The 57671-nt window shown below is 62.0% G+C and carries 42 protein-coding genes; 23 read left to right on the top strand and 19 right to left on the bottom strand.

Annotation, left to right across the window (positions count from 1 at the left end; genetic code table 11):
• The first annotated feature begins 22 nt into the window (after window positions 1-22).
• The 5 genes from imuA (at window position 23) to ABEA02_RS13820 (ending at window position 7528) form a co-directional block, all read left to right on the top strand.
• Window positions 23-766, top strand: a complete 744-nt coding sequence (gene imuA / locus ABEA02_RS13840; protein WP_345533683.1) for a translesion DNA synthesis-associated protein ImuA — start codon at window positions 23-25, stop codon at window positions 764-766.
• Window positions 763-2214 carry a Y-family DNA polymerase gene (locus ABEA02_RS13835; RefSeq protein ID WP_345533682.1) on the top strand — a complete coding sequence of 484 codons (1452 nt, stop codon included), beginning with the start codon at window positions 763-765 and terminating at the stop codon, window positions 2212-2214. The genes imuA and ABEA02_RS13835 overlap by 4 nt, the downstream gene beginning before the upstream one ends.
• Window positions 2211-5438, top strand: a complete 3228-nt coding sequence (locus tag ABEA02_RS13830) for an error-prone DNA polymerase (RefSeq protein ID WP_345533681.1) — start codon at window positions 2211-2213, stop codon at window positions 5436-5438. The genes ABEA02_RS13835 and ABEA02_RS13830 overlap by 4 nt, the downstream gene beginning before the upstream one ends.
• A gap of 209 nt (window positions 5439-5647) precedes the next feature.
• On the top strand, window positions 5648-6334 hold the full coding sequence (locus tag ABEA02_RS13825; protein ID WP_345533680.1) for a bifunctional 4-hydroxy-2-oxoglutarate aldolase/2-dehydro-3-deoxy-phosphogluconate aldolase: 687 nt from the start codon (window positions 5648-5650) through the stop codon (window positions 6332-6334).
• Window positions 6335-6424: 90 nt separating this feature from the next.
• On the top strand, window positions 6425-7528 hold the full coding sequence (locus tag ABEA02_RS13820) for a sugar kinase (RefSeq protein ID WP_345533679.1): 1104 nt from the start codon (window positions 6425-6427) through the stop codon (window positions 7526-7528).
• Window positions 7529-7825: 297 nt separating this feature from the next.
• Here ABEA02_RS13820 and ABEA02_RS13815 read toward each other — a convergent pair whose 3' ends face one another.
• The 3 genes from ABEA02_RS13815 to ABEA02_RS13805 form a co-directional block, all read right to left on the bottom strand.
• Window positions 7826-8218, bottom strand: coding sequence for a hypothetical protein (locus ABEA02_RS13815; protein WP_345533678.1), 393 nt, complete (start codon window positions 8216-8218; stop codon window positions 7826-7828).
• Between the two features lie 149 nt (window positions 8219-8367).
• Window positions 8368-8643 (bottom strand): TIGR02647 family protein, encoded by a 276-nt coding sequence (locus ABEA02_RS13810; protein WP_345533677.1) that lies wholly within the window; start codon window positions 8641-8643, stop codon window positions 8368-8370.
• A 107-nt stretch (window positions 8644-8750) separates the two neighbouring features.
• Window positions 8751-9782 (bottom strand): RNA methyltransferase, encoded by a 1032-nt coding sequence (locus ABEA02_RS13805; RefSeq protein WP_345533676.1) that lies wholly within the window; start codon window positions 9780-9782, stop codon window positions 8751-8753.
• Window positions 9783-9876: 94 nt separating this feature from the next.
• On the opposite strand from ABEA02_RS13805, the gene ABEA02_RS13800 reads away from it, so the two are divergent.
• Window positions 9877-11337, top strand: coding sequence for a pectate lyase family protein (locus tag ABEA02_RS13800; protein WP_345533675.1), 1461 nt, complete (start codon window positions 9877-9879; stop codon window positions 11335-11337).
• A gap of 17 nt (window positions 11338-11354) precedes the next feature.
• Here the strand turns inward: ABEA02_RS13800 and ABEA02_RS13795 are convergent, their stop codons facing one another.
• On the bottom strand, window positions 11355-11774 hold the full coding sequence (locus tag ABEA02_RS13795) for a YidB family protein (protein WP_345533674.1): 420 nt from the start codon (window positions 11772-11774) through the stop codon (window positions 11355-11357).
• A 105-nt stretch (window positions 11775-11879) separates the two neighbouring features.
• Between ABEA02_RS13795 and rpiA the strand changes: the two genes are divergently transcribed.
• Complete coding sequence (gene rpiA, locus ABEA02_RS13790; RefSeq protein ID WP_345533673.1) at window positions 11880-12542, top strand: ribose-5-phosphate isomerase RpiA; 663 nt, start codon at window positions 11880-11882, stop codon at window positions 12540-12542.
• A 144-nt stretch (window positions 12543-12686) separates the two neighbouring features.
• The gene (phoU, locus tag ABEA02_RS13785) at window positions 12687-13388 is read left to right on the top strand and encodes a phosphate signaling complex protein PhoU (protein ID WP_345533672.1); all 702 of its coding nucleotides are present in this window, start codon (window positions 12687-12689) and stop codon (window positions 13386-13388) included.
• 49 nt (window positions 13389-13437) lie between these two features.
• Here the strand turns inward: phoU and ABEA02_RS13780 are convergent, their stop codons facing one another.
• Window positions 13438-16110 (bottom strand): hybrid sensor histidine kinase/response regulator, encoded by a 2673-nt coding sequence (locus tag ABEA02_RS13780; protein WP_345533671.1) that lies wholly within the window; start codon window positions 16108-16110, stop codon window positions 13438-13440.
• A 6-nt stretch (window positions 16111-16116) separates the two neighbouring features.
• Window positions 16117-17148 carry an HD domain-containing phosphohydrolase gene (locus ABEA02_RS13775; protein ID WP_345533670.1) on the bottom strand — a complete coding sequence of 344 codons (1032 nt, stop codon included), beginning with the start codon at window positions 17146-17148 and terminating at the stop codon, window positions 16117-16119.
• A 461-nt stretch (window positions 17149-17609) separates the two neighbouring features.
• Between ABEA02_RS13775 and ABEA02_RS13770 the strand changes: the two genes are divergently transcribed.
• From ABEA02_RS13770 to ABEA02_RS13735, 8 genes are all read left to right on the top strand, one after another.
• The gene (locus tag ABEA02_RS13770) at window positions 17610-19583 is read left to right on the top strand and encodes an ABC transporter substrate-binding protein (RefSeq protein WP_345533669.1); all 1974 of its coding nucleotides are present in this window, start codon (window positions 17610-17612) and stop codon (window positions 19581-19583) included.
• Window positions 19584-19665: 82 nt separating this feature from the next.
• Window positions 19666-20655, top strand: a complete 990-nt coding sequence (locus ABEA02_RS13765) for an ABC transporter permease (protein WP_345533668.1) — start codon at window positions 19666-19668, stop codon at window positions 20653-20655.
• A gap of 38 nt (window positions 20656-20693) precedes the next feature.
• Window positions 20694-21806 carry an ABC transporter permease gene (locus ABEA02_RS13760; protein WP_345533667.1) on the top strand — a complete coding sequence of 371 codons (1113 nt, stop codon included), beginning with the start codon at window positions 20694-20696 and terminating at the stop codon, window positions 21804-21806.
• 31 nt (window positions 21807-21837) lie between these two features.
• The gene (locus ABEA02_RS13755; protein ID WP_345533666.1) at window positions 21838-23568 is read left to right on the top strand and encodes an ABC transporter ATP-binding protein; all 1731 of its coding nucleotides are present in this window, start codon (window positions 21838-21840) and stop codon (window positions 23566-23568) included.
• A gap of 234 nt (window positions 23569-23802) precedes the next feature.
• A complete protein-coding gene (locus ABEA02_RS13750) occupies window positions 23803-24813 on the top strand; it encodes a sulfate ABC transporter substrate-binding protein (RefSeq protein WP_345533665.1) in 1011 nt (336 codons plus the stop codon).
• 81 nt (window positions 24814-24894) lie between these two features.
• Window positions 24895-25758: a sulfate ABC transporter permease subunit CysT gene (gene cysT, locus ABEA02_RS13745; RefSeq protein ID WP_345533664.1), complete on the top strand. Its 864-nt coding sequence runs from the start codon at window positions 24895-24897 to the stop codon at window positions 25756-25758.
• On the top strand, window positions 25755-26615 hold the full coding sequence (gene cysW, locus ABEA02_RS13740) for a sulfate ABC transporter permease subunit CysW (RefSeq protein WP_345533663.1): 861 nt from the start codon (window positions 25755-25757) through the stop codon (window positions 26613-26615). Before cysT ends, cysW begins: the two co-directional genes overlap by 4 nt.
• Complete coding sequence (locus ABEA02_RS13735; RefSeq protein WP_345533662.1) at window positions 26612-27673, top strand: sulfate/molybdate ABC transporter ATP-binding protein; 1062 nt, start codon at window positions 26612-26614, stop codon at window positions 27671-27673. The genes cysW and ABEA02_RS13735 overlap by 4 nt, the downstream gene beginning before the upstream one ends.
• 9 nt (window positions 27674-27682) lie before the next feature.
• Here the strand turns inward: ABEA02_RS13735 and ABEA02_RS13730 are convergent, their stop codons facing one another.
• From ABEA02_RS13730 to ABEA02_RS13695, 8 genes are all read right to left on the bottom strand, one after another.
• Window positions 27683-28006, bottom strand: a complete 324-nt coding sequence (locus tag ABEA02_RS13730; RefSeq protein WP_345533661.1) for a hypothetical protein — start codon at window positions 28004-28006, stop codon at window positions 27683-27685.
• 64 nt (window positions 28007-28070) lie between these two features.
• Window positions 28071-28808, bottom strand: coding sequence for a class I SAM-dependent methyltransferase (locus ABEA02_RS13725; RefSeq protein WP_345533660.1), 738 nt, complete (start codon window positions 28806-28808; stop codon window positions 28071-28073).
• Window positions 28809-28861: 53 nt separating this feature from the next.
• Complete coding sequence (locus ABEA02_RS13720; RefSeq protein WP_345533659.1) at window positions 28862-29860, bottom strand: inorganic phosphate transporter; 999 nt, start codon at window positions 29858-29860, stop codon at window positions 28862-28864.
• 9 nt (window positions 29861-29869) lie between these two features.
• Window positions 29870-30496, bottom strand: coding sequence for a DUF47 domain-containing protein (locus ABEA02_RS13715; RefSeq protein ID WP_345533658.1), 627 nt, complete (start codon window positions 30494-30496; stop codon window positions 29870-29872).
• Window positions 30497-30585: 89 nt separating this feature from the next.
• Window positions 30586-30990 (bottom strand): diacylglycerol kinase, encoded by a 405-nt coding sequence (locus tag ABEA02_RS13710; RefSeq protein ID WP_345533657.1) that lies wholly within the window; start codon window positions 30988-30990, stop codon window positions 30586-30588.
• 166 nt (window positions 30991-31156) lie between these two features.
• Entirely contained in the window at window positions 31157-31540 is a 384-nt protein-coding gene (locus ABEA02_RS13705; protein WP_345533656.1) for a DUF5329 family protein, read from the bottom strand.
• A gap of 7 nt (window positions 31541-31547) precedes the next feature.
• Window positions 31548-32018 carry an FKBP-type peptidyl-prolyl cis-trans isomerase gene (locus tag ABEA02_RS13700; RefSeq protein WP_345533655.1) on the bottom strand — a complete coding sequence of 157 codons (471 nt, stop codon included), beginning with the start codon at window positions 32016-32018 and terminating at the stop codon, window positions 31548-31550.
• 45 nt (window positions 32019-32063) lie between these two features.
• Window positions 32064-34787, bottom strand: coding sequence for a nitrate reductase (locus ABEA02_RS13695; RefSeq protein ID WP_345533654.1), 2724 nt, complete (start codon window positions 34785-34787; stop codon window positions 32064-32066).
• Window positions 34788-35154: 367 nt separating this feature from the next.
• Between ABEA02_RS13695 and ABEA02_RS13690 the strand changes: the two genes are divergently transcribed.
• Window positions 35155-35622, top strand: a complete 468-nt coding sequence (locus ABEA02_RS13690) for a Dps family protein (protein ID WP_345533653.1) — start codon at window positions 35155-35157, stop codon at window positions 35620-35622.
• Between the two features lie 255 nt (window positions 35623-35877).
• Here the strand turns inward: ABEA02_RS13690 and ABEA02_RS13685 are convergent, their stop codons facing one another.
• Together ABEA02_RS13685 and ABEA02_RS13680 are read right to left on the bottom strand one after the other, a co-directional pair.
• Complete coding sequence (locus ABEA02_RS13685) at window positions 35878-36705, bottom strand: polysaccharide deacetylase family protein (protein ID WP_345533652.1); 828 nt, start codon at window positions 36703-36705, stop codon at window positions 35878-35880.
• A 75-nt stretch (window positions 36706-36780) separates the two neighbouring features.
• Entirely contained in the window at window positions 36781-37398 is a 618-nt protein-coding gene (locus ABEA02_RS13680; protein ID WP_345533651.1) for a TetR family transcriptional regulator, read from the bottom strand.
• 300 nt (window positions 37399-37698) lie between these two features.
• Between ABEA02_RS13680 and ABEA02_RS13675 the strand changes: the two genes are divergently transcribed.
• The 3 genes from ABEA02_RS13675 (at window position 37699) to ABEA02_RS13665 (ending at window position 43571) form a co-directional block, all read left to right on the top strand.
• Window positions 37699-38916, top strand: a complete 1218-nt coding sequence (locus tag ABEA02_RS13675; RefSeq protein WP_345533650.1) for an efflux RND transporter periplasmic adaptor subunit — start codon at window positions 37699-37701, stop codon at window positions 38914-38916.
• A 67-nt stretch (window positions 38917-38983) separates the two neighbouring features.
• Window positions 38984-42172, top strand: a complete 3189-nt coding sequence (locus ABEA02_RS13670) for an efflux RND transporter permease subunit (RefSeq protein WP_345533649.1) — start codon at window positions 38984-38986, stop codon at window positions 42170-42172.
• Complete coding sequence (locus ABEA02_RS13665) at window positions 42165-43571, top strand: efflux transporter outer membrane subunit (protein WP_345533648.1); 1407 nt, start codon at window positions 42165-42167, stop codon at window positions 43569-43571. The genes ABEA02_RS13670 and ABEA02_RS13665 overlap by 8 nt, the downstream gene beginning before the upstream one ends.
• A 90-nt stretch (window positions 43572-43661) precedes the next feature.
• On the opposite strand, the gene ABEA02_RS13660 is transcribed toward ABEA02_RS13665, so the two are convergent.
• Window positions 43662-44633, bottom strand: a complete 972-nt coding sequence (locus tag ABEA02_RS13660; protein ID WP_345533647.1) for a substrate-binding periplasmic protein — start codon at window positions 44631-44633, stop codon at window positions 43662-43664.
• Window positions 44634-44688: 55 nt separating this feature from the next.
• Window positions 44689-46509, bottom strand: a complete 1821-nt coding sequence (locus tag ABEA02_RS13655; RefSeq protein ID WP_345533646.1) for a TolC family outer membrane protein — start codon at window positions 46507-46509, stop codon at window positions 44689-44691.
• Window positions 46510-46781: 272 nt separating this feature from the next.
• On the opposite strand from ABEA02_RS13655, the gene ABEA02_RS13650 reads away from it, so the two are divergent.
• The 3 genes from ABEA02_RS13650 to ABEA02_RS13640 all read left to right on the top strand — a co-directional run bounded on the left by ABEA02_RS13650 (window position 46782) and on the right by ABEA02_RS13640 (window position 50597).
• The gene (locus ABEA02_RS13650; protein ID WP_345533645.1) at window positions 46782-47420 is read left to right on the top strand and encodes a transglutaminase-like cysteine peptidase; all 639 of its coding nucleotides are present in this window, start codon (window positions 46782-46784) and stop codon (window positions 47418-47420) included.
• A 54-nt stretch (window positions 47421-47474) separates the two neighbouring features.
• Window positions 47475-49403: a bifunctional diguanylate cyclase/phosphodiesterase gene (locus ABEA02_RS13645; protein WP_345533644.1), complete on the top strand. Its 1929-nt coding sequence runs from the start codon at window positions 47475-47477 to the stop codon at window positions 49401-49403.
• Window positions 49404-49619: 216 nt separating this feature from the next.
• Window positions 49620-50597 carry an alpha/beta hydrolase gene (locus ABEA02_RS13640; protein ID WP_345533643.1) on the top strand — a complete coding sequence of 326 codons (978 nt, stop codon included), beginning with the start codon at window positions 49620-49622 and terminating at the stop codon, window positions 50595-50597.
• A 68-nt stretch (window positions 50598-50665) separates the two neighbouring features.
• On the opposite strand, the gene ABEA02_RS13635 is transcribed toward ABEA02_RS13640, so the two are convergent.
• Complete coding sequence (locus ABEA02_RS13635) at window positions 50666-57610, bottom strand: Calx-beta domain-containing protein (protein ID WP_345533642.1); 6945 nt, start codon at window positions 57608-57610, stop codon at window positions 50666-50668.
• Window positions 57611-57671 lie beyond the last annotated feature (61 nt).

Here is a 57671-nt window from a genome sequence, read left to right as displayed (position 1 = left end):
AGGCCGGCGGGCTATTGCCGCCATGTCTGCCGTCTTGCGCTCACTGGATTCCCTGCTGCAACGCCCCGATGTCTGGCGTGGCGACCGGCTGGCTGCGACTGATGTTGCGACTTCGGGGTTTGCGGTGCTCAATGCGGAATTGCCGGGTGGGGGCTGGCCGCTCGGGGCGCTGACGGAGCTGCTCGCAGACGCAGCGGGTATCGGTGAGCTATCCCTGTTGTTGCCGGTTTTGCAGGGGGTGGCGCGGGAGGCGCCGGTCGCGGTGGTGGGTTTGCCCGGCTGCGCGCAGGCGCCGGCCTGGGCGGCGCGCTTTTCGCTGACGCAACTGTTGTTCGTCGAGGCGCGGCGTGAAGACATTGCCTGGAGCGTGGAGCAACTGCTTGCCTGTGGTGGGCTGGGCGCGGTGCTGGCCTGGCTGCCAGAGAAGGTGGATGGCAAGGTATTGCGGCGCCTGCAGCTTGCGGCGGAGGGGCGGCGCAGTCTGGCCTTCCTGTTCAGGCCTACCGCGAGTGCGCGCACGGCTTCGCCGGCCCCTTTGCGGGTGAGGCTTGCCGGGAGCCGTGAAGGATTGCGGCTGGACATCCTCAAGCGACGCGGTCCGCCCTGTGGCCGATCCTTGCTGCTGAAGGTTGAACGGCCGCTTGATCCTGCGTGTGCAGCCTTGCGGCTGGGGATGGACGGTGATGCGTCGGCAGGGGGTGGCGCGCGCGATACGCGCAATACGCGCAAACGGGGGCTGCATGTCATCAGCGGGATGCCGCGATGAGTGCCGGTGCTGCGCCTGCCGTGCATGCGTTGTGGCTGTGCCTGCACTGCCATCGTCTGCCGCTCGAAGTGTTTGCACAGCTTGGCGGGCCAGCCGTGTGCGTCGCACAGCAGCGGGTGCTGAGTGCCAATCTGCAGGCAGAGGAGGGCGGCATTGTGCAGGGGATGCGCCTGGCTGCTGCGCTGTCGCTGCTGCCGGGCCTGGTGGTGTTCGAGCGCGATGTGGTGCGCGAACAAGAAACCCTGCACGGGCTTGCTTGTTGGGCAGGCGGGTTTTCGCCGCATGTGCATGTGGCGGGTGCTGACGAACTGCTCGTCGAGATCGGCGGCTGTCTGCGCTTGTTCGGAGGTTTGCGCCCGTTATGCCAGCGCATGCAGCAGGAAATCACCGGGCAGGGTTTCGACGTGCGCATGGCGTTGGCACCGACGCCGCGTGCGGCGCAATGGCTGGCGCGTGCAGGGCAGTCTGGCGTGTGCCTCGATGCGGGGCGGTTGCAGGAGGCGCTCGCGCCCTTGCCGGTGGGAGTGCTTGGTTTGTCACAGGCCGGGTACGACACGCTCGCTGCGCTCGGCGTCAGTCATCTGGAAGGGCTCTTCGCCTTGCCACGTGCAGGCCTCGCAAGACGTTTCGGTGTGGAGTTGCCGACCTGGCTGGCCCAGGCTCTCGGCGAGGTACCCGATCTGCGCGCGCCTTTCGTGTTTCCGGAGACCTTTACGCAGAAGCTCGAACTGCCGGCAAAAGTGTCGCTCGCGCCCATGCTGATGTTCGCGGCACGCCGGCTGTTGGCCAGTCTGTCGGGCTGGCTGGCAGTGCGCGCCTCGGGTGTGAGTGAGTGCAGCCTGCTGCTGTTGCATGAGGATGGCATTTCGCCGACACGGCTTGTGCTCGCGTTTGCGGAGCCGACGCGTGAGCTCGCCCGCATGGAGCGTGTGCTGCGCGAACGATTGGACCGCTGCGCGCTGGTGGCCGATGTCGTCTGGTTGGTGCTGGAGGCGAAGACACCCGTGGTCATGCCCGGTAGTACGGCAGGTTTGTTCGCGCAGAGTGCTGCGCAGGCGTTGGGCCCCGTCGTTGAGCGTTTGCGTGCGCGGCTTGGCAAGGACGCTGTCCATGGGCTGACCGTGCGCGAAGATCACCGGCCGGAGCACGCCAGCGCCGTGGTTGCACAGGGGACGCAGGCTGATCTGCAGACGGGACCGCCACGCCCATTCTGGCTTCTGTCCGAGCCGCGTGCGATTGCCGAGCGTAAGGAGGGACTGTATTACAAGGGCAGGCTGCGTCGTGTGGCGGGGCCTGAGCGCATCGAGAGTGGCTGGTGGTGCGAGCACGCTCAGGGGGCTGGTGAAGACGTGCGCCGCGATTACTACGTCGCGGTGTCGGAAGCCGGCGAGTGGTTGTGGATCTTTCGCGACAAAGCGGGCTGGTGGCTGCACGGAGTCTTTGCATGAGCAGCCTGCCTGACTATGCCGAGCTGCATTGCCTCAGCAATTTCAGTTTCCTGCGCGGGGCCTCGCATCCGGTAGAGCTGATGGCGCATGCACGCCAACGCGGCTATCACTCGCTTGCCATCACCGACGAGTGTTCGGTGGCGGGTGTGGTGCAGGCCTGGCAGGCACTCAAGGATCTGCACGCGGAAGACTGTGCAGCGGTGCAGCGTGCAAAGGACGCGGGTGAGCCCGTGCCGGTCATCCAGCCCTTGCCCCGGTTGATCGTTGGTAGCGAGTTCACATTCGATTGCGGTCTCAAGCTGGTGCTGCTGGCGCAGAACCGCGAGGGCTACGGCAATCTGTCCGCGCTGATCTCGCTGGCGCGGCGCCGCTCGGAAAAGGGCGAGTACAGCCTGCAGCGTGGCGACCTCGTGGCGATTGCGCCGCGTGGTGCAGTGACGGATTGTCTGGCACTGTGGGTGCCTGGCGAAGTGCCGGACATCGAGGATGCGCGCTGGCTGCGCGAACGCTTTCCGGACGCGGCGGATACCGACACGGGGCATGTCGGGCCACGTGTGTGGATTGCTGTGGAATTGCTGTGCGGGGCCGACGATGCAGCGCGGCTGGAGGCGCTGCGGGCAATCGGTGCCGAAACCGGCATTCCGCTCGTGGCGAGCGGCGACGTGCACATGCATGCGCGCGGCCGGCGGCCCTTGCAGGACACGCTGACCGCAATCCGTCTACGCAAGACCGTGTTCGAGGCGGGCTACGCGCTGTTCCCGAATGCCGAGCGGCATCTGCGTGCTCGTACGCGCTTGGCGCGGCTGTATCCGCGCGAGCTGCTGGATGAGAGCGTGCGGATTGCCGGACGCTGCCACTTCGATCTGGGTACGCTGGGGTACGAGTATCCGGAAGAGATCGTGCCACAGGGGCATACGCCGACGTCTTACCTGCGACAGGAGACGGAGAAGGGGCTGCTTGATCGATACAGGGACGGCATCCCGCAGCAGATCCGCGCCCAGGTCGAGAAGGAGCTCGCGCTCATCGCCGAGAAGCGGTACGAAGCCTTCTTTCTCACCGTCTACGACATCGTGGAGTTCGCACGACGCGAGGGCATCCTGTGTCAGGGGCGTGGCTCGGCAGCGAACTCCACAGTCTGCTACGCGCTGGGCATCACGGCTGTTGACCCCACTCGTGCGCATCTGTTGTTCGAGCGCTTCATCTCGCGCGAACGTGACGAGCCGCCAGACATCGACGTGGACTTCGAGCACGAGCGACGGGAAGAGGTTATCCAGTACATCTACAACAAGTACGGTCGCGATCGCGCCGCACTCGCCGCGACGGTGATCCGCTATCGCCGCAAGAGTGCATTGCGCGATGCAGGCTTTGCGATGGGGTTCGGCGAGGCAGAGATCGCCGCGCTGTCCCGTTCGCTGGCCTGGTGGGACCGTCGCGATCAGTTACCCGCGCGGCTCGCTGGCATTGGCCTGAGCTTGCAGAGCCCGCGCGTCGTGAAGTGGCTGGCGCTGGCAGAAATGCTGCGGGATTTTCCGCGCCACCTGTCGCAGCACGTCGGTGGTTTCGTCATCTCGCAGGGCCCGCTGTCGCGTCTGGTGCCGGTGGAGAACGCGGCGATGGCGGACCGCTCGGTGATCCAATGGGACAAGGATGATCTGGAGTCTCTCGGATTGCTCAAGGTCGATGTGCTCGCGCTGGGCATGCTGACCGTGATCCGTCGTGCCCTGAGCTGGGTGTCGGTGCGGCGCGGCGAGCACTGGCAAATGGAGATGATTCCGGCCAAGGATCGACCGACCTTCGACATGATCTGTCAGGCCGATACCGTGGGCGTGTTCCAGATCGAATCGCGGGCGCAGATGTCCATGCTGCCGCGCCTGCGGCCGCGCAACTATTACGACCTTGTCGTGCAGGTCGCGATCGTGCGGCCGGGGCCCATCCAGGGCGGCATGGTGCATCCCTATCTGAGGGGGCATGCCGAACAGAGGTCGGTGCAATCCATCAATCCGGAGATAGATGCCGTGCTGGATCGCACCTTTGGCGTGCCGATCTTCCAGGAGCAGGTGATGCAGCTTGCCGTGGTGGCCGCCGGCTTCACACCGGGCGAAGCCGACCAGCTACGCCGCGCGATGGCTTCATGGAAGCAGAAAGGGCATCTCGAAAAATTCAAGGACAAGCTGCGCAAGGGTATGTCCGCCAAAGGGCTGGACGCTTTCGCCGAAGCACTGTGCCGCCAGATTGAAGGCTTCGGCGAATACGGTTTCCCCGAGTCGCACGCGGCGAGCTTTGCGCTGCTGGCCTATGTGTCGGCCTGGCTCAAGTGTCACGAGCCCGAGGCCTTTCTCTGTGCCTTGCTCAACAGTCAGCCCATGGGTTTCTACCAGCCCGCGCAACTCGTGCAGGACGCACGCAAGCATGGTGTGCGTGTCGAGCCAGTCGACGTGTGTCGTAGTGGCTGGGGCTGCCATCTTGAAGACCTCGCCGCGCCGCGCCCAGCGGTACGGTTGGGCTTGCACGAGATCCGGGGCATTTCGCAGGGCGTCGCCGAGCGCATCGTGGTCGCGCGCGGGCAGGGTGGTTTTCGCAGCGTGGAGGAACTGGCGGAGCGCGCGAAGCTCTCGGCGGGCGAGATGCGGCGCCTCGCTGCGGCGGATGCCCTGCGCTCGCTGGGCGGTCATCGCCGGCAGGTGGCCTGGCAGGTCAGCGGCCTGCAGTTGCAGGGAGATCTCTTCGATATCGCACCTGCCATCGAGGCGCCGGTGGCGCTTGCCGCGCCCAGCGAAGGGCAGGGTATCGTCGCTGACTATCGCACGCTGGGTCTGACGCTTGGGCGTCACCCCGTTGCTTTGCTGCGTCACAAGCTTGAAGCGAGACGTTTCCGGCCGAATGCCGAAGTGTTGCTGGCACAGGACAGGGCGGCCGGGCGTGCGGCCGGCATCGTGACCTGCCGCCAGAAGCCGGGTTCGGCGAAGAGCGTGTTCATCACGATCGAAGACGAAACGGGTGTCGTCAACGTCATCGTCCATCCCTGGCTTGCTGAGCGCCAGCGCCGTGAAGTGCTGAATGCGGGGCTTTTAGGCGTATTTGGACAGATGCAGGTTTCGGATCCGCCGCATGAAGCGGAGGAGGGGGGCGACCAGGCCCGCGTCGTGTTGCTGGTGGCGAAACATCTGGTGGATCTCAGTGCCTGGCTTGGCGAGCTCGCGACCGTCAGCCGCGATTTTCACTGATGCGGTCAGCGCAAGGCGCTCAAACGGTCGTTTCAGGCCCTGGGTGGGGAAACAAGTGAAAAACAGGCACTGACAAGCCGCGCTGGATCAAGGAAAGCCGTTATTCCCTTGATCCGCCCTTTATGTTCAGCGAAAATGCCGGGCTCGCTGGAGGATGCGCCCTGCCTTCGGTTGATCCCCCTCACACTCTATTAGCTCGGAGAAATTCCATGGCAGCAAAAGACCGCATGGCCGTCCTGGCCGCGATGATGGACCAGTCGATCATCCCCGTGTTCTACGATCCGGACGTCGAAGTCTGCAAGAACGTGATCCAGGCCTGTGCCAACGGTGGCGCCAAGTGCATCGAGTTCACCAACCGTGGCGATTTCGCCTCGCACGTTTTCTACGAAGTGACACGTTACTTCGCCAAGGCCGATCCGTCGGTCATCATGGGCGTGGGCTCCATCTGCGAAGCCCCCACTGCCGGCATCTACATCGCCAACGGCGCCAAGTTCATCGTCGGCCCGCTGCTCAACGCCGAAGTCGCCAAGGTCTGTAACCGTCGCGGCATCCCCTACAGCCCCGGCTGCGGCTCGGCCACCGAAATCGGTGACGCACAGGAGCTGGGCTGCGAGATCGTCAAGGTCTTCCCGGGTTCGTCCGTGGGTGGTCCCGACTTCGTCAAGGCCGTCATGGGTCCCATGCCCTGGACGCGCATCATGCCCACCGGCGGTGTCGAGCCGGACGAAGCTTCGCTGCGCAAGTGGTTCGGCGCCGGCATCGTCGCCTGCGGCGTCGGCAGCAACCTGATCACCAAGGAACTGCTCAAGGCCAAGGACTACGCCGGCATCGAGAAGCGTGTTGCCGAAACCATCGCCCTGGTCAAGACGATCAAGGCTGAACTGGCTGCCAAGTAATTCCCCTGAAAACCCTGACGGGCCAGCCTATGACGCTGGCCTGCAGGGCAAGTCCACACCAAATTCCATTCAAGCAAAAGGAATCAGAAAATGTCGTCCGAACTGATCATCAAATCTGCCGCCGAAACCAAGTGGGACTGCGTGTCCTTCGGTGAAGTCATGCTGCGCTTCGACCCGGGCTTCGGTCGCGTGCGCAATGCCCGTTCCTTCCAGGTCTGGGAAGGTGGCGGCGAGTACAACGTCGCTCGCGCCATGCGCAAGTGCTGGGGCAAGCGCGCTGCCGTCGTGACCGCTCTGCCGAAGAACGATCTGGGCTGGCTGGTTGAAGACTTCATCATGCAAGGCGGCGTCGACATGTCGCACGTCATCTGGCGCGATTTCGACGGTCTGGGCAAGAACACCCGCGTCGGCCTGAACTTCACGGAAAAGGGCTTCGGCATTCGTCCGGCTCTGGGCTGTTCCGACCGTGGCCACTCGGCTGCCTCGCAAATCCGCCCAGGTGAAGTGAACTGGGAAAAGCTGTTCGGCGAAGAAGGCGTGCGCTGGTTCCAGACCGGCGGCATCTTCGCTGCGCTTGCATCGAACACCGCTGAAGCCGTGATCGAAGCCGTTGAAGTCGCCAAGAAGTACGGCACCGTCGTCGCCTACGACCTGAACTACCGCGCATCGCTGTGGAAGAGCCAGGGCGGCAAGGAAGGCGCACAGAAGATCAACCGCAACATCGCCAAGTACGTCGACGTGATGATCGGCAACGAAGAAGACTTCACCGCCTGCCTGGGCTTCGAAGTGGAAGGCGCCGACGAGCACCTGACCAACATCGAAACCGACAGCTTCAAGAAGATGATCGAAACGGCCGTGGCCGCTTTCCCCAACTTCAAGGTGGCTGCCACCACGCTGCGCAAGGCAACGACTGCTACCTTCAACGACTGGTCCGCGCTGCTCTACTACCAGGGCCAGCTGTATCAATCGATGAAGCGCGACAACCTCGAAATCTACGACCGCGTCGGCGGTGGTGACGGTTTCGCCTCCGGTCTGGCCTACGGCTTCCTGGAAGGCAAGGGCCCGCAAGCTGCCGTCGAATACGGCGCAGCACACGGCGCACTGGCCATGTCGACCCCGGGCGACACCTCGATGGTGCGCGTGGAAGAAGTCGAAGCCGCAATGAAGGGCAAGGGTGCGCGCGTAATCCGCTAACGCCCTGATTTGCGCAGGGCGCTACTGCGCGGGCCGATCTTGATTCGGCGATGCTCGCTGTACTCCTCGTACAGCTGCGCTTCTCGAATCAACCTCGACCCGCTCGCTACGCGCCCAGCACAAATCTGACGGTTGGGGAGTAAAAACAAAAAGCCCGGAGGCGTGAGCCTTCGGGCTTTTTGTTTGTGTTTAGAGGCGAGAGATCTGACTACTGGATTGGCGTTGGTTCGCCGCACTCGTGTCATTCCCGCGAAGGCGGGAATCCAGTGACTGTCGAGTTTGCGGAGTTGTCCGCGCTTACTTAACTTCCAGCTCGCAGGTGGCATTGCCTTCCTTGCCTTCGGCCTTGGCGTGTACGTTGATCTTGTACTTGGCGGGCGAGCCGGGGGCTTTGATGTCGATGCTGGATGTGTTGTCTTCCTGCGTCTGGGCGCCGAAGGTGACGGCGTTGCCGTCCGAGTCCCAGGTCCAGACGACGTCGGCGTTCTTGATGCCGACGATGGTGGCCCAGGCCTTGACCTTGGCGTCGGTGCCGGGCGGGACGGTGGCGCCAAAGTTGCTGGTCGGGCATTCCATCTTGCTGATGCTGATGGATTTCGCGAACGCCAGGTCTTCAATTCCGCCACCGCAGGAGACGAGTAGCGGACTGACGACGAGCAAAGGGGCAAGGGCGCGGACAAGTGCGTGCATGACAATCTCCGGGTGCGACGAATAGGGTTATGCGCCAGTTTAGCGCTTCCCCATGGTCAGAAAAATAGCCGTTCGGGCAGATGACAATGTGCTGTCATCTGCCTGTCACTCCCCCGGCGGCGCGCCCTGGTTTGGCCGGTAGAACCGGCTCAGGCTGCTTCGTAATGTACTGGCGTGGTCGCGCCGTTGGGGCGCGAGGTAAGGATGCTCAACAGAGCCTGCGCTTGCTCGGCGGCGGCACGGCCCAGTGGCGTGAGGTAACCGCCATCGGCCTGTGTAATCAGGCCCTCAGCGTGCAGACGACGGGTGGCTGCAATGATTGACTGGTCCGCGTTGGCGTGGATCTTGATGCCTTGCAGGCTGGTGGTGAGATCGAAACGCAGCAGGGTGTTCAGTTCCTCGATCATGTCGGGCGTGAAGCGCATTCCGTGTCTCCTCTTGTCTGTGTGGTGTGTCTGCAGCCTCAAGGATTGTGCGCCGGGCTCCACGACGTGCTGATCCGTGTCAACCCTCAGCTGCAGTGCAACGCTTTTCAGACAGGGCGCTTGCGCTGGAATACCACTTTGGCTGTGCGCGCCCGCAGCTGGCCGCAGCCGCCATCGACGTCTTGCCCGGCGGAATTGCGCAGCTTGGTGAGGATGCCTCGCCGGTGCAGCTGACGGGCGATGTCGGCGGCGCGTTCGGGGTCGGGGCGGCGGTAGGGCAGGCCTTCGTTGGTGTTGTACGGGATCATGTTCATGATCGCGTACTTGCCATGCAGCAGACGCACGATGCCGTCGAGTTCCTCTACGCTGTCGTTGATGCCGTCGAGCAGGGTCCATTGGTACTGGATCGGGTAGCCCGTGCGGCGTGCGTAGTCCTCGCCGAGCTCGACGAGTTCTTCCGGGCTCATGCGCGGGGCGCGGGGCAACAGTTCGGCACGCAGGTCGGCGCGTGTGGTGTGCAGAGACAGGGCCAGCGCGGGCTTGACCTCGCCTTGTGGCAGGCGCTCGAAGACGCGCGGATCGCCGACGGTCGAGAAGACCAGGTTCTTGTGGCCGATGTCGCCGTAGCGGCCCAGCAGGTCGATGGTTTCGAGCACGTTGTCGAGGTTGTGGGCCGGTTCGCCCATGCCCATGAAAACGACCTTCTTGACGTGTCGTCGCGCACGGGCGAGGACAACCTGAGCGAGGATCTCGGCACTGCTGAGTTGGCGCTGCAGTCCTTCGCGGCCAGTCATGCAGAAAGTGCAGCCGACGGCGCAACCGACTTGTGTGGAGACGCACAAGCCATCACGCAGCAGCAGCACACTCTCCACCGTTTGTTTGTCGGCCAGTTCGATCAGCAGGCGTGCGGAGCCGTCTTCGCCCGGGTGCTCGGACTGTACGCGGGCAATACCATCCAACGTGGTCTGCAGGCCAGGCAGGGCGCTGCGCAGAGCCAGTGGCAGGGCGTTTTCGGCTTGCTGTTTGCGCGGGCCGCTGTCCAGCGGCGCGGCCTTGAGCCAGGCGCGAAGGATGCGTTGTTCGTGACCTGGCTTGGCGCCGTGGGTACGCAGTGTTTGCAGGAATTCGTTGACTTGCATGGAACGGCGGGGGCGGTGCTGTGTGGTTTCCCCGCATTCGGGGCTGGGCATGAGCCCGGTATCATCCGGCGTTCATTTTTCCGGCGAGATGCTTATGTTACGCAGCAAGTCGTACCTTGTCTGGCGCTTTCTGGCCCTGGCTTTGCCCTTGCCTGCGCTGTTGTCCTGCGCAGGCGGTGGGCTTGGTCCGGCCGACTTCGCCCGCCTGCCGGCCAACGACGTGGCCCGTCAGACCTTGCCAGCCGAGGACGGTTGGGGGGGCGGCACGACCGGCGGCGCAGCGGCGCGTGCTGACGACATCTACACCGTGACGACGCGCAAGCAGTTCATCGATGCGCTCAAGCGTTCCGGCAGCAGCCCCAAGATCATCCGCGTGCAGGGCACCATCAATCTCAGCAGCGATGACGCGGGGCGCGAACTGGTGGAGAAGGATTACGCGGATCCGGGCTACGATTTCGAGGCCTATAAGAAGGCCTACGATCCGAATAAATGGAATCGCCAGAACACGGTTGGCGGGCGTCCGCCAAAGGTGTCAGGGCCATTGGAGGAGGCGCGCAGGCGTTCCTACGAAAACCAGAAGCGCGTCGTGCAGGTGCTCATCCCTTCCAACACCACGATCATCGGCATCGGTAGCGACGCAAAGATCATCAAGGGCAATCTGTACCTGAATTTCGATGTCGAGAACATCATCATTCGTAACATCGCGTTCGAAGATGCTTTCGATTACTTCCCGATGTGGAACCCCGAGGACACCTTCAGCTTTGCGCCTGTTCAGGGTTTTGCATTGAGCGGTTGCCAGGCGGATTTCATTGACGACACGCGCGGTCCGCATCGCTGCAATGGTGGTCGCTGGAATGGGGAGTACGACCTCATCTCGGTCAAGGGCGCGACGCGCGTGTGGATCGACCACTGCAGCTTCAGCGACGGCGCGCGACCGGACAAGCTGTTCCCGTCGCCTTTCGCCTTTCCATACAACCAGCCCGAGCAGAAGTTCCAGCACCACGACGGTTCACTGGACATCACCAATGGCTCGAACTACGTCACCGTTTCGCACAACCACTTTTCGAACCACGACAAGCTGATGCTGGTTGGCGGCAGCGACAACTATCCCAGCGACGAGGGCAAGCTCAAGGTTACGATCCGCCACAATTTCTTCGATGGCATCCGTCAGCGCCAGCCGCTGACGCGTTACGGCCAGGTGCATGTCTACAACAACCTGTTCCGCGGCAAGCGCGATGGCACGGGTAGCGGTTTCTCTTATGCCTTCGGGCTTGGTCGTCAGGCCAAGCTGTATTCGCAGAACAACGCCTTCGAGATCGAGGGCGCGACGGTGCCGGACCTCGTCTATCACGTCACGCCGGACTCGGCGCTGTTCGACCAGGGCTCGCTGTTCAACGGTCAGCCGGCCGACATCGTCAATGCCTTCAATGCGCGCAACAGTGGGGCGAAGCTGTCCAGCGACCCGGGCTGGAAGCCGGCTGGCGCCTACAAGCTGCTGCCGGCGGCCGAGGTGGCGGGCTTCGTGCTCGCCAACCAGGGGCCGGGCAAGCTCTGAACGCGGGTGCAGGTGGCTCAGGCAGGCTTGCGTAGCAGGCCTTCCAACACTGAAAAGCCCTGTTGCAGCATGTCGTCAGCACCCTGCGTGGTGCCGCCGGGTGTAGCCCTGTCGATGAGTTGAGGTAGCAAGTCGGCGAGGCCACCGGAGACTTGCGAGCCGGATAGACCGAACTTGCCAGCCAGGGCGTCCAGCGTGCCGTTGCCGAGCGCCGCGCTCAGTTGGCCTGCGTCAATGCTCTTGTTCGGGCCGGTGCCGACCCATGAGGCAGCCTGTTCGCCCAGCCCTGAGGACTGGAACTGCCTGAGCAGACCTTCCAGCCCGCCGTGCTGTTGCAGCAGAGTGGTCGCAATCTGCAGCAGGGGATTGCCGCCTTGCGTGTTGCTGCCCAGTGCGTTGCCGAGCACTTGGCCGGCCAGATCTCCGAAAAGACTCATCATTTCTCTCCAAGGGTGTTTTGTGTCCGCCGAGGCGCGCCAGGCGGCATGCGGACAGGGACGATCTACTACAATCGCAGCTTGGCACAGTCGGGTTGAAAGTTCATGAATCAGGATGAGTTGAAACGTAGTGTTGCAATGTCAGCGCTGGCCTATGTGCCGGAAGGCAAGATCATCGGTGTCGGCACAGGCTCGACGGCGAACTTCTTCATCGACGGTTTGGCCTCGATGAAGGACCGCATCACGGGCGCGGTGGCCAGTTCGGAGGCTAGTGCAGCGCGTCTGCGTTCGCATGGCATTCCGCTGTTCGATCTCAACGAGATCACCGAACTGCCGGTCTACGTCGATGGCGCCGATGAAATCGACGGGCAGATGTGCATGATCAAGGGCGGTGGTGCGGCGTTGACGCGCGAGAAGATCGTGGCGGCCGTTGCCCGCCGTTTCGTCTGTATCTGCGACGCGAGCAAGCTGGTCGGCTATCTCGGCCGTTTTCCGCTCCCGGTCGAGGTCATCCCCATGGCTTCAGCGCAGGTGATGCGCGCGCTTGCTGCGCTTGGCGGTCAGCCGAAGCTTCGGGCTGGCGTCGTGACGGACAACGGCAACTGCATCATCGACGTTGCCGGTCTGGAAATACGTGACCCGGTGGAGCTGGAAACCGAGATCAACCACATCGTTGGCGTGGTAACCAACGGCCTGTTCGCGCGGCGCAAGGCAGATGTGCTGCTGCTGGGCGAGGCGGGCGGTGTGCGCACGATCGTGGGTGAATGAAACATTACTGTCATGAAGCTGACGCAAACTTGTCGGCCTGCGTGTGAGTGAGCTGACCGTTCCTGTGGCTGAACCGGCTGCCACATGCGATGGAAAGTATTGCTGACGCCGGCGAGCTGCCGGACATTTCTAGGAGCTGTGCGAATGACCGAACACACCGTGCATCAATACGACGTTGAACTTGAGGGCATCCGCACGCGCGTCCTTCAGATGGGCGGCTACGTCGAGCTCCAGGTCGTCAAGGCGCTGGAAGGTTTTCTGTATGGCGACATGGCTGTCATTGAGCGGGTCATCGAGAACGACAAGCGCGTCAACGAGCTCGAACTCGAACTCGACGAAGCATGTACCCAGATCATCGCCAAGCGTCAGCCGGCGGCAAGCGACTTGCGCTCTGTGTTGGCAGTATCCAAGGTCGTGACCGACCTTGAGCGCGTGGGCGATGAAGCCAAGAAGATTGCCAAGGTGGCGCGTACGATCCAGACGCCTGACGCTGTGGCAATCACCCCGCGCGTGCAGCTCCAGCACCTGGGTAATCTGGCGGTCGAGTTGCTGCGCAAGGCGCTCGACTCGATGGCGCGCCTGGATATCTCCGCCGCAGCCGAAGTGGTGAGCCAGGACAAGGACGTGGACGCTGAGTTCAAGTCTGTCATGCGCCAGCTGATTACCTACATGATGGAAGACCCGCGCACGATTTCGCGCAGTATCGATATCCTGTTCGCAGCCAAATCACTGGAGCGCATCGGCGATCACGCCAAAAACGTGTCGCAGCACGTGGTCTATCTGGTGGAAGGGCGGGATGTCCGCCACATGGCGAGCGAACAGATCCAGAAGATGGTGGAGAGCTGAGGTAACCCCGTCCGCTCTCTCACGCTCCCGGATAGTCGGGGGCTTGCAGTCAGGCCGAGGCCACTTCGCGTTCCAGAATCTCGCGCAATTCGCCGAGCAAGCGCACCAGTGTGGTGTGCAATTCGGGGAAGCGCGCGTTCTCGCCATTCTTGCCGGCTGTTTCCAGCGCCAGGGCCGCTTCGAAAGCAACGCCTGTTCCGAAGTTGCCGATGGCGCCCTTGACGGCGTGTGCTGCTTCGCGCACGGCAGCAGCGTCGTCGCGGGCAACCGCCGTGGCGAGACGCTGGCTGGCATCCGTGAAGTCGCCGAGGAAGATGCCGATGACTTCGCGCATCAAGGATTCATCGCCCCCGATTTGCTGAAGCATCCAGGCACGGTCGAACAAGGGCGTGCCTTTGGCGTTTTCGATTGATTGCTCCGTCATGTCTTTGGTCTCCAGGACTTGAAGTTGCAGGACACGGATCAATTCCGCAGACAGTGAATTGAGCGTGACAGGTTTGGATACATAGCCATCCATGCCGATTGCGAGGCAGCGCTCCTTGTCGCTTTGCATGGCGTGAGCCGTCAGGGCGATGACCGGCAGGTGCGGCAGGTTGAATATGCGCTCGTCCTCGCGGATGCGTTCGCAAGCGGCCAAACCGCCCATGACGGGCATTTGCAAATCCATCAGCACCACATCGAAGGCGCGATCTTCGGCCAGGCGTTGCAGGCACTGAGCGCCATCGCCGGCCAGCACCACGCGGTGCCCGAGTCTTTCCAGCAAGCCAGTGGCGAGCGCCTGATTGACGGTGTTGTCTTCGGTCAGCAGGATGCGCAGCGGTCGCGTGCGCAACATGCGCGCTGTGGCAGGTTCGGAGATATCGCCGGCTGACAGGTCCAGCCGCACGGTAAAGAAAAAATTGCTGCCAACGCCGGGTTCGCTATCTACCCAGATGTTGCTGCCCATGGCATTCGCCAGTCGTTTGCAGATGGCCAGCCCCAGGCCTGTGCCACCGAATCGTCGCGTGGTTGAGGTGTCGGCTTGCGAGAAACTCTCGAAGATCATGCCGAGTTTGTCGCCAGGAATGCCTATGCCGGTGTCTGCAACGAGGAAGCACAGAGACACGTCGGTTTCGCCACAGGCGTCAAGCGAGACGTCTACCCGTACTTTGCCGGCGCTGGTGAACTTCACTGCATTTGCGATGAGGTTGAGGAGGATCTGCCGTAGCCTGTGCGGATCCCCACATAGCGTGTCCGGTATGTCGTCTTCGACATGGCACTCGAGCACCAGGCCGTGTGACTCGGCGCGCTCGCGCAGGCTCTCAACGGCGTTGCCTACGCAGCGGCGAAGGCTGAAGTCGATGTGTTCCAGCACAAGGTGGCCCGCCTCGATCTTCGAGAAATCCAGTACGTCGTCGATGATGGACATCAGGGCATCGGCGGACTGTTTGGCCGTTTCCATGTACTGACGTTGTTGTGGCGTAAGGAGTGTGCCCATCAGCAGCTCGGTCATGCCGATGACGGCGTTCATCGGTGTGCGGATTTCGTGGCTCATGTTGGCGAGGAAATCGCTCTTGGCCTGATTGGCATGTTCCGCTGCAACACGTGCGGCGAGCATGGCGTCCTCGGTGGCCTTGCGCGCCGAAATGTCGACAATGGAACCGCTGTAGCCGATAAAGACATTGTCGTGGTTGCGGCGCGCGCGCGCAAAAACCTCCAGGTGGCGGGTGCCGCCGTCTTTGGCGATATAACGGAAGCGATCAAGCAGGAAGCTGATTTCTCCCTTGTAGAGTGGTTTGAAGGCTTCTGCGATGCGGGGCTTTTCGTCATCGGGAGTGAAGTCCAGTACCGGGCGACCGAGTCCTTCCTCGACGGTGTACAGCGTGATGTCTTGCCAGGCGCGATTGAGATAGGTCCATCGAAGCTCGGCGTCCGTCTCGAACACGAGCTCCGAGAGGCCTTCGACGACGCTCTGGAAGTGCGCCTCGGTACGTCGTAACTCTTGCTGTTGCTGCTGCAGGCGCAAGGAGGCCTTGTTGAGGGCGGCCACCAGATCATCCACATCCGCAACACCTGCATCCGCCAACATGGTTTCACCACTCAGGTTGTCGAGTCGCGTTGCGAAGTCCGATGCGCTTTGCAGCTTGCGGATCGGGTGGCGCAGGAAAAGCATGAATACGAAGGTGGCCAGCACGCTTGCGGCCAGACCCAGCCACAGGCTGTTGAGATACATGTCCGAGCGGGTGCTTTCCGCCACTTTCAGTGAGAAGCGGGTGTGGATCCAGCCTAGTTCGGATTCGTCTCCAACCGGAGTCCACACTTGTACGTTGGCGCCTGCTTGCCCGCGAGCCTGCGTCTCGATGACGGTTTCTTCGCGCCTCGAGGGTACATCGAGTGCAATGGCGAGCGGTGGGGAAATGTCGGCAGCATGGACGCTCGAGAGGACAACGCCTTGCGCATCGGTTAGATCAATCTGCTCCAGTCCGGGGAAGCGACTGGCTTGGCTGAGAATGGTCTTGAGTTGCCAGACTTCACCAGTGGCCAGTGCTTGTTCGGAAGAGATTGCCAGACCGCGGGTGAGGGAAATGGCTTGTTCCTGCAGCGTCTGGCGCAGTGTGGCGTACTGCTCGCCCGCAGTCAGGGTCGTGTAAGCAAGGATGAAGACTGCGAACAGCAGGCTGAACAGCGCGGCAAGCTGGTACTGCAGTTTCTGGGGAAGCAGCGTGCGCAGTGACTTCGGCATCGGCGCTCAGTCCTGATACAGCGCCTGGATGGCGAGGACTTCATCCCAGGCTCCCAGGAATTCATCCACGCATTGAGGATCGAAATGCTGGCCGCGTCCCCTGGTAAGGAAGGCTTGCGCCTGTTCGTTGGGCCATGCGGGTTTGTAGGGGCGCTGTGACGTCAGGGCATCGAAAACGTCTGCGACAGCGACAATACGACCCACCAGAGGAATCGCATCGCCCTTGAGGCCGCGCGGGTAACCGCTGCCATCGAATTTTTCGTGGTGGGAGACGGCGATCTCCGCAGCCATGCGCAACACCGGAGAGGCAGAGTCCTTGAGGATTTCGTAGCCGATGGCGGCATGCTTGCGCATGATGATCAGCTCGTCGGGCGTGAGCTTGCCCTGTTTCAGGAGGATGAAATCCGGCGTGCCCAGCTTGCCCACGTCGTGCATCGGTGCGGCGTGCAGCAGCATTTCCTGGTCAGCGGCTGACATCCCGAGCTTGTTCGCCAGCAGGGCCGAGTAGCGTGCCATCCTGACAATGTGCGAGCCCGTTTCAGGGTCGCGGAACTCGGCTGCACGCGCCAGCCGCATCACCGTCTCGTGTTCGCGTGCGAGCAAATCTGAGGTTGCCTGGCGCACAGCTTGATCGAGCTCCTCCGCCCGACGGCTGGTCGCCACCATGCTGGCCCGCAATTTGAGCATGTTGCGGATACGAGGATTGAACTCGTTCTTGTCGATTGGCTTGGTCAGGAAGTCGGTCGCGCCGGCTTCCAGCGCGGCGTAGCGGACTTCCTTTTCAGCGGCCGCCGTCACCATGATCACAGGTTGATCGCTGAGGACTGTCTCCAGCCTGCAGCGGCGCACGAAGTCGATGCCACTCATGCCCGGCATCATGTAGTCCACGATGATCAGGTCAGGTGGGTTGTCCAGGCACCAGCTCAGCCCCAGCAGAGGATCCTCAAAGGTCATGCATTCGTGCAGCCCCAATCGCTGGACGAGACTTTTCATCAACACGAGGTTGACCGGGGTATCGTCAATGATGGCGATGTTCATCGGGGCGCCAGTGCATCCAGGTAAGGCTGAAGCAAGCAGGTCATCGCCACGCCAGGAGGGGCGCGCCGCGACAGAGGCTACGCCTCCAGACCAGACAACGGCAGAGCATCAGGGTGACTTTAAGCCAGCGAGGCCGGAGGGGGAAGACTGCGATTGTGCACCGCACATCGCAAAATTTCTGGAATTAGGGAAAACTCGTATGAAATTTGCCGAAGCTTGACGCTTGGCAAATGACATTGGGAGGGTGAGTTCTACATTCCGACAATCCCAGACAAAGAGGGTGTTTTAGCAAGCCCCGGTTGCGATTTCGTAGCTTGTCTGACTTTTTTGCCGGCTTGTATGATCCGGCCCGCGACTGTAGTAGCATGCCCGGGGCTATAAACCAGAGCTGCGTTTATTGGTTCAAAAGCAATTTCAATAGCGCTTCGAGCGAGCCTGTTTTTCAACTTTAGGAGGAAATGATGAGTTTCAGTTCATCCCGACAGCTGGCACTCGTCGTCGCGGTGGCAGCCGCCGCCGCGACGCCGATGGCTGCAAGCGCCCAAGCGGCGCCCAAGCTCAATTATTCTGAGGCACCGTCCTTGGCCGAGTTGGTGAAAGCCGGCAAGCTGCCCCCGGTTGCCAAGCGTCTGCCCGAAGCGCCCGAAGTGCTGAAGATGGATCCGAAGCTCGGCAGTTTCAAGGTGGGTAACTACGGTAACGGCGCTGGCGGTCCCGGCATGCTGCGCAACGCTCTGCGCGGTAACGGTGACTATAACGCCATCCTCCGTCTGGTCGGCAACCAGGGTCTCGTGCGCTGGGCGCCGGACTTCAATAGCGTTGCGCCTAACCTTGCCGAAAGCTACACCGTCAGCCCCGATGGCTCCGAGTACACCTTCAAGCTGCGCAAGGGCACCAAGTGGTCTGACGGCACCCCCTTCACGGCTGACGACGTGATGTTCAACATGAACGATCTCGTGCTGAACAAGCAGTTCTTTACTGCTGTGCCCTCGATGTTCGAAATCAAGGGCAAGGGCCCTGAAGTGACGAAGGTCGATGACTACACGGTCAAGTTCAAGTTTGCCGGTCCCTACATTTCGTTCCCGGAACAGCTGTCGACCCCCGTGGCCCAGCATCCGACGATGTGGCAGAAAAAGTACTGCGGCCAGTTCCACGCCAAGTACAACCCCAACATCAACGACCTGCTCGCCAAGGAAAAGGCCAAGGATTGGCCCACCCTGTTCCGTCTTAAGTGTGGTGACATCGAGTCCTCCGCGCGTTGGAACAACCCCGAGCGTCCCACGCTGGATCCGTGGCTGATCAAGGAAGGCTATGGTGGTAGCGCCACCAAGGTCGTGCTTGAGCGCAACCCGTACTTCTGGCAAGTCGATGCAGCAGGCAAGCAACTGCCTTATATCGACCGTCTGCAATTGCAGGTGATCTCGGAGCCGGAAACCATCGTTCTCGCCATCATCAACGGCCAGATCGACTTCCAGTTGCGTCACACGGCAAGCATCCAGAACCGTCCGGTTCTGGCTGAAAACCAGGCTAAGGGCAAGTACAAGATCTTCAGCTCGTCGAACATGAACGCGAACGCGGCTGGTCTGTGGCTCAATCATTCGACCAAGAACGCCAAACTGCGTGCCCTTATCCGCAATCACGATTTCCGCGAAGCCCTCTCGGTTGCAATGGACCGCAAGGAAATCAACGACATCGTTTATCTGGGTCAAGCCACGCCGTGGCAATCGGGTCCTCTGCCGCAATCCAAGTGGTACAACGAGAAGCTTGGCAAGCAATACCTGAATCACGATCCTAAGCGTGCCAACGAACTGCTGGACAAGCTGGGTCTGACCAAGCGTGATGCTGAAGGCTTCCGTACCTACCCGGACGGTGGTCGTGTCTCTATCGGCGCCATCGCCCAGATCGCCCAGACGACGATGGTTGATACGCTGGACCTCGTGCGCAAGCAATGGGCCAAGGTCGGTATCGAGCTGCAGATCCAGACTTCTGAACGCACCCTGTTCTACGATCGCGCTGCTCAGAACAACTACGACATCAGCATCGACGTGTTCCCCGGCGGTCTTGACGCAACCTTCAATCCGCGCGCTTTCGTGGCGGTGCACCCGCAAGAGTCCCGCATGAGCCTCGAGTGGACGAAGTACGCGCTGTCGGATGGCAAGCAAGGCGAGAAGCCGTCGCCCAGCATGGAAAAGCGTCTGAAGCTGTACGAGCAATGGCAAACGGCGAAGACCGCAGCTGAAGCTGACAGCCTCTTCAAGCAGATCCTGCAAGAGTGTGCTGACGAGTTCGAAATCATCGGTACCGTCCGCCCCGCAGGCGATACGGCAATTCGCAGCGCACGTCTGAACAACGTGTACGAAAACATGCCGTCTGGCTGGACTTACCCGACTCCGGGCCCGTCCCTGCTGCAGCAATGGTTCTACAGCGCCAAGTAATGCGCTGAACTGGTAGTGCCCCCGGACGCGCTCAGCGTCCGGGGTTCCCTTCCCCCTAGCGGTCTTTCAAGCGAGATTCACCGTGCTTTCCTATATCTTCCGACGTCTCCTGTCGGCGATCCCGTTCATGTTCCTGGTATCGCTGACGGTCTTCATTCTGATCCAGTTGCCCCCTGGCGACTTCGTTGACAGCCTGGTTGCGCAGAAAGCCGCGTCCGGCGAAGTGATGGAGTTGGCCGAACAGATCGACATGCGGCAGCGCTACGGTCTGGATCAGCCCATCATCGTTCAGTACTTCCACTGGATCACGAACATCCTTACCAAGTGGGATTTCGGATATTCGTTCGAATGGAATAGCCCGGTGTCGGAGCTTATCGGCGAGCGGATGAATCTGACCCTGATCCTGTCGATCGGGACCCTCATCCTGACTTGGGCCATGGCCCTGCCGATCGGCATTTACTCTGCAGTGCGTCGCTACTCGATTGGCGATTACGTCTTCACGATGGTGGGTTTTATCGGTCTGGCCGTGCCCCCCTTCCTGATTGCACTGATCCTCATGTACCTGTCCGTCAAGTACTGGAGTCTTGATGTGACCGGCCTTTTCTCTGCGGAATACCAGAATGCGCCGTGGTCGTGGGCGCGTGCCAAGGATCTTCTTGATCACTTGTGGATTCCCATGATTATTCTGGGTACGTCCTCGACGGCCAGCCTGATCCGTATCATGCGCGCCAACCTCATCGACCAGCTGTACATGCCTTACGTCGTGACGGCTCGTTCAAAGGGTCTGACCGAAGTGCGTCTTCTGGTCAAGTATCCCGTGCGTATCGCGCTGAACCCGTTCGTTTCCACGATCGGCATGATCCTGCCCCACCTTGTGTCGGGCGCCGTGATCACGTCCATCGTGCTGAACCTGCCCACCGCGGGTCCGCTGCTCTACACGGCGCTGCTCTCTCAGGACATCTACCTCTCCGGTGCTTTCCTGCTCCTGCTGTGCATGATGACGGTTGTGGGAACCCTGATTTCCGACATCCTCCTGGTTATTCTCGATCCGCGTATTAGGTTGGAACAATGAGCGATTCAAATACTTCCGTGGCCTCCGTGCAGGTCAACATGGCTAACCTGCGGGGCGGCATCGAGCATGCTTCGCAGTGGACCCTGATGTGGCTGCGCTTCAAGAAGCACAAGCTGGCACTCATCAGCATGTACATCGTGCTGGGCCTTTACATCATGGCCCTGTTCTCTGAATTCCTCGCTCCGTTTGATCCGGAGGAGGCGCTCAAGAGCAATGGCGAAATCAAGGCCAAGGCATACCATCCGCCGCAGCCCATCCACCTGTTTGATGACAAGGGCTTCAATCTGCATGTGCAGATCCTGAAAGAAACGGTTGATCCTGTCAGCCTGAAGAAGACCTACGTGCCGGATGGCGACCGAAAGATCGAGCTGTCGTTCTTCGTTCGCGGGTTCGAATACAACTTCCTCGGCCTGTTCAAGAGCGACATTCACTTGTTCGGTGCCAAAGAGAAGGGGGCTGTGTTCTACCTCTTCGGCTCTGACCGTCAGGGTCGTGACATGTTCAGCCGTGTGATCTACGGTGGGCGCTTCACGCTCTCGCTAGGTCTGATCGGGGTGTTCCTGTCCGTTGTGCTCGGTCTGATCCTCGGTGGCATCTCGGGTTACTACGGCGGCAAGATTGACTGGTTCATCCAGCGTCTGGTGGAGTTCATCATCTCGCTGCCGACGATCCCCATCTGGTTGGCCATGGCTGCCGTGTTGCCGAAGGACTGGCCGCCGCATTACCAATACATGGCTGTGACCGTCATCATCTCGCTGATCGGCTGGACCCAGCTGGCGCGTGTGGTGCGTGGCCGTCTGCTGGCCATGCGTGGTGAAGTGTTCGTCATCGCTGCGCAGCTCGATGGTTGTAGCGAAGCGCGTGTGATCTTCCGTCACATGTTGCCCTCGCTGGCTTCGCACATCATCGCTGCCGTGACGCTGGCCATCCCGATGATGATTCTGGCGGAAACCTCGCTGTCCTTCCTTGGCCTCGGCCTGCAACCGCCTGCCATCAGCTGGGGCGTGTTGTTGAAGGAAGCTCAGAACATCCGCTCCATTGCTGCGGCCCCCTGGCTCTTCATTCCTGGCGCCATGGTTGTGATAGCCGTGTTGGCTCTGAACTTCATGGGTGATGGTCTGCGCGATGCTGCCGACCCCTACACGCACTGAGCGACAAGCAATCAGCAGATAGGTAGATAACGTGAATACCAATTCCAGTGACATCATTCTCGACGTCCGCAACCTGCGTACCTATTTCGGTACGGGCGAAAAGGCCGTGCGCGCCGTCGATGACATCAGCTTCCAGATCCAGCGCGGTAAGACGCTCTGCATCGTGGGTGAGTCCGGCTCCGGCAAGACCGTGGCGGCTCGCTCCGTGATGCAGATCGTGGATCACCCCGGTCGTATCGAAGGTGGTCAGATCATGTACTACGGCGGCGACAGCGGCCAAGGCGTGGATATCGCCAAGCTCGATTCGCGCGGCAAGGAAATTCGTGGCATCCGCGGTAAAGAGATCGCGATGATCTTCCAGGAGCCGATGACATCTTTGTCGCCGATCCACACGATCGGCAATCAGATCTGTGAATCCATCCTGCTGCATCAGAAGGTCGACAAGGACGAGGCACGTGCCCGTGCCATCGAGTTGCTGCGTCGGGTTGAAATCCCCAACCCGGCAGTCGCTATCGACAAGTACACATTCGAGTACTCGGGCGGTATGCGTCAGCGTGCCATGATCGCTATGGCGCTCGCTTGCAACCCGAAGCTCCTGATCGCCGATGAACCGACGACGGCACTCGATGTGACGACGCAGGCTGAAATCCTGGCGCTCATCAAGGAGCTGCAGAACTCCTACGGCATGGCCGTGCTGTTCATTACCCACGATATGGGTGTGGTGGCCGAAATCGCTGACGAAATCGGTGTGATGCTGAACGGCAAAATGCTCGAGTTCGGACCGTCCGAACAGATCTTCTACTCGGCACAACACGAGTACACGGGCAAGTTGATCGACTCCGTGCGCAAACTGGAAACCTCGGCACGCCGCGCCCGCAACATGAAGGTTTCGGAACGCAAGCTGCTCGAAGTGCGTGGCGTCTCGAAGATCTACCCGGGTCGCAAGACTTTCCTGGGTGGCAACAAGGCCAGTGCTCCGTTCAAGGCACTCGACAAGGTCTCCATCGACCTCTACGAGGGCGAGAACCTCGGTATCGTGGGTGAGTCTGGTTCCGGCAAGACCACGCTGGGCAACTGCCTGATCCGCGTGCTGAACCTCACCGAAGGTGAAGTGCTTTACCGCATGGGTAACGGCTCCATCGTCGATCTGGCGAAGTCGAAGAAGTCAGAACTGCGGCACGTTCACCGCGAAGTCCGCATGGTCTTCCAGGATCCGTTTGCCTCGCTGAACCCGCGGATGACCATCGGTCAGATCGTTGGCGAACCCTTGCTGGTGAACAAGGTGTGCGAGGGTTCGGCTCTGCGCGAGCGCGTGGCTGAAGTATTGGCCATGGTTGGTATGCCTGCACAAGCCATGGAACGTTACCCGCACGCGTTCTCCGGTGGTCAGCGTCAACGTATCGGTATCGCCCGCGCACTGGCACTGAATCCGCGCCTTATCATCGCTGACGAAGCGACTTCGGCGCTGGACGTAACGCTGCGCTCGCAGATTCTCGACCTGCTGCTGGATCTGCAGGAGCGTCTGAACCTGAGCTTCATCCTTATTTCGCACGATATCGGCGTGATCCGTTACTTCTGCGACCGCGTGGCCGTGATGTACAAGGGCCAGGTGGTGGAAACCGGTCTCGCTGACAAGATCTGTGGCGAACCCGAGCACCCCTACACCAAGGCGCTCATCTCCGCCGTGCCGGGTACCCACCCGCGCGACAAGCGTATCGTCAATCGCCACCGTTACACCGGCGATCAAGGCAAGGCTGCTTGACGCAGGAGGTTGTAGAAACAGGGAAGGCCGCAGCTTTGCTGCGGCCTTTTTCATTGACGCTCCGGCATCGCCGGAACCAACAGGTGGCCGTCGCGTCAGACAGCTCGCCTTGCATCCGAGCCTGAGGTTCTGAATGCATAGCTGTCTTCGTTCTAAGCGACGACGCATTTGTGCTGAAATGTCCCGGCAACAGCTGGAATAATCTGGTCTGATTTCTTCCCGGAGTACCCATCCATGAGTCCTACCCTGTTCAAACTGCTGACAGCGCTCAGCCTTGCAGTCGGCCTGCAGGCAGCCTATGCGCAGACGCCTCCCAAGGATCTGCTCAACGTCTCTTATGACGTGGCACGTGACGTGTTCAAGGATTACAACCCGCGCTTCATCGCGGCTTACAAAGCCAAGACAGGTGAAACGCTGGAGATCAAGCAGTCGCATGCCGGCTCTACAGGGCAGGTGCGCAAGGTGGCCGATGGTCTGGAAGCCGATGTGGTAACCATGAACCAGGCGACCGACATCAACTTTCTGGCCGCGCAGGGGCTGGTCGCCAAGGATTGGACCAGCAAGTTCCCCAACAACGCTGCGCCCTACACCTCGACGATGATCTTCATTGTGCGTAAGGGTAATCCCAAGGCCATCAAGGACTGGAATGATCTCGCCAAGCCCGGCGTGGGTCTGATCATCCCGCACCCCAAGAACACGGGCAACGGCCGCTATACCTACCTCGCTGCCTGGGGTTATGCCCTGCGCCAACCTGGCGGCAATGACAAGACGGCGGCGGCCTTTGTCGGCTCGCTGTTGAAAAACGCTCCGCTGTTCGCCCCGGGTGGTCGCGACGCTACGACGACCTTCATGCAGCGCGGGCAGGGTGATGTGCTGGTGACTTTCGAGTGCGAGGCCGAACTGATCGCCAAGGAGTTCGGTCGAGGCAATTTCGAGGTCGTCTACCCCAGCCAGTCCATACTGACCGAAATGCCTGTGGCTATCGTCGAGAAGGTCGTCGACAAGCGTGGCACGCGCAAATATGCGCAGGCTTATCTGGAGTACCTGTGGAGCAAGGATGGTCAGGAGAACGCTGCGCAGAACTACCTGCGTCCGCGTGATCCGGAGGTCTTCAAGCAATTCGCAGCACAGTTCCCGGCCATCAAGACTTTCAGTGTCGATGAGACCTTCGGCGGTTGGGAGAAAGCCACGGCGGCGCATTTCAAGGATGGTGGCAGCTTCGACCAGATCTATCAGTTGAAGTAAGCTAGCCGCGCTTTTGCCACACAGGAAGCGGCCCGTCAGGGCCGCTTCGTCCTTCCCGGTTTTGCCAAGCATCGGCCCTACATGTTCTTCCGATCACAACGTCACCACGTGCTGCCCGGCTTCAAGCTGTCTCTGGGTTATGCGCTGCTTTATCTCTCGCTGTTGATCCTCATTCCATTGGGCGCACTCGTAGCCAAGAGCACTACGCTCAGCCTGCAGGAGTTCTGGCAGGTCGCAACCAGTGAACGGGCGCTGGCGTCGTACCGTGTCACCTTTGGCAGTTCGCTGGCGGCGGCGCTGATCAATAGCTTTTTCGGCTTGATCATTGCCTGGGTACTCGTGCGCTACGATTTCTTCGGCAAGCGTTTCATCGACGCGCTGGTCGACCTGCCTTTTGCGCTACCGACGGCAGTAGCGGGCATTACGCTGACCACGCTGTACGCCAATACAGGCTGGATCGGCGTGTGGACCGAAGGCGTGCTTGGCTGGCGTATCGCGTTCACGCCGACGGGTATCGTGGTGGCCCTGATCTTCATTGGCATTCCCTTCGTGGTGCGTACTGTGCAGCCTGTCATCGAGGACATCGAGGCCGAGGTGGAGGAGGCCGCGGCTACACTGGGCGCGACACGCTGGCAAACCTTTTACCGCGTACTCTTTCCGGCCATCTTCCCGGCCTTGCTGACGGGTTTCACACTGGCATTCTCGCGCGCCATCGGTGAGTTTGGTTCGGTGGTGTTCATTGCCGGCAACATGCCCCTGGTGTCCGAGATAACGCCGCTGCTGATCATTGCCAAGCTGGAGCAGTACGACGTCGTCGGCGCGACAGTGCTGGGCGTCATGATGCTGATCGTGTCATTCGTGCTGCTGCTGGCCATCAACCTGCTGCAGTGGTGGACGGCCAATCGGCATACCGGTCGCCACGTCGAGACGGGGGTGAAGGCATGAAGCGCGTCAACGCCGAATCACGTGCCGTGCGCTGGGCCCTCATCGGTATTGCGCTGGGGTTCATGTTCCTGTTCCTTGGCCTGCCGCTTGCAGCCGTGTTTGCCGAAGCTTTCCGCCAAGGCAGCGCGGCCTATATTGAAGCCCTGCGTGACCCCGGCACCCTGCATGCCGTATGGCTGACGATAGGCATTGCGCTGTTTGTGCTGCCGTTCAACATCGTTTTCGGCATTGCTGCGGCCTGGGCCATTGCACGCTTCGATTTTCGCGGCAAGAGCCTGCTGGTGACGCTGATTGATCTGCCTTTCGCGGTGAGTCCGGTTGTTGCCGGTTTGCTGTTCATCCTCATCTTCGGTTCGCGCGGCTGGTTCGGCCCCTGGCTGCAGGCGCATGACATCAAGATCATCTTCGCCATTCCTGGCATGATCATCGCGACCATGTTCATCACCTTTCCCTATATCGCGCGCGAACTCATTCCGCTGATGCAGGCGCAGGGCAAGGACGAAGAAGAGGCTGCGGTGTCGCTCGGCGCATCGGGCTGGCAAATGTTCCGCCGCGTCACACTGCCCAACATCAAGTGGGGGCTGCTTTACGGCGTGATCCTTGCCAACGCACGCGCCATGGGCGAGTTCGGTGCGGTCAGCGTGGTGAGTGGCCACATTCGTGGCGAGACCAACACCTTGCCGCTGCATGTTGAAATCCTCTACAACGAATACAACTCTGTCGGCGCCTTTGCAGCAGCTTCCGTGCTGGCCTTGCTGGCGTTGTTGACCCTGGTCGCAAAGATGCTGGTCGAGTGGCGCATGACGCGCGAGATCGCAGCACTGACCGCTGACCTGCCTCCCGAGAAGACTTCATGAGTATCGAGATCCGCAACATCACCAAGCGTTTCGGCAACTTCGTCGCGCTCGACAATGTGTCGTTGGACATTCCCTCCGGCGAACTCGTTGCGCTGCTGGGACCTTCGGGCTGCGGCAAGACAACCTTGTTGCGCATCATTGCCGGCATGGAGTCGTCCGACGCAGGGCAGGTGCTGTTCTCGGGTGACGACGCGACGCACGTGCATACGCGTGAGCGCAAGGTCGGCTTCGTTTTCCAGCACTACGCCTTGTTCCGCCACATGAGCGTGTTCGAGAACGTGGCTTTCGGCCTGCGCGTCAAACCGCGCGGGGAGCGTCCTTCCGAAGCCGAGATCCGCGAGCGTGTGATGAAATTGCTGGGTCTCGTGCAGCTCGACTGGCTGGCTGAGCGTTACCCTTCGCAGCTCTCGGGTGGGCAGCGTCAGCGCATCGCGCTGGCACGTGCGCTGGCCGTAGAACCCAAGGTGTTGCTGCTTGACGAACCTTTCGGTGCGCTCGACACGCAGGTGCGCAAGGAGCTTCGCCGCTGGCTACGGCGCCTGCACGACGAAATGCATATTGCATCCGTGTTCGTGACACACGATCAGGAAGAGGCACTTGAAGTAGCCGACCGCGTTGTCGTGATGAACAAGGGGCATGTCGAGCAGATCGGCACGCCCGACGAGGTGTACACCGCACCGGCTACTCCTTTCGTCTACAGCTTCCTCGGTAACGTGAACGTATTTCACAACCGGTTGAACGGCCCCTGGGCCGAGGTGCAGCGTGGCGAGAGCGAGAGCTCGACGGCATTCGTGCGGCCGCATGAGATCGAGATTCTGCGCGCGTCGCGCGAGCACGCGCTGTCGGCCAAAGTGCTGCATGTGCAGGCCATTGGCCCGCTGGTGCGCGTTGAGCTGCAGCACGAGAGCGAGGTCATCGAGGTGTCGCTGACACGAGAGCGTCACCTGGAGCTCGACCTGAAGAGTGGGGAGTCAGTCTGGTTGCTGCCGCGTCAGGTGACGGTATTCAAGGCGCCGGATGCGGAGCCCGAGCGCTGGGTGCCGGACTGGGTGATCTGAGTTCCAGCTTCAGATCCGTACGCAGGCCCAGTCCTTCGTGAAGGTGCGCTCGCAACGGATCATGCCGGCCAGCATGTGGTAATCGAAACTGACCAGGTACGAGCTGCCACCTTGCTCGGGTTGGTAGTACAGATCGTTACGTGATTCGCCGACGTCATTCAGCGCGGCCGGAAAGAGGCCGTGCTTGTTCTTGTAGGCCAACAGCTTCTCGATGACGGGCTGTGCCTTCCTGATGCCCTCGGCAGAGTCCGGCCTTGCCTTGTAATCAATTGCGCAGGCTGCCAGCAGCAAGCAGATCAGGGCGGGCACGATGCAGCGGGTAGGCAGGGTCATGTGGCTTCCTTCGAAGAGGCGTGCTGCAGTAGTGGAGCAGGCGATTGCCGCAATTGTGCCTGTGTCAGCGTATCTCTGTGCGGGCTGACAGATCGGCGACCAGCAGCACGTTGGCAAAGCCAGTGCCCTCACTCATGGGGATCTGGCGTACCGAGAAGCCGATCCGCTGCAGCAGTCTGATCCATTCGGTCAGTGGGCGCCCCCATAGCGGCAGCCATTTGCCACAGCGCATGAAAACCACAAGCCGGTCGACCCATTGGCTCCAGCGGTACCTGAAACCCCGGTCGGCATCACCGACGCGCAGCAGCAAGCGACCGCTACTCTGCGTCAACGCATCGCGTACTCGGCGCAAAACGTGCTCCTGCGCTGCGTGCGGAATGTAGTGCAGCACGTCGAGGATCAATACCAGATCGCTCTCGGGAAAGGCAGTCTGGCAGATGTCGCCAGCGTTGATGGTGCCGGCATCGCCGACTGCCCGTCTTGCACTGGCGACGTCGTTGGCGTCGAGTTCGAGGCCGTTGAACTGCAGGTAGCGCGGCAGCCGCGGGATGTCGTTGGGCAGGCCGTCGGGATCAGCCCAGGCCGCGCAGAGCAGGGCTTCGAAAAGGGCCTTGCCGCAGCCCAGGTCCAGCACGCGTGCGCCATCCGGTATAAGACCGTAACGCAGGATACCGAAGAACACAGGGTCGGCGGCGAGCTTGCCACGCGCCATGCCTTGTACCCAACCGCCGCCAGATTTTCCGGCAGGGCGGTAGCGGGCGGCAGCGCGGATGATCAGCGGATTGTTGTAGTAATTAGGCATGACAACCGGGACGCTACCGCAAAAACAAAGGGCCGAAGTATCGGCCCTTTGCGTTACAGGACGTGCTTGCCGACGTAGAAGGCGATAGCGGCAATCAGTGCGCTGGCCGGGATCGTGAACACCCAGGCCCAGACGATGCTGCCAGCGAGCCCCCAGCGCACCGACGAGACGCGGTGCGCCGAACCGACACCGACGATGGCGCCGGTGATGGTGTGAGTGGTCGATACCGGAATGCCAAGGCCGGAGGCGATGAACAAGGTGATCGCGCCACCTGTTTCGGCGCAGAAGCCGCCAACCGGCTTGAGCTTGGTGATGCCCTGGCCCATGGTCTTGACGATGCGCCAGCCGCCGAACAGGGTGCCCAAGGCAATGGCGACGTAGCAACTGATGACCACCCAGTCCGGCACAGGCTCGCCCTTGGCGGTGATGCCGGCAGAGATCAGCAGCAGCCAGATGATGCCGACTGTCTTCTGTGCGTCATTGCCGCCGTGCCCAAGGCTGTAAAGCCCCGCCGAGACAAGTTGCAGTCGGCGGAACCAGCGGTCGACCCTCATCGGTGCCTGGCGTCGCAGCAGCCATGCGGTGATGAGCATGATCAGCGAGCCCAGCAACATGCCGAGCATGGGGGAGACGACGATGAACAGCACGGTGCGACCGATGCCTGAGCCGATCAGTGGGCCGGTGCCGGCGTGCGCCATGGTGGCGCCGACGATGCCACCGATGAGGGCGTGTGAGGACGAGGAGGGGATGCCGTAGAACCAGGTGATGAGGTTCCAGGCAATTGCACCCATCAGCGCACCGAAGATCACGTAGTGGTCGACGAAGGCCGGGTCGACGATGCCCTTGCCAACGGTGGCGGCGACCTTGAGGTGGAACACGCCGATGGCCACGAAGTTGAAGAAGGCAGCGAAGGCCACGGCGTGCTGCGGCTTGAGCACGCCGGTCGAGACGACCGTGGCGATGGAGTTGGCGGCATCGTGAAAGCCGTTGAGGAAGTCGAAGACCAGTGCCAGCAGCACCAGGCCGATGACGACCTCCAGTCCGATAGACATCTCCATTGCTTACGCGCTTTCCAGCACGATGGCTTCGATGTGCTTGGAGACGTCCTTGCAACAGTCGGTGATCTTTTCGAGCACCTGGTAGATGGCGGTCAGCTTGATGACCTTGAGTGCATCGGTTTCCTTGCGGAACAGCTCGGAGATGGCCCCGCGCATCAGGCGGTCGACTTCGCCCTCGATCTGGTCGATCTCACGGCAGGTGCGCATGATGTCGGCCGCCGATTTCATATCGTCAAGCAGGGAGACCACGTGCTTGACTCGCTCGCAACAGGATAGCGACAGCGTCGCCATCTGGCGGGCTTCGGGTGTGTAGCGATCAACGTTGTAGAGCGTCACGGACTCGGCCACGTCCTGGATGGCGTCGACCACATCGTCCATCGACGAGATCAGGGCGTGGATTTCGTCGCGATCGAACGGCGTGATGAAGGTCCGGTGCAGCAGGGCGATGACTTCGTGGTTGAGGCCGTCGGCACGCACTTCGCGCGAGTCGATCGCTTCGATGTGGTTGCGGGAGTCGCCGTCATCCGACATCAAGGCTTCGAGTTCTTTTGCCGCATGCACCATCTGCTCGGCGTGCGCGTTGAAGAGTTCAAAAAAACGGCCCTCGCGGGGCATCAGACGTCCGAACATTTTGATCGCCAGTTGAAAGAAATGCGGCGATTGTAATGTTTCTGCAACACTCCCGGGAAAAGCCAGCTGCGGCACGGCTTTGCGGGGGGTCAACGGGCCTGCAGGAGCAAGGGGCCGGCGATCAGGGCCCAGCAGGCCAGCATCTGCAGGACTGCCAGCAGCACTGCTGCGCTGCCCAGGTCCTTGGCGCGACCGGCCAGTGGGTGCCTCTCGGTCGAAATGCGATCTACCGTGGCCTCGACGGCCGAATTGAGCAGCTCGACGATCAGTACGAGCAGGGAACTGATGAGCAGGATGGCCTGCTCTGCGCGCGAGACCGGGAGGAACCACAGCCCGACCAGTGCGGGCACCACGATCAGCAACTCCTGCCTGAACGCTGCTTCATGCCGCAGGGCATGCCCCAGACCCTGCAGCGAGTAGCGGAACGCGTTGAGGATACGGGCGGGGCCGCCACGGCTCTTCATGCTGGAAGTCTGCGGTTCGCTTGGTTTCATTCTTTGCTCTTTCCGAAAGGGTTGCATTCCGGCGCATCGGAATGTGGTGTGCCGACCAGCACTTGTCTGAGCGGCTTGCTCAGCACGGGCTGGCGGTGGCGCACCAGTACGCCGAAATCCTCAGGTCTGGCACCTGGCGAGGTCTTGGCAGGCAGCTTCCGCGCCTTCATTGCGCGGGCTTTGCCTTGCGGATCTTCGCGAGCTCAGCGCTCAGCCATGCGGCTCTCTCCAGCTCGGGGGAGTCCTTGCACTGCACGTGGTAGGGCTTGCCGCTGGCACTGCTCTCGCTGCCAGCGAGCTTGATGAAGGATTCGCTATCCGTGAGCTTGCCTTTGTCCAGCAGGTAGCGGTATTTGCTGATCAGGTGATCCTTTGCCTGTGCAGAGGAATACCAGCTGCCATTGCGGTTGAACTGGCAACCAGAGCTACCCAGGTGATCCAGAAGCTGCGTGACTTCCTGTGTTGTGACCGCGCTGGGGGTGGCTGCCAGTGCGCCGCTGCAGCTCAGTGCGGCGGCACATGACAGCATCAGTGTCAGGGCAGGCTTCAACGCGCGCTCAGTGATGGTGGCCGTGTTCGCCGTGCACGTGTTCGTGCGCGATTTCTTCGGCGGTCGCTGCACGCACATCCATCACCTTCACCGCAAAGCGCAGCGCCTGACCGGCGAGGGGGTGATTGCCGTCGAGCAACACGACTGGCCCCTTGATCTTGGTGACGAAGTAGTAACGCGGCGTGCCGTCCGGGCCGGGACGTTGCACCTGGCCACCGACCTTGATGCCGGGCGGGAACTCGGCCTTGGGCATGGTGGTGACGAGGGCTTCGTCGCGCGCGCCAAAGGCGTCTTCGACAGCGAGGTCGACCGTGGTGGCGAAGCCGGTTTCCTGGCCTTCGAGGGCGGCTTCGATCTTGGGGAACAGGTTGTCGTAGCCGCCGTGCAGGTAGGAGGTGTTGCCTTCTTCGATGGCCTGGCCAGCGGGGGTGGTGAGCTTGAAGCGGAGGGTGACGGCGGTGTCTTTCTGGATTTTCATCGGGCAGAACCGGAGGACATGACAAAGGGCGCCATTCTCCCCGATTCAGGACGAGGCGGCCAGCCGCTTGAGTTCCGGCACGCAGGAGCCACAGTTGGTGCCGCACTTCGTGCGGGTCTGCAGCTGTTCGAGCGATTCGCCGGCCTTGAAGGCGCCGCAGATCTCGTTCTCTGACACGTTGAAGCAGTTGCAGATGATCTTGCCGCGCGCGGCCTGGCCTGCGGGTGGTTCGGAGAGCGGCGCGAGCAGCCATTTGCGGGCTTCGGTGGCGGGGCTGCCGTTGGCCATCATGTCCTGCAGCCAGCCGGCGGCTTTCGTTTCACCGGTCAGGCGAACCGCGGCGAGCTGGTCGCCGTCGAGCCGGGCGCGCTTGGTGATGTCACGCCGTGCGTCGCGGTACGAGAGGCACTGCAGCTCATCGTCGAGTGACAGGCTGGCGTCGAGCGCGGCTTGCGCTTCGGCGGACAAGGCATCGCTGCGCGCCTTGAGGATGACCACGGGCGTCTCGCGCCCGGCAAGCGTCAGCGTGGCCTGGGGCAACTCGGCAATCTGCGGACGCAGCACTTCGAGCAGCGCCAGGGCATTGGCTTCCGAGCCGACGCGGCGCATGGCGACGAGGGCCTGGCTGTCTTCGAGCTTCTCGATCTGCACGGCGGCGTGTTTGAGTTCGGGCTGTTTCGAGTACGGGTCGAAGGCCTTGATGGTCAGTGCATTGGTGCCCAGCCCGCTCATGGCGTTGCGCCCCCAGTGCATGGGCATGAAGGCCTGGCCGGCGCGCACCGAAGCGCTTTCGAGCAGGCGCAGCACGACTTCGCCGCGGCGGCTCTTCACGCGCACCATGTCGCCGTCTTTCAGGTTGCGGCGCGCCATGTCGGCGGCGTTCATGTGCACCATGGGTTCGGCTTCGTGGGCGTACAGGCGGGCCACCGTGCCGGTGCGGCTCATGCCGTGCCACTGGTCGCGCAAACGGCCGGTGGTGAGGCGGATGGGGTACTGCGCGTCGGCTTTCTCGACGGTTTCCCTGTGTTCGGTGACAACGAACTTCGCCTTGCCCGAGGCGGTCGGGAAGATGCCGTCTTCGTACAGCCGCACCTTGCCGCGCGTGGCGCCGGCCGGGAAGGGCCATTGCTGCGGGCCCTGCGATTCAAGCGTGGCGTAGCTGAGGCCGGTGATGTCGAGGTCGCGGCCGCGCGTGCTTTCGCGGTGCTCGTTCCAGATCTCTTCTTCGTTGGCGTAGGGGAAGAGCTTGCCGGTTTGCGCGTTGTCGAGTTTGTTGCCCAGGCGGCGCGCGAAGTCCATTGCAGCATCCCAGTCGTGGCGGGCTTCGCCGGGGGCGGGCACGGCCTGGATGACGCGGCTGATGCGGCGTTCGGAGTTGGTCACGGTGCCCGTCTTTTCTCCCCAGCTCGTGGCGGGCAGCAGCAGGTCGGCGTAGCGCGCGGTTTCGGTGTTGCGGTAGGCCTCCTGCACGACGACGAAGTCGCAGGTTTCGAGCGCCTTGTGCACGAGGTTCTGGTCAGGCATCGACTGCGCAGGGTTGGTACAGGCGATCCACACGGCCTTCACCTTGCCCTCTGCCATGGCGTCGAACAGCTCCACAGCCGACAGGCCGGGCTTCTCGGGCACGCTGTCCACGCCCCACAGGCGCGCCACTTCGGCGCGATGTTCGGCGTTGCCCAGATCGCGATGGCCCGACAGCAGGTTGGACAGGCCACCGACTTCGCGCCCGCCCATGGCATTCGGCTGGCCCGTCAGCGAGAAGGGGCCGGCACCCGGCTTGCCGATCTGTGCGGTCGCGAGGTGCATGTTGATGATGGCGGCGTTGTTGTGGGTGCCGTGGCTCGACTGGTTGGTGCCCATGCAATACATCGACATGGTGGCGCCACTTGTGGCGAACCATTCGGCCGCCTTTTCGATGTCTTTCTTGTCAAGACCGCAGATGCCTGCGGCCATGGCCGGCGTGTATTCGCGCACCACCTTGCGCAGCGCCTCGAAGCCCTCGGTGTGCGCGGCGATGTAGTCGGGCTTGATCCACTCTTCCCACAGCATGACGTGCAGCATCGCGTTGTAGAGCGCGATGTCGGTGCCCGGCAGCAGGGCCAGATGCAGGTCGGCCTGTTCGGCGGTGTCGGTGCGGCGCGGGTCGACGACGATCATCTTCATCGCCGGGTTGGCGGCGCGCGCATCTTCGATGCGGCGGAACAGGATGGGATGCGCGAATGCCGTGTTGCTACCGGTGATGAACAGGCACTGCGTGTCCTTGAGATCGTCGTAGCAGGCCGGGGGCGAATCAGCGCCCAGCGTCTGCTTGTAGCCCACCACGGCGCTACTCATGCACAGGCGGGAGTTGGTGTCGACGTTGTTGGTGCCGATCAGGCCCTTGGCCAGCTTGTTGAAGACGTAGTAATCCTCTGTGAGCAGCTGGCCCGAGATGTAGAAAGCCACCGCATCGGGGCCGTGCTCACGGATGACTTGCGCAAAGCGGTCGGCAGCATGGTCAAGTGCCGTGTTCCAGTCGGTGCGCGCGCGTTGGCTCTCGCGATTCGTACGCAGCTCTGGGTAAAGGGCGCGCACGGCCAGCGAATCCGGCTGCACGGTCAGATGCAGGGTCGAGCCCTTGGTGCACAGCCGCCCGAAATTGGCCGGGTGCTCGGGGTCGCCGCGCACGCCGGTGATCTGCTTGCCATCGTGTTCAATGATGACGCCGCAGCCCACGCCGCAGTAGCAGCAGGTTGATCGAGTTTCGAGGGGTTTGAGCGCTTCAGCCATGTTCTCTCTTCAGGGTTGCCGTTGCGGCAACCGGAGAAACGGCGCGAACGGCGTGATCAGAATCCAGGTGGTTTTCAGCCACCCCCGCACAAGACGCCGTTGCCCGATGCGGATTTCATCTGCTGAAAAGCAAGCTTTGTGCCTCACGCAAAGACTTCGGGTTTTCAATGGTTTAGTCTGACGGTTGTGCTGCCGTGCCCGTCCGATGCCCACCCGTGGAGCGGGCTTGCACCAAGCCCGAGCGATGCGGGTCAGGGCACCAGAAGCGCAAAGATGATTGGAAAAGCCTATCGCCAACATGGCTTCGCCCGGCAGCGCCATGCGGCAGAATGCAAGTGTCGTTTCAACCCAGTTGAGGAGTCTCCAGATGGAAATCGATATCGGCATCAAGAAAACCGACCGCGCAAAGATCGCAGAAGGCCTCTCGCGCCTGCTTGCCGACACTTACACCCTGTATCTGAAGACCCACTACTTCCACTGGAACGTGACCGGGCCGATGTTCAACACGCTGCACCTGATGTTCGAGACGCAGTACACCGAGTTGTCGCTGGCGGTGGACCTCATTGCCGAGCGCATCCGCGCGCTCGGGCACTTCGCGCCGGGCAGCTACTCCGAGTACGCAAAGCTGTCGTCAATCAAGGAGGCTGACGGCGTGCCCAAGGCCAACGAGATGATCAAGCAGCTCGTCGAAGGCCAGGAGGCCGTGGTGCGCACGGCGCGCTCAATCTTCGCGGCGGCAGAGAAAGCTTCGGACGAAGCTACGGCTGATTTGCTCACGCAGCGCATCCAGCTGCACGAGAAGACTGCGTGGATGCTGCGCTCGATGCTGGAGTGACTCTCAGCCGCTGAGTCGGGCTGCTTGCGGGCACTGCCTGCACGCGGCCCTTTTCATTTGCGGTCGTTGTCGACCCGGCACCTCTAATTGACGAGCTGGATCTGCAGGATTTTCTGCAGCGGCTTCGGCTTGTCGATCAGGTCGGCCAGCGTGTACGCGTCCAGTGCGGCATGAAGGCCCGCAAACGAACGCGCCAGCATGCCGACCAGCTCGCTGTTGGTGGATGCGTTGCGCTGTACCGCCCTGTGGCCGGGGTCAGGCCAGCTTGATGTGCGCGCCGCCCGGTACTTCGATGATCTGTTGGCAGTAGCCATCGGGCGTACGACTGTCGGTGCGCAACCAGACGCTGAGCGCGGAGGGGTTGTGGACGCGGCGGCTGTCGGCGGTGAACTGCAGGCGTTCGAGTGCGTCGAGGTAGTCGATCACGTCGATGTTGCTGGCATACCAGATATCGGCATGGCGGCCTGCCATGCGGGCGAAGGTTTCAATGACCTGCCAGTTGTCCTCGTTCTCGAAGTCGATGCTGTGACCCCAGATGTAGAGCAGGTCGAGGTGCTGAGGCTTGTCACGGTGAAGAAAGCTCTCGCCGAGCGCCAGCAGGTCTTCGCGATGGTGCAGGGTGGGGTGCCAGGCGAAGCGTGCGTCGGGCAGCGTGAACTGCCGTGTCGACACGGTGCTGCGTGCATAGGCGATGCCCAGGTTGGGTAGCAGGCTGCTGAGGCGCTCGTTCTGCTGGCCGTTGGGGTAGGCGAATCCGCGCACGGGGTAGCCGACGAGGTCTTCGAGCCGTTTGCGGTCGTCGATGATCTGCTGCACCAGCATCTCCTGCGGGCAGCGTGTCAGCGTGGGGTGGGTGAGGCTGTGCGCTGCGACTTCGTGGCCGGCATAGAGCTCGGCGACTTCATCTGCGCTGATGCGGCTGTCACGGCCGAACTTGCCGCCGTTGAGATTGAAGGTGGCCTTCAGCCCGTACGTGTTGAGAATCTCGACGAGACGGCGGTCCCAGACCTTGCCGTCGTCGTAGCTCAGCGTGATGGCGCGGTGGCGCCCGCCGGGAAAGCAGTAGGTGACGTGTTCAAGCATGGGCCGGATTCTGGCATGGCGCGGGGAAAGGGGCTTTGACCGTGCTTGCTGTTGTGTCCAGTCCGGGTTCGGGCTTCAGGCCTGCCGCAGTCCCTTGAGGTAGGCGCGTACGAGCAGTTCTGCGTGGGGCATCAACGGGTAGCGTGCCGGGTCCATGAGCCAGTGAAAGCAGGCGCCGTCGAAGATGGAGAACAGCCCCAGCGCCGCCGTGCGCGTAGGGGTGGTGGCGGGAATCTGGCCTTTGGCAATGGCGGCGTTGAACTTGGCTTCGACCTCGTCGAGGCACTGCTCACGCATGTCGACGAAGTGCTGGCGTACGGCGTCGTTCTCTTCAACATACTCACACTTGGTGAGCACGATGCTGGTGATCTCCTGCGCCTGCTGGTTCTCCGAGATCAGGCGCAGCACCGCCAGCATCTTGTTCTCGATACCACCCAAGGGGTCGTCGGCGTACTTCTGTTCCAGCTCTTCAACGAGGGCGTCGATGGGCAGCGACACGCGCTCCCACAGGGCGGCGAGCAGGGCCGCCTTGTTCTCGAAGTGCCAATAGACGGCGCCGCGCGTGAGACCGGCGGCGGTAGCGATCTCGTGCAGCGAGGTGTGCGACACACCGCGCTCGCAGAAGACGCGCTGGGCGGCGTCGAGCAGCTGGCAGCGCGTGGCCTGGGCTTCTTCCTTGGTCTTGCGAACCATGATTGATGGGGTCTCCGGTGCGGTTGGTTCAAGCCCGACCGCGCAATTCTGTACTGCTGCATATCCCTGCGAATGATGTGGATTATAGAGGCCTATTGACATACATACAAGGATGTATGTTTAATGGCGTTAAGTTGAATCGATTACGGTGCGTCGCAGCATCACCTGTTCTGCTCAGTCGTTCGTTTGCCATGCGGATGACCTACAGTGCAACTTGCTGCGGCGCCACAAGATCGCCCCCGGATTCCAGCCTGACCGACGTCTTCCTGTTTTCTGAATTCCCTCCACGGAGAACCCGCAATGAACCGCAATGTTTTCAAACCCGCATTGGCAGCCTTGAGTCTGTCAGTGCTGCTCGCCGCTTGCTCCAAAGGCCCTGAAGGTCAGGCCGGTGGCCATGGCATGGGTGGTCCCATGCCCGCCATGCCGGTGACGGCAGTGACTGTGCAGGCCAAGGAATTGCCGGTCGTGTTCGACTACACCGGTCAGACCGTGGGCTCGAAGGAGGTCGAAGTGCGCGCACGCGTTGGCGGCATCCTCGAAAAGCGTCTTTACACGGAAGGCGCTGCTGTCGGCGCTGGCCAGACCCTGTTCGAACTCGACGACAAGCCGCTGAAGGCGCAAGCCGCTGCAGCAGAGGCCGACGTGGCGACGGCGCAGGCACGTGCCGCGCAAGCCAGCCGTGAAGCCGCGCGCCTGAAGCCCTTGCTGGCCGACAAGGCTGTCAGCCAGCAGGAATATGACAACGCCGTGTCGAACGAACAAATCGCTGCTGCCAGCTTGCTGGCTGCCAAGGCGCGCCTGCAGGAGATCAACCTCAACCTCGGTTACACGCGTGTCGTGGCGCCGGTGTCGGGTGTGGTCGGACGCGCACTCAAGTCAGAAGGCAGCCTCGTGTCGCAGTCGGACAGCTTGCTCGCCACCCTGGTGCAGCTCAATCCAATGTACGTGGGCTTTGGCCCTTCGGAAAACGAGCAGAGTGCCATTGATCGCGACGTCGTCGCCGGCACGCTGAAACTGCCCAAGGGCGGCGCCTGGAGCGTCGAAGTGCGTGACGTCGAAGGCCGCGTGCTGGCCAGGGGTGGTCGCCTCAATTTCACCGATTCGCGCGTGAGCAACCAGACGGGCACGGTCGAGATGCGTGCTGAAGTGCCGAATGCTGATGGTCACCTGAAGGCAGGCCAGTTCGTGCGTGTGTCGCTGGCCGGCGCCGTGCGCCCCGACGCGATCACCGTGCCGCAGGCTGCCGTGATCGAAGGCCCGCAGGGCAAGATGGTTCTCGTGACGGGCAAGGACAAGGATGGCAAGACGATTGCCATGCCGCGTCCGGTCGAAGTCGGCGAGTGGGCGCGTGACGAAAGCGGTGCGCGCGTGTGGGTGATCAAGAAGGGCCTCGCTTCGGGTGACCAGGTGATTCTCGACAACCTCACCAAACTGATGATGCGCCCCGGCGCCGAGATCGCGCCCGCTGCGCCTTCGGCCCAATCGGCTCCCGCCGCAGCGCCCGCAGGCAAATAAGGCATACATGAAATACGCGGCGCGCTGACCGGATGGTTGGCGCCTCACACCCGAACGCGAGGCTCACATGTTTTCACGCTTCTTCATAGACAGGCCGATTTTTGCGGCTGTCATATCCATCTTCATCGCGCTGGCCGGGCTGGCGGCGATCCGCGTGCTGCCGATTGCGCAGTATCCGGAAATCGCGCCACCCACCGTACAGATCACGGCGGTGTATCCCGGCGCTTCCGCCGAAGTGCTTGAACAGACGGTGGCAGCGCCCATCGAGAGTCAGGTCAACGGCGTCGAGCACATGATGTATCTGAACTCGACGTCGGCGTCGAATGGCGTGGTGACCATCACCGTGACCTTCGACATCGGTACCGACATCGATCAGGCTGCGCTTAACGTCAATAACCGCGTCAAGCAGGTCGAATCGCGCCTGCCGCAGGAAGTGCGACGCCAGGGCGTGACGGTGCAGAAGGGCTCATCCAGCTTCCTGCAGGTTATCGCTTTCTATTCGCCCGACAGCCGTTACGACAATCTGTACATCAGCAACTATGTGACGCTGAACGTGCTGGACCGCATCAAGCGCGTGCCGGGTACGACCAATGTGCAGATTTTTGGCGCCAAGGACTATGCGATGCGTATCTGGCTGAAGCCGGACCGCATGGCGCAGCTGGGTGTGACCGTGGGCGAGATCTCGGCGGCCGTGAATGCGCAGAACGCGCAGTTCGCTCCGGGCAAGATCGGCCAGATGCCGGCGGCTACGGGTCAGGAGCTGGTCTACACGATTACGACGCAAGGTCGTCTGCCGGACGCCAAGGCCTTCGAGGAAATCATCGTTCGCTCGAACAGCTTCGGCGGCAAGCTGCGCCTGAAGGATGTGGCACGTGTCGAGCTGGGCGCCAAGGACAACGACTTCGTTGGCCGCATCAACGGCAAGCCGGCAACCCTGCTCGGTATCTTCCTGCAGCCGGGTGCCAACGCGCTGGGCGTGGCAGATGAAGTGAATGCCACCATGGCCGAGTTGTCGCAGAAATTCCCGGAAGGGCTGACGCACAAGGTGGCCTACGACACCACGCGCTTCGTGAAGGTGTCGATCCACGAAGTGGTGAAGACGCTGGGCGAGGCAATGCTGCTGGTGTTCGTCGTGGTGTTCCTGTTCCTGCAGAACTGGCGCGCGACGCTGATCCCGATCGTGGCTGTGCCGGTATCGCTGCTGGGTACCTTCGCCGGCATGATCATGCTGGGTTACTCGATCAATACGCTGACGCTGTTCGGCATGGTGCTGGCCATCGGTATCGTGGTGGATGATGCCATCGTGGTGCTGGAGAACGTTGAACGCATCATGCACGAGCAACACATGAGCGCGCGCAAGGCGGCTATCCAGGCCATGCATGAGGTGACTGGGCCTGTGATTGCCATCGTGCTGGTGCTGGTGTCGGTGTTCGTGCCGATCGCCTTCCTCGGTGGCCTGACGGGTGAGTTGTTCCGCCAGTTTGCGGTGACCATCGCCATCGCGGTGAGCATCTCGGGCCTGGTTGCGCTGACCTTGACGCCGGCATTGTGCGTATTGATCCTGCGTAGCGAACACAAAGCCGACAACTTCTTCTTCCGTGGCTTCAACCGTCTCTTCGGCGCACTGACACGTCGCTACACCTGGCTCGTGGGCGGGTTGGCACGTCGTGCATTGCTGGGCATCGTCTTGTTCGGCGGCATGATCTTGCTGACGGGCCACTTGTGGCGCAGCACGCCGGGCTCGCTGGTGCCGGACGAAGACCAGGGCTGGTTCATCTCGGCCGTGTTCCTGCCGGATGGCGCCTCGCTGCAACGCACGGACAAGATCGTGCAGCAGGTGACGGACATCATCATGTCAAACGATGCCAACCAGGACGTGATCGCCTTCACCGGCTTCGACTTCCTTGGCGGCAGCTACAAGAACTCGGCGGCCACGCTGTTTGTGACGCAGAAGCCGTGGGACGAACGCAAGCTGCCGACGCAGGCACTCGTGGGCGAGGTGTATGGCAAGACGGCCGGCATCAAGGAGGCGCTGATCCTGGCCTTCAACCCGCCCGCCATTTTTGGTCTCGGTCAGGCCGGTGGCTTCGAGTTCTACATCCAGAACCGCGGCGACGGTGGTCCCAAGCGCACGGCTGAAGTGGTGTACGGTTTCATGGCCAAGGCAGCACAGAACCCGAAGCTTGCCTACGTGCAGACCTTGTGGCGCGCGTCGTCACCGCAGCTCTACGTTGACGTGGACCGTGAGCGGGCTGCAGCGCTGGGGGTGTCGCTCGATGATGCTTTCAACACCTTGTCGGCGACGCTGGGTACCTACTATGTGAATGACTTCAACAAGTACGGCCGCACCTGGCAGGTGCTGATGTCGGCGGATACGCAGTACCGCATGAAGCCGGAAGACATCGGCAAGATCTACGTGAAGGCGAGCTCCGGCAAGATGCTGCCCATGTCGTCCTTCACCACGGTGAAGTACAGCTCGGGCCCGGACACGCTGGATCGCTTCAACAACCTGCCGGCGGTGAAGATGCTGGGCTCCGGTGCACCGGGCGTCAGTTCGGGCCAGGCGATTGCCGAGATCGAGAAGCTCGCGGCCGAAGTGTTGCCGCCTGACTTCTCGCTCGACTGGAGCGGTGCCTCGTACCAGGAGAAGCGTGCTTCGGGCGCTTCCGGCCTCGCGCTGGGCATGGCCGTGGTGATGGTGTTCCTGATCCTTGCCGCACAGTACGAGAAGTGGTCGCTGCCGCTGTCGGTGCTGCTCGCCGTGCCATTTGGCATCTTCGGTGCGCTGGCCGGTGTATGGCTGCACAACCTGGTGTTCGGCATCCTCTCGCATGGCATGGCGCCACCACTGACCAATGACGTGTACTTCCAGATCGGTCTGGTCACACTGATCGGTCTGGCAGCGAAGAACGCGATTCTTATCGTCGAGTTCGCCGTGCAGAAGCGGCACGAAGGCATGTCGACGCTGGATGCGGCAGTTGAGGCAGCACGCCTGCGCTTCCGCCCCATCATCATGACGTCAATGGCCTTCATTCTCGGTGTCGTGCCGCTGGCCTTCTCGTCGGGTGCGGGCGCCGGGGCTCGCCAGTCGGTCGGTACCGGTGTGATGACGGGCATGCTGGCCGCCACCTTCCTCGCCATTTTCTTTGTGCCGCTGTTCTTCCGTCTGATCAACGATCTGACGGGCGACAAGCCGACGACCAAACCTGATGCGGGGGATGACACGCCTGCCGCGCTGGAGAAGCAAGATGCCTGATCTCATCAAGCAACCCATGAAGACTCCCTTGTACCTGGGCATGCTGGCAGCGCTAGCGCTGCTGAGTGCTTGCGCCTCGACGCCACAAGCCGACAAGCCCACGCTGGAGCTGCCAGCGGCCCAGGCGCCGACCGAAGATCTTGCGAAGTGGTGGGTGCGCTACAACGACCCGGCGCTTGATGCGCTGGTCGAGCGCGCCCTCGCCAACAACGCGGATCTGCGCATTGCCGCCGCGCGCGTTGAGGAGTCGGCTGCCGCGCTGCGCGTGGCACGCAGCGGCTACGCTCCGTCGGTGGATCTCGCTGCCGATGCGAGTCGCAGCAAGGCGACCGAGAAAGGGGCCGTGGCTCGCCCGGCGGGCACCTATCTTTCGAACGACTTCAAGGTCGGCATCGACGTGGCCTACGAAGTGGACCTTTGGGGCCGTGTGCGCAGTGCCAATCGTGCAGCGCTGGGCGACTTCGCCGCGACGCGTGAAGCGCTGGCGACGGCGCAGTCGTCGATTGCTGCGCAAGTCGCGCGTAGCTACTTCAGCCTGCTGGCCATCGACCACAAGCTGGACTTCCTGCAGCAGACCCTGGTGACGCGCAACGAAGCTCTGCAACTGGCACTGCGCCGTCTCAACGGCGGCACGGCCAACAACCTGCAGGTGCAGCAGGCGCAGAGCGAGCGCGATGCGATTGCGGCTGCCGTGCCGACGCTGAAGGCTTCGCAGGCGCAAGCCGAGCGCGCCATTGCGCTGCTCGTCGGCGCCTCACCGCGCGAGATCATCGAGGGCAAGGTGTCGCGCAGCACGGCGGCTACGCTGCCGGATGCCCCCGCGGTTCCGGAAGGTCTGCCGTCCAGCCTGTTGATGCGCCGCCCTGACGTACGCCAGGCCGAGGCCACGCTGGCTGCCAGCCAGGCGCGTGTCAGCGAAGCGCGCGCGCAGTACTTCCCGCAGATCATCCTGACGGGTGGGGCGGGTTACGAGAGTGCGCAACTCTCCGATCTGTTCTCGCCGCAGGCATTCATCTGGCGTCTGGCTGCCGGCCTGACCCAGCCGATCTTCGGTCTCAACCGCATCGATGCGCAGGTGAATGCGGCCAAGGCCCGCAGCACGCAAGCCGAAGTGGGTTACGTGCGCACTGTGCAGACGGCGTTCAAGGAAGCCTATGACGCGCTGGGCAACCTGCGTGCCGCACGCGAGACGCAGGTCGCGCAGACACAGCGCGCCACGGCATTGGTCGAGTCGCTGCGCATCGCGCAGAAGCGTTATGACGTGGGCGCTTCGCCCTGGCTGGAGGTGCTGGATGCTCAGCGCAATCTCTATAGCGTGGAGTCGGACCGCATCGACGCGCAGGCCAATGCGCTGACGGCGAGCGTCGACATCTTCCGCGCGCTGGGTGGGGGGTGGTGAGAAAAGCGGGTGGGTAGGGTGCGCATTGCGCACCACGTCGTGTGACAAGCGGTGCGCACTGCGCACCCTGCCCGAAGAAAGGGCCAGACCTTAGCGGGGCTGGCCCTTTTTCTTGGTGACAGCCGTGCTCGGGCAGAGACCCGTGGCGGGGCTGAAGGGGTCGAACCACAGCTCTTTGCGTTGCAGCGGGTTGTCGGCCGACAGCAGCGGGTTTGGCAGGTGGATGACATGCCGCTGGCACAGTTTGGCCCGTTGCAGCATCTCGGCGTGATGGCGCACCACCATCTTCAACAAGCTGCCGTCCTTGACCATGCTCTCCATGCCTTCGTGGATGCGTCGCGCCAGTGCCGGCGCTGCAGGCGACACGAAGATATAGGTGGGCAGGGGAAACTCGAGCAGCAGGTCGCTCTCTACGGCGAGTTCGGCTGGGCGATCAGACATGGCGTCGTACTCGCCGAATATCTCGTTCACGCCGCGTGGAAAGTAGTCCAGGCGTTCAGCCAACAGCATCCTGGTCAGGGCCTCCTGATCGCGAGCCGTCTCCAGCCGCAACTGGCTGGCTTCCATGATCTTGCGCGACGACCAGCCGAGACCTGCGCCGATGGACACCTTGCGCAGGTCATCCAGTGATTTCACATTGCTCAGCCGGGCCTGACCGTCCTTGCGCACGAAGCCGATGCGGTAGCTCGACAGGCCCAGGTCGACGGGTATCCATACAGGTAGTGTGCTGGCTTCCCAGCTGGGCTGGGTGGCGACGATGGTCACATTGACCGTCTCGCCCTTGATCATCTCGATGAGCAGGCGCTCGCGTGGCAGGTTGCCGCCGGTGTGGGCGATGCGGGCGGGGCCGTATTTCTTCTCGGTGCGGTGCAGCGCTTCCTGCAGCACCAGTTCGGAATGCTGTGGTTTGCTGGCGTTGTCTTCGCGCCGGTAGAGGCGGACTTCGGTATTGGCGGCAGTAGCGTTGCCAAATGCCAGGCAAGCCGTCAGCAGCGCGCACAGTGCGAGGTGAGCGCCGTGGCGGGGCGGTTTGCCTGAGGGCTTCGGGAGGATGCCGGCCATCCTCGGACAACGACCGGCATGACCGTTGTCTTGAGGAAGCACGTCACACCCGGGGTCAGTTGGTACTCGATTTGCGCGGGGCAATCTCGCGCTGGATCTTCCATGTGCTGTCTGCTTCGCGACGGATGACGAGGGTCTTGTTGACGTCGTCGCTGTAGTCGCTGGAGCGATACTGCTGGTTGAAGCTCACTTCGCAGCTGCTGGCGCTGATCTGCTTGACCTTGATGTCTGCCAGTTTGACCGCGATGTAGTCCTTGTTCAGGCGTTCGGCGCGCAGCTGCTTCCAGGCCTTCTGGTCAGCGCGGGTCAGCGGCTCAAAGCCTGGCGAGTAGTAACCCAGGTATTTGCTGAGGTCCTTCGCAGACCAGGCTGCTGCCCAGTCTTCGGCCGCGAACTGGCAGTGCTCGGGGACAGGGGCGTCTGCTGCCGGTTTGCGCGGCGCCGTGGCGGCCAGCAGGTCGGGCTGCAGGGTGAAAGTGCGTGGCGGCCGGCCAGCCATGGCAGCGGTCGTGTCGAGTGTTTGCGGCGGGGTCATGCTGGTGTCGCAGTTGGCCGCACCGTCGAGTTCGTTTTCGTCGCCCTGTTCTTCCAGCGGCGAGATATTGCTGCCAGGGGCCAGGCCCAGGGTCGGCATGATGGTGTGGGTGGCGGCCAGTACGCGGAATTCGGCGAGCTTGAGGTCGTAGCGTGCTCGCTCCAGGGCCCGGCGAGCTTCAAACAGCTCGTTTTCGGTGTCGAGCACGTCGAGCAGGCTGCGCTGACCGATGTCGAACTGCTGGCGGTAGGCGTCGCGCGCCTTCTCGGTCGACAGGGCGTGTTGTTCGAGGTACTGGATCTGTTCGCGCAGCTTGCGCAGGTCGTTGCTGGCAATCACGGCAATCTGGCGCAGGTCGCGGCAGGTTTTGTCGCGAATGGCGATGGCCGTGTTGAACTGTTCTTCGGCAGCGCGGATGCGTGCCTGGTCGGAGCCGCCGCGGAACAGGTTGTAGTTCATGACCACCTGCGCCACCGTGTCGGAATAGTGGCCGGGGGTTCCGCCGTGGTTGCGTTCCAGGCTGTGGCTGCCGCGCGCTTCGAAGGTCGGGGAGTTGGCGGCGCGGCGTACGGCAGTCTGCGAGCGGGCCGAGCGCACGCCCGACACTGCGGACAGGAAAGTCGGGTTCTGCTTGACTGCAGCCGGCAGTACATCCTTTTCGGCAGGCAGCTTGGTGGCGACCGAGGGTGATTCGGCCAGCACCGGGGGGAGTTCGCCGACGACGCGCTGGTAGCGGGCGCTGACGTCATGCAGGTTGCTGGTCTCGGTGAGCCAGTTCGATTGTGCCAGGGCCAGGCGGCCGGCAGCCTGCTCGAGGTCGACACGCCGGCCCACGCCGGCCTTCACTCTTTGCTCGATCTGGTCGTAAGTCTCCTTGTGCACCGCCCAGTTGTCCTGCGCGAGTTGAGAGAGCTGGCGGTAGCGCTGTACGTCGAGGTAGGCACGGGCACTCTCCAGCGTGATTTCGTCGGAGGTTGCGAGCAGGTCGTAGTAGCGGGCGGCCTTGTTGTGGCCGAGGCGGCGGATCTCGTTGCGGGTGGCAAAGCCGTCCCACAGCAGCTGGCGCAGTTGCAGGTTGACGCCAGGGTGGTTGAAGCGCTGAACACTGCCGACATTGGTGTCGAGGCGTTCGCGGCCGTAATAGGACTCAAGGTCAACGCGGGGAAGCCGGGCGCCTTTGGCGGCATCCTGGTCTTCACTGGAGGAGAGGAACTCATGCAGTCGTGCCCTGACTTCCGGGCTGTTGGCCAGGGCGCGTTCGGCGACTTCGCCGAGCGTGGCACCGTGGCCGTATTGCGCGGCCAGTGCGAGGCAGATTGCTGCGGACAACTTCTTGTACATCCTGTTCTCCATTGCTTCCCACTGCGCACTCTACTGTTGGGCGGCCCCCGACGCTTCGCAGAAGATCTGGGGAAAGTGCGTGCTTTTCATGTTGCCTCTGCCAGCTTTGCTGAATTGCACAATTCGAGGCAAGTTATTGATTTATGCGCGAAGTTTAGCGGGCAATGACCTCAAAGCGGAACGCGCTCTGTAACTTTTTGTGCACTTCTCCTGCATTTGGTGAGGTTTTGCACACATGGCGACTGCGAAGGCGCACTTTTGCGCGTTGGCTCGTGCGTGGCGCGCTGGGGCTGACCCTGATGTGCGGTGTGTGGGCCAGCAACCTTGAACGCATGCAGCAATACGTGAATGGCCGCTTTGGTGCGAGCGGCGTGCGCAACCTGATGGACTGGCGTGATGCCCTGGCGCGCATGACTTCACTGTCCGAACCCGAACGGCTGCGCCGGGTCAATGAGTTCTTCAATCGCCGCATCCAGTTCGAGGATGACGTGGTGGTGTGGAGCAACGTCGACTACTGGGCTTCGCCGCTGGAAACGCTCGGGCGCGGCGCAGGGGACTGCGAGGACTTCGCGATTGCCAAGTATTTCAGCCTCATCGAGCTGGGCGTGCCCGCAGCGAAAATGCGGCTGACTTATGTGCGTGCCAGAATCGGCGCCGCCACCAGCACGGTGACCCAGGCCCATATGGTGCTCAGCTACTACGCCCAGCCCGATGCTGAACCGCTGGTGCTGGACAACCTCATTACCGACATTCTGCCTGCCGGGCGTCGCCCGGACCTGACCCCGGTCTTCAGCTTCAACGGCGAGGGGGTGTGGATGGCAGGAGCGGACAGGCCGGCTTCACCGGTGGACCGATTGACGCGTTGGACCGATGTGCTGATCAGGATGAAGGCGGCTGGCTATGAACCTTGAGAACCTTGAACGCAGAAAAACCCCGCACTCCAGTGCGGGCGAGGAGGACAGGCAATGACGCTATTGACCCGATTGTGGCTCTGCGCACTGGCGGCGATGCTGCTGGCGTTGGCGGGCAGCTTCGTGGTGAGCATGCGCATGGCGCGTGATTACCAGGCGCAACAATTGTTCGCTCAGGCCAGTGACAGTGCAGCCTCCTTGGCCTTGTCCATGTCGCAGCAGAGCAAGGATGCTGCGATGCTGGAACTGCAGGTGCAGGCACTCTTCGACTCCGGTCACTTCGAGAGCATCGTGTTCAAGGGCGTAGACGGCAAAGTTCTGGTCGAGCGGCACAACACGGTCGAGCTCACCGATGCGCCGGGCTGGTTCATGGCGCTGTGGCCGCTGCATGCCGAGGCCGGACGAGCCCAGGTGTCGGATGGCTGGAAGCAGGCCGGTAGTGTTGAACTGCGTGCCAGCACGCGCTACGCCTACGGTGCGTTGTGGCAGGGCAGCATCAAGCTGGCGGTGACCCTGCTCGTCATTGGGCTGTCGCTGGGGCTCGTCATCAACCGTCTGATGCGCTGGCTACGAACGCCGCTTGAAGAGCTGGTGACACAGGCGCAGGCGATTGGCGAGCGGCGTTTCGTCGCCGTGCCCGAGTCTCAGGTGCCAGAGCTGCGGGTGGTGTCGCGCGCCATGAATGCCATGGTGGTGCGTTTGCAGGCCATGTTTGCCGAACAGGCCCAACGTATCGAGAGTCTGCGGACCGAGGCCCGGCAGGACAGCCTGAGCGGTTTGCCGAATCGCGATCACTTCATGGGCAACCTGCGCGAGCAGCTCGATGCCGACAAGGCGAGCTCGGATGGTGTGCTGCTGCTGGTACGCCTCAATGACCTCGCAGAATTCAATCACCGTCTTGGGCGTGAGCGCGGTGACGCGCTGGTGAAGGCCTGCGCGCGTATCGTGCAGTCGGCGGACTTGCCGGAATGCGAAGTGATCAGGGGGCGTCTTGGCGGCGCCGAGTTCGCGCTGTTGTTGCCTGACACGGTGATGGTGCGTGCCGCAGAGCTGGCTCACGTCATCTCGACGCAGCTCGAAGCCCTGGTGGGTGACGGCGTTGCCGAGCTGCATCCGGTCGCCACGATTGGCTGGACTGCTTATGAGCCCGGTGAGTCGGTTGCGACGGTCATGACACGCATTGACGCGGCTTTGCTGCAGGCGGGTACCGCTTCACCGCCGCTGGCGGGCCTGGCCATCGAACACAGCGCAGGTGTCATGTCCGGTGAGGACTGGCGGGCCACGGTCGAGCGTGCGCTGGCCAATCGCAGTTTCGAGCTGGTGGCATACCCCGTGGTGCGTACGGACGGCGCCTTGCTGCACGCTGAAGTCATGATGCGACTGGTGGCCGACGACGGGACGCGCGTGGTGGCAGGGCAGTTCGTGCCGGCCGTGCAACGTCAGGGGCGCCTTGCCGAACTGGACTTGCTGGCGCTTGATCTGGCGCTGGCCAGACTGGCGACACAAACAGGCGACGTGGCGGTCAATATCTCGCCATCCAGTCTGCAGAGCGAGGGCTTCATTGCAGCCTGCGATGTGCACCTTGCCCGCATCGGGGCGGAAGCTTCACGAGTGTGGCTGGAGGTATCGGAACGCATCCTTGTCGATGAGGCCGGGCTGAAGGCCCTGGCGCAGCTGAGCGAGGTAACGCACCGCCGCAGCTGCAAGCTGGGTATCGAGCACTTCGGTCGCTACTTCGCGGCCTTGCCGCGACTGCACGAGGTGCGTATCGACTACGTCAAGCTGGACGGTGCTTTCGTCAGTGGCGTCGATGGGCACGAAGGCAATCGTCGTTTTGTCAGTGCCGTCACGGGTATTGCACGCAGCCTCGACATCGCCGTCATCGCCGAGCGTGTCGAGACCGAGACGGAATGGCAGGCGCTGGCGGCGCTGGAGATCTCGGGGCTGACCGGCCCTGCGGTGACGCGACGGGTGGCAGGGTGATCATCGACCCAGACTGCCCAGGTGGGCTGATATCCGGAAGTTGAATCCCGGGGGCTCGTAAGCTGCAATGCACCCGGTGGGCTGGCGGGGGACAACAGGTTTGAGGGTGCCCCCTGAGTTGCCTGGCGTGTGCCCTGACCTGCCACTACTGGCAGTTCATGCCGGCTGGCGCTCACCTCATTCGCTCGCGTTCAATTTCCATACGGAGGAATCGTCATGCTGTTCATCACGAATAGATTTCCGAAAGGCTCCATTCAGACCAGAGCAGGCAGGAAATTCGAGTTTGACCTGAAGAACAATGCGCCCAGCAACTCGGTGTTTTTCTGCAGGAGGAATGCGGACGGCAGCCTCACGGAGGTTGGCGGCATGAACTTCCTGTCGGAGCTGAAAGGCTCCAGTTACCGACAGATCCTGCTCTACATACACGGCTTCTCGAACCTGCCCGACAGCGTCTTCGAGGCTGCCGAGGAGTTTCAGGCCCTGTGTGATCAGCAGGACCCGAACGAGGTTCTGGTTGTCCCCATCATCTGGCCGTGCGACAACGATCTTGGCATCGTCCAGGACTACTGGGACGACCAGAAGTCTGCCGATGGCAGTGCCTACTCGCTGTCGCGGGCGTTAAGCCGGTTCCTGGAGTGGCGGGAGTCGAACCTGAATTCGCCTGGCACAGATCCCTGCCTGAAACGCATCAACGTCCTCGCTCACTCGATGGGCAACAGGGTACTCAGGGAGACGCTGTGCGCGTGGGATAGATACGATCTTGCCGACGGCGTGCCGCTCATTTTCCGCAATACCTTCCTTGTCGCGGCAGACATCGAGAATGAGTCCATCCATCGCACCGAGAGAGCAAAGCTGATTTGCGATGCGTCGAGGAACGTGGTGGTCTATTACGCTTCAGACGATCTGGCCCTGCGCGCCAGCAAGGCGGCGAACCTGAAGAACAAGATTGCATCCCGTCGCTTGGGGCACACTGGTCCGGAGAACATGGACATGACGCCCAAGAATGTTTACGTCGTGGACTGCGACGATGTGAACAATTCTTATGATGTTCCGAAGGGGCACTCGTACTTCCGGAGCGGGAAAGTGCAAGGCAAGCCTGGCCTGGTGTTCGAGCACATCTACGGATGTCTGAAAACGGGTCGCGTGTTCCCTGAGGACGAACAGCGGCGTTCGACGATCATTCGCGAGAGCTGATATCCGGGCGCAGAGAGAAAATGGCCGATACGCAAAACGTATCGGCCATTTTCTTTTTTGCTGGTCGATCAGTCCGTCTGCAGTTTGCCCTGCGTGAGCAGGGTCTGGATGATGGTCTGATCGTTGAGCGTGCCGCCCGACGTCAGATCCACACCCTGCAACACGATGCTCTGGTCGACGTAGGCGGCGTTGTAACCCGAGGTGAAGCCGCCGCTGCTGGAAATCTGGATGGTGGTGTTTCCGCCACTGGACTCGAAGTGCAGGAAGTTGCCCAGCGTTCCCGCAGCGGTACCCGTGTGATACTCCCCTTGCAGGAGATCCCGCAGGTCAAGTACGTCGCCGCCCGCTGCTGCTGTTGCGTTGTCGAAACTCTGGATGGTATCGACAGCCGGGGAACCGACTGCGCCACGATCAGCCAGCGTCCAGACGAAGGTGTCAGCCCCTGCGCCCCCTGTCATGGTGTCGTTGCCGCTGCCACCAGCCAGGCGATCATCTCCTGCGCCGCCGTCCAGTGTGTCATTTCCGTCCCCGCCAAAGAGACGATCGTTTCCGTCACCGCCAGAGAGCGAGTCGTTGCCTGTGCCTCCGGAGAGAAGGTCGTGGCCTGCACCACCGCTGAGTGTGTCATTGCCATCCAGGCCGAAGAGCTGGTCGTTGATGGCGGACCCGGTGAGTGTATTGGCCGAGCCGTCGCCCGCAACGAGGTTGTTGTAGGAGGTCAGCGTGAGCGTGGAGCTGGATGTGTCGCCGTCCGTGTCGGTCAGTGTGTAGCTGATCTCGACGGGGGCTACGACTGTTGTCGAGGTGTCTGCCAGCACGGATTGATAGCTGATGCTCGCGATGCGGGCTTCACCATCACTGGACGCCTGGATCGCGATGCTGCCGATGTTGCTGTAGTTTGACGGGATCGTGATGGTGGTCTCGGAAGTGCTGGCGAACGTACCCAACAGGTGGCCGTCGACCGCATAGATCTCATACGTCAGCGACGTACTGCCGCCCACCGATGTGCCGGAACCAAGGTTGCTGTTGGCCGCATTGAGCGTGATGGTGACGTTTTCGACGCCGCGAGGGTGCGTTGCATTGTCGAAGGTGAAGACGATGGTCTCCAGGTTGTCGACCTGTGTGCTGTCGGCTACGCCGTCTTCGTTCGACGACGTCAGCCCGCTACCTGTGACGCCTACACCACCGGCTGCGCCGGCTGTGTAGGTCACGCCGGCATTGGCATTCGTCTCGTCCAGCCCGGTGATGGTGAGACCGGCCGCAGCGGCAGGCGCGGCGGTGAGCGTCACGGTTGTCGCGGCAGCGAGCGGCGGGTTGGGCAGATTGGCTGTGGAGGGGGTGTAGCTGTAATAGCCGTCGCGGTTGAAGGTGAGCGTGCTGCCGTTCGATGCGTGCGTCCAGGTGAGCACGCCGGCCGCGGTGATGGTGTAGGTGCCGCCATTGGCCGAGCCGCTGGATGCAGCCGTCAGGTTATAGGTGGTCCCCTGGAAGACGATGCTGCTCACGCGTGCCCCGTCTGCCGCGGTGTCCGCGCCAGCTCCGAGTGCAGTGAAGTCGGTAGCCAGAGTACCCTCCGGCAAGCCGTCGTCAGTGCCAAGGCCAGTGACGACGTTGCCCGTGAAGCTGGTGCTGTTCGGCGTCAGGGTGTCGAAGTCAGGACGGGCGATGGGTTTGCCATCCACCACGGTGAAATTGAGATTCGCGCTGGGGGTGACGTCACCATCACTATCTTGCGCGATGAAGCTCATCGAGAAGGTGGTGCCACTTGAAGCGCTGCCACCTGCGTAATAGGTGTATTCGCCCGTCGCAAAATTGAAGTTGAGGGTGCCGTAGACAAAGCCGCGCGAGGCGCTCAGCGAAATGCTGTCACCCGTGATCGGCGATCCGGCAGGGAAGCCGCCAGTCCAGCTGATCTGGTTGGTCGCGCTGTTGTAGGTGAAGGTGACATTGGTGTCAGGACTGCCGTTGGCGTTCGTGTCCAGTTGCAGTGTGATGCTCTGCACCCAGCCATCATCAGCGCCGAGCGCGCTGCCCACGCTGCTGCTGCCACCCACCACGCTGCCGCCGTATGCGGTCGGCACCGAGCTGGTCAGGGTGGCCGAGAGGTCGTTCAGGTCAGGCACGATGATCGCGCTGTCACGCGTTCCGCTGGCGTCGGCATCCACGTTGTGGATGGTGTTGAGCGCGGTGCTGGCGGTGATGCCGCCGCCCACCCCGATGGCATAAGATTTGATGCTGTTGGTACTCGTGAAGGTGTCCCACGCCGTAGTCGCTGTCGTAGTGTTGCCCGCGGTCGGTGCGCCATCCGATATGAAGTACGCAATGTCCTGTGCGGTAGCGCTCGGCGTGCCGAAGGCGGTCGTGGCTGCCGTCAGGGCGTTCTCGTAGTTGGTGCCGCCCGTTGGCGAGACCGTGATGGCGTTGATGGCGGCGATCAGTGCGGCCTTGTCCGTATAGGCCGTGTTGCCATTGAGGATGGTGGCGGTCGGGCCAAAGGTAACGACTTTGACCGATACAGTGGATGCCTGGTCGAAATACGCGCTGACCAGTTCCACCATGGCGGCCTTCGCCAATGTCAGGCGATCACTGACCGACACCGTGCCGTCGGCGTTCTCGCTCTGCAATTGACCGCCGGCCTCAACCAGTGTCATCGAGCGTGAGATATCGAGCACGAGCACGATGTTGTAGACCGGCATCACCGCCTCGGCGACTTCGATGGACTTGTCGTAGGCGATAGGGCGGTCATCCATGATGGTGACCTGGACATTGCCTGTGCCCGTGTTCGTTACGTAGGCGATGTTCGATGTGATGCTGTTGTTGTTGGCGGTAGCGCTATTGTTGACGTTGTCATTGAGCTGGTAGGTGTAGTCGCCCAGACCGGTGCCTGAGACGTCGACGGTGAGCACACCGGCATTCACGCCGCCCACGACATGCTGCACGCCGATGTAACCGGTACGACTGTCGAGGTCGCCTGCGCCGCCATCGGTGACGCCGCCGACGCTCGTGATCGAGGTGGCGCCCGGATCATTCGTGAGCAGATTGCCGCTGAATGTTGTCGTGCCACCACCAGTGCCGCCGGTCAGGGCGCTCTCGTTAACGGTCACGAGGTCATCGCGCGTGGCGTAGGTAGTGATCGAGACCGTTGCCGTGCTGGTCTGGCCGTCGTCATCGGTCAGCGTGTAGGTGAAGCTGCCATTGCCCGCAGCGCTTGGCGTGAAGGTGTAGGTGCCATTGCCGTTATTCACGAGCGTTCCACCCGTCACACTGCCCGTGCCCGAAATGGCGGCGTGGTCGCGCAGCGTGTCGTTACCGAGCAGTTGCGCTGCAGTCAAAGTGATCGGCGATCCCAGCAAAGTGACAAAGTTGTCTGCCACGGCAAGGGGGGCTCCGTCATTCACGGCTGTCACGTTGATTGTGGCTGTAGCCGGCGTGGAGTCGGTTGCGCCGCTGTTGTCGCGCGCCGAATACTGGAAGCTGGTCGAGCCATTCCAGTCCGTGCTGGGGCGGAAATAGACCGGGCCTGTCACCAGACTGCCAGCCGTGATCGCTGTCGTGCCCGCAGCGTCGCTGTACAGCGTGCCGTTTGCGGGCAAGGTATTGATGACGTATCCGGTGACGGTGCCGTCCACATCCGTGCCTGCCAGGGTGACCGTGATCAGGGTGTCTTCATTGCCTGTCGCGGTGATGTTGGTCGTTTCCGGCGGGTCATTCACGGCGATGACATTGACGGTTGTCGTTCCCAGATTGCTGGTATGACCCTGATCGTCGGTGACCTGAACCGTGATGGTGCGTGGCGTGGTGCTCGGTGCATCGCTGCTGTTTGTGAACGTGATGTTCTGGATACGCTGGATGTACTGCGCGAGTGTGGCGGATCCGGACAGCGTGATGGTCACCGAACCTGTCAGGTTGTTCGCGTTGACCGAAATGCCGGCGATGTCGGTGCCCAGATTGAGCGAGTCGCCCGTCTGACGATTTGTCAGGATGATGGTCGCACCCGTGAGTACCGTGCTGTCCGCATCGGTAATCGTCATGTCGGCATCTGCAATCGATACACCTGCGCCGGCGGTGTTTTCCGTGAAACTGGTGATGTAGTTCGCGCCTGTTGCGGTGCTGGAGTTATTTGCATCCAGATCGAGAACCGGCGGAGCGTCGTTGTCGAGGATGGACGTCGTGACCGATGCGGTGCCCAGTGTGGCATTACTCGGAGCAGAGAGTGTGATCGTGAAATTCTCGGTCGACTCGATCGTCGTATCGTTGGTGATCGGAACTGTAACCGTCAGCGAAGTTGTGCCCGCCGGGAACGTCAGTGTTCCCGTGGTCGCCGAATAGTCGCTGCCTGCTGTCGCAGTACCGTTGCTGGTTGCGTAACTGACGGTGACAGTCTGTCCCGAAGCGGCCGATAGCGCCACGGTGTAGGTCGCGGTGCCTGCTGCTTCATTGACGCTGGCGGGGCCGGTGATCGACACCGTAGGTGTGGGGTCATCGTCGACGATGGTGCCCGTACCTGAGGTGCTGCCCACCGTCAGCGTATAGGTTTCATTGGTCTCGTCGAGGGCGTCTGCCGTCGTCGGCACAGTGACCGTAAAGCTGGTGACGCCTGCTGGCACGGTGATGACGCCGCCAGAGATGGTCACGCCATTGCTGAACGCGGCATTGGTGAGAGCCGAGGTGTAGTCGACGCCACCGGCAGTGGCAGTGCCACCACCGAGGCTCAGAGCGTAGGTCGTTGCGACCGACGATGCGTTCGACAGCGTGACGGTGTGTACGATGTTCGAAGCTTCGGTAGCGGAGTTCGACGATACCGAGGCGATGGTTGGCGCAGCATCGTCGTCGAGAATGGTGCCCGTGCCGGTAACGCCACCGACAGTCAGCGGCACGGTCTCGTCCGGCTCGTCCGTCGTATCCGAAACCGTCGGCACGGTGATCGTGAAGCTCGTGACACCGGCCGGAATCGTCAGCACGCCTGCTGCAAGCGTGACGCCATTGCTGAAAGTTGGCGAAGCGGTGTAGTCGGTGCCCGAGGTTGCCGTTCCGGTACCGAAATTGAACGGGAACGTAATGCTCGACGACGAAGCGTTGGTAAGTGCGACCGTGTAGACCAGGTTCGAGCCTTCGGTTGCACTCGGCGACGACACACTCTGTATCGTCGGCGCAGCATCGTCGTCGTTGATCGTACCGGTGCCGGATGCGGCGCCCACGGTCAGCGTATAGGTTTCGTTCGGCTCGTCGATGGTGTCAGCCGTGGTGGGGACAGTGACAGTGAAGCTTGTGACACCAGCAGGCACGGTGATCGTGCCGCCGGAGATCGTCACGCCATTCGAGAACGAGGCGTTGGTCAGGGCGGAGGTGTAGTCGACGCCACCGCCTGTTGCGGTACCGCCCCCAAGGCTCAGCGCATAGGTCGTTGCGACCGACGACGCATTCGAGAGCGTCACGGTGTGAACGATGCTCGATGCTTCAGTGGCGCTGTTGCTGGTAACCGAGGCAATCGTCGGAGCGGCGTCGTCATCCAGGATGGTGCCTGTGCCGGTGACACCGCCAACCGTGATTGGCACGGTTTCATCCGGTTCGTCGGTCGTGTCGTTGATGGTCGGAACCGTGATGGTGAAGCTCGTGACACCGGCCGGGATCGTCAGCACGCCTGCAGCAAGCGTGACGCCATTCGAGAAGGTGGGTGATGCCGTGTAGTCGGTGCCCGACGTTGCGGTGCCAGCGCCGAAGCTGAACGGGAAGGTGATGGTTGAAGACGAAGCGTTGGTGAGCGCTACCGTGTAGACGAGGTTGTTGCCCTCGGTCGTGCTCGGCGAGGAGACGCTTTGCACGGTCGGTGCGGCATCGTCATCGTTGATCGTACCGGTGCCAGCCGTGCCACCTACGGTCAGGGTATAGGTTTCGTTCGGCTCGTCGATGGTGTCAGCCGTGGTGGGGACAGTGACAGTGAAGCTCGTGACCCCTGCCGGCACAGTGATCGTGCCACCCGAGATCGTCACGCCATTCGAGAACGAGGCGTTGGTCAGGGCGGACGTGTAGTCGGTATCGCCGCCGGTTGCCGTGACATCGGCGAGCGACAGGGTGTAAGTGGTGGCGCTGCTCGATGCATTGCTCAGCGTCACGGTGTGAACGATGTTTGACGCTTCAGTGGCGCTGTTGCTGGTAACCGAGGCAATCGTCGGCGCGGCATCGTCATCGTTGATCGTACCGGTGCCAGATGCGGCGCCCACGGTCAGCGTATAGGTTTCGTTCGGCTCATCGATGGTGTCAGCTGTGGTGGGGACAGTGACAGTGAAGCTCGTGACACCAGCAGGCACGGTGATCGTGCCGCCGGAGATCGTCACGCCATTCGAGAACGAGGCGTTGGTCAGGGCGGAGGTGTAGTCGACGCCACCGCCTGTTGCGGTACCGCCCCCAAGGCTCAGCGCATAGGTCGTTGCGACCGACGACGCATTCGAGAGCGTCACGGTGTGAACGATGCTCGATGCTTCAGTAGCGCTGTTGCTGGTAACCGTAGCAATCGTCGGCGCTGCATCGTCATCCAGGATGATGCCTGTGCCGGTGACGCCGCCAACCGTGATTGGCACGGTTTCATCCGGTTCGTCGGTCGTGTCGTTGATGGTCGGAACCGTGATGGTGAAGCTCGTGACACCGGCCGGGATCGTCAGCACGCCTGCAGCAAGCGTGACGCCATTCGAGAAGGTGGGTGATGCCGTGTAGTCGGTGCCCGACGTTGCGGTGCCAGCGCCGAAGCTGAACGGGAAGGTGATGGTTGAAGACGAAGCGTTGGTGAGCGCGACCGTGTAGACGAGGTTGTTGCCCTCGGTCGTGCTCGGTGAGGAGACGCTTTGCACGGTCGGCGCGGCATCGTCATCGTTGATCGTACCGGTGCCAGCCGTGCCACCTACGGTCAGGGTATAGGTTTCATTCGGCTCGTCGATGGTGTCAGCCGTGGTGGGGACAGTGACAGTGAAGCTCGTGACCCCTGCCGGCACGGTGATCGTGCCGCCAGAGATCGTCACGCCATTGCTGAAGGCGGCGCTGGTGAGCGTGGACGTGTAGTCGGTACCACCGCCCGTGGCG

Origin of the sequence: Viridibacterium curvum, from assembly GCF_039544165.1 — a bacterium.
Taxonomy (GTDB): Bacteria; Pseudomonadota; Gammaproteobacteria; order Burkholderiales; family Rhodocyclaceae; genus Viridibacterium; species Viridibacterium curvum.
The sequence above is the reverse complement of the archived record's forward strand: the minus strand, read 5'-3'. Positions and strand labels throughout refer to the sequence as shown.

Bases quoted from the DNA above. Each gene is read 5' to 3' on its own strand.
- ABEA02_RS13695 (WP_345533654.1), bottom strand. From the start codon at position 34,787: ATGGCTGAAGCGCTCAAACCCCTCGAAACTCGATCAACCTGCTGCTAC.
- ABEA02_RS13660 (WP_345533647.1), bottom strand. From the start codon at position 44,633: ATGGCCGGCATCCTCCCGAAGCCCTCAGGCAAACCGCCCCGCCACGGC.
- ABEA02_RS13780 (WP_345533671.1), bottom strand. From the start codon at position 16,110: ATGCCGAAGTCACTGCGCACGCTGCTTCCCCAGAAACTGCAGTACCAG.
- ABEA02_RS13725 (WP_345533660.1), bottom strand. From the start codon at position 28,808: ATGCCTAATTACTACAACAATCCGCTGATCATCCGCGCTGCCGCCCGC.
- imuA (WP_345533683.1), top strand. From the start codon at position 23: ATGTCTGCCGTCTTGCGCTCACTGGATTCCCTGCTGCAACGCCCCGAT.
- ABEA02_RS13715 (WP_345533658.1), bottom strand. From the start codon at position 30,496: ATGTTCGGACGTCTGATGCCCCGCGAGGGCCGTTTTTTTGAACTCTTC.
- ABEA02_RS13700 (WP_345533655.1), bottom strand. From the start codon at position 32,018: ATGAAAATCCAGAAAGACACCGCCGTCACCCTCCGCTTCAAGCTCACC.
- ABEA02_RS13830 (WP_345533681.1), top strand. From the start codon at position 2,211: ATGAGCAGCCTGCCTGACTATGCCGAGCTGCATTGCCTCAGCAATTTC.
- ABEA02_RS13815 (WP_345533678.1), bottom strand. From the start codon at position 8,218: ATGCACGCACTTGTCCGCGCCCTTGCCCCTTTGCTCGTCGTCAGTCCG.
- ABEA02_RS13710 (WP_345533657.1), bottom strand. From the start codon at position 30,990: ATGAAACCAAGCGAACCGCAGACTTCCAGCATGAAGAGCCGTGGCGGC.
- ABEA02_RS13750 (WP_345533665.1), top strand. From the start codon at position 23,803: ATGAGTCCTACCCTGTTCAAACTGCTGACAGCGCTCAGCCTTGCAGTC.
- ABEA02_RS13795 (WP_345533674.1), bottom strand. From the start codon at position 11,774: ATGAGTCTTTTCGGAGATCTGGCCGGCCAAGTGCTCGGCAACGCACTG.
- ABEA02_RS13640 (WP_345533643.1), top strand. From the start codon at position 49,620: ATGCTGTTCATCACGAATAGATTTCCGAAAGGCTCCATTCAGACCAGA.
- ABEA02_RS13800 (WP_345533675.1), top strand. From the start codon at position 9,877: ATGTTACGCAGCAAGTCGTACCTTGTCTGGCGCTTTCTGGCCCTGGCT.
- ABEA02_RS13675 (WP_345533650.1), top strand. From the start codon at position 37,699: ATGAACCGCAATGTTTTCAAACCCGCATTGGCAGCCTTGAGTCTGTCA.
- ABEA02_RS13685 (WP_345533652.1), bottom strand. From the start codon at position 36,705: ATGCTTGAACACGTCACCTACTGCTTTCCCGGCGGGCGCCACCGCGCC.
- rpiA (WP_345533673.1), top strand. From the start codon at position 11,880: ATGAATCAGGATGAGTTGAAACGTAGTGTTGCAATGTCAGCGCTGGCC.
- ABEA02_RS13645 (WP_345533644.1), top strand. From the start codon at position 47,475: ATGACGCTATTGACCCGATTGTGGCTCTGCGCACTGGCGGCGATGCTG.
- cysW (WP_345533663.1), top strand. From the start codon at position 25,755: ATGAAGCGCGTCAACGCCGAATCACGTGCCGTGCGCTGGGCCCTCATC.
- ABEA02_RS13735 (WP_345533662.1), top strand. From the start codon at position 26,612: ATGAGTATCGAGATCCGCAACATCACCAAGCGTTTCGGCAACTTCGTC.
- ABEA02_RS13835 (WP_345533682.1), top strand. From the start codon at position 763: ATGAGTGCCGGTGCTGCGCCTGCCGTGCATGCGTTGTGGCTGTGCCTG.
- ABEA02_RS13720 (WP_345533659.1), bottom strand. From the start codon at position 29,860: ATGTCTATCGGACTGGAGGTCGTCATCGGCCTGGTGCTGCTGGCACTG.
- ABEA02_RS13670 (WP_345533649.1), top strand. From the start codon at position 38,984: ATGTTTTCACGCTTCTTCATAGACAGGCCGATTTTTGCGGCTGTCATA.
- ABEA02_RS13825 (WP_345533680.1), top strand. From the start codon at position 5,648: ATGGCAGCAAAAGACCGCATGGCCGTCCTGGCCGCGATGATGGACCAG.
- ABEA02_RS13665 (WP_345533648.1), top strand. From the start codon at position 42,165: ATGCCTGATCTCATCAAGCAACCCATGAAGACTCCCTTGTACCTGGGC.
- ABEA02_RS13655 (WP_345533646.1), bottom strand. From the start codon at position 46,509: ATGTACAAGAAGTTGTCCGCAGCAATCTGCCTCGCACTGGCCGCGCAA.
- ABEA02_RS13680 (WP_345533651.1), bottom strand. From the start codon at position 37,398: ATGGTTCGCAAGACCAAGGAAGAAGCCCAGGCCACGCGCTGCCAGCTG.
- phoU (WP_345533672.1), top strand. From the start codon at position 12,687: ATGACCGAACACACCGTGCATCAATACGACGTTGAACTTGAGGGCATC.
- cysT (WP_345533664.1), top strand. From the start codon at position 24,895: ATGTTCTTCCGATCACAACGTCACCACGTGCTGCCCGGCTTCAAGCTG.
- ABEA02_RS13730 (WP_345533661.1), bottom strand. From the start codon at position 28,006: ATGACCCTGCCTACCCGCTGCATCGTGCCCGCCCTGATCTGCTTGCTG.
- ABEA02_RS13805 (WP_345533676.1), bottom strand. From the start codon at position 9,782: ATGCAAGTCAACGAATTCCTGCAAACACTGCGTACCCACGGCGCCAAG.
- ABEA02_RS13760 (WP_345533667.1), top strand. From the start codon at position 20,694: ATGGCTAACCTGCGGGGCGGCATCGAGCATGCTTCGCAGTGGACCCTG.
- ABEA02_RS13810 (WP_345533677.1), bottom strand. From the start codon at position 8,643: ATGCGCTTCACGCCCGACATGATCGAGGAACTGAACACCCTGCTGCGT.
- ABEA02_RS13820 (WP_345533679.1), top strand. From the start codon at position 6,425: ATGTCGTCCGAACTGATCATCAAATCTGCCGCCGAAACCAAGTGGGAC.
- ABEA02_RS13690 (WP_345533653.1), top strand. From the start codon at position 35,155: ATGGAAATCGATATCGGCATCAAGAAAACCGACCGCGCAAAGATCGCA.
- ABEA02_RS13770 (WP_345533669.1), top strand. From the start codon at position 17,610: ATGAGTTTCAGTTCATCCCGACAGCTGGCACTCGTCGTCGCGGTGGCA.
- ABEA02_RS13775 (WP_345533670.1), bottom strand. From the start codon at position 17,148: ATGAACATCGCCATCATTGACGATACCCCGGTCAACCTCGTGTTGATG.